36 protein-coding genes (1 of these 36 only partly in view) are annotated in these 57,393 nt (G+C 46.7%); 30 read left to right on the top strand and 6 right to left on the bottom strand.

Annotated elements, in window-relative coordinates:
* Nucleotides 1-155 precede the first annotated feature (155 nt).
* A complete protein-coding gene (locus ACQQ6X_RS13200) occupies nucleotides 156-353 on the top strand; it encodes a cold shock domain-containing protein (protein ID WP_013373372.1) in 198 nt (65 codons plus the stop codon).
* Nucleotides 354-509: 156 nt separating this feature from the next.
* On the opposite strand, the gene ACQQ6X_RS13195 is transcribed toward ACQQ6X_RS13200, so the two are convergent.
* Entirely contained in the window at nucleotides 510-11,585 is an 11,076-nt protein-coding gene (locus ACQQ6X_RS13195; protein WP_305165708.1) for an adhesin, read from the bottom strand.
* A gap of 439 nt (nucleotides 11,586-12,024) precedes the next feature.
* On the opposite strand from ACQQ6X_RS13195, the gene hpf reads away from it, so the two are divergent.
* The 4 genes from hpf (at nucleotide 12,025) to ACQQ6X_RS13175 (ending at nucleotide 18,026) form a co-directional block, all read left to right on the top strand.
* Entirely contained in the window at nucleotides 12,025-12,585 is a 561-nt protein-coding gene (gene hpf, locus ACQQ6X_RS13190; protein WP_064797843.1) for a ribosome hibernation-promoting factor, HPF/YfiA family, read from the top strand.
* A gap of 421 nt (nucleotides 12,586-13,006) precedes the next feature.
* The gene (secA, locus tag ACQQ6X_RS13185; RefSeq protein ID WP_305165707.1) at nucleotides 13,007-15,457 is read left to right on the top strand and encodes a preprotein translocase subunit SecA; all 2,451 of its coding nucleotides are present in this window, start codon (nucleotides 13,007-13,009) and stop codon (nucleotides 15,455-15,457) included.
* A gap of 458 nt (nucleotides 15,458-15,915) precedes the next feature.
* Nucleotides 15,916-17,029, top strand: a protein-coding gene (prfB, locus tag ACQQ6X_RS13180) for a peptide chain release factor 2 (RefSeq protein ID WP_149034496.1) whose coding sequence is annotated in 2 segments (ribosomal slippage) — nucleotides 15,916-15,987 and nucleotides 15,989-17,029 — 1,113 coding nt in all. Because the reading frame shifts where the segments join, the coding sequence is not laid out codon by codon here.
* Between the two features lie 97 nt (nucleotides 17,030-17,126).
* Nucleotides 17,127-18,026, top strand: a complete 900-nt coding sequence (locus ACQQ6X_RS13175) for a YitT family protein (protein WP_063212297.1) — start codon at nucleotides 17,127-17,129, stop codon at nucleotides 18,024-18,026.
* 94 nt (nucleotides 18,027-18,120) lie between these two features.
* Here ACQQ6X_RS13175 and ACQQ6X_RS13170 read toward each other — a convergent pair whose 3' ends face one another.
* Nucleotides 18,121-19,008 carry an SMP-30/gluconolactonase/LRE family protein gene (locus ACQQ6X_RS13170; RefSeq protein ID WP_305165706.1) on the bottom strand — a complete coding sequence of 296 codons (888 nt, stop codon included), beginning with the start codon at nucleotides 19,006-19,008 and terminating at the stop codon, nucleotides 18,121-18,123.
* A gap of 322 nt (nucleotides 19,009-19,330) precedes the next feature.
* On the opposite strand from ACQQ6X_RS13170, the gene argC reads away from it, so the two are divergent.
* The 13 genes from argC (at nucleotide 19,331) to ACQQ6X_RS13105 (ending at nucleotide 35,775) form a co-directional block, all read left to right on the top strand.
* The gene (argC, locus tag ACQQ6X_RS13165) at nucleotides 19,331-20,380 is read left to right on the top strand and encodes an N-acetyl-gamma-glutamyl-phosphate reductase (protein ID WP_305165705.1); all 1,050 of its coding nucleotides are present in this window, start codon (nucleotides 19,331-19,333) and stop codon (nucleotides 20,378-20,380) included.
* Nucleotides 20,381-20,485: 105 nt separating this feature from the next.
* Nucleotides 20,486-21,712, top strand: coding sequence for a bifunctional glutamate N-acetyltransferase/amino-acid acetyltransferase ArgJ (argJ, locus tag ACQQ6X_RS13160; protein WP_305165704.1), 1,227 nt, complete (start codon nucleotides 20,486-20,488; stop codon nucleotides 21,710-21,712).
* A gap of 116 nt (nucleotides 21,713-21,828) precedes the next feature.
* The gene (gene argB / locus ACQQ6X_RS13155) at nucleotides 21,829-22,668 is read left to right on the top strand and encodes an acetylglutamate kinase (RefSeq protein ID WP_305165703.1); all 840 of its coding nucleotides are present in this window, start codon (nucleotides 21,829-21,831) and stop codon (nucleotides 22,666-22,668) included.
* A gap of 65 nt (nucleotides 22,669-22,733) precedes the next feature.
* Entirely contained in the window at nucleotides 22,734-23,996 is a 1,263-nt protein-coding gene (locus tag ACQQ6X_RS13150; protein ID WP_305165702.1) for an acetylornithine transaminase, read from the top strand.
* Between the two features lie 48 nt (nucleotides 23,997-24,044).
* Entirely contained in the window at nucleotides 24,045-25,001 is a 957-nt protein-coding gene (gene argF, locus ACQQ6X_RS13145) for an ornithine carbamoyltransferase (RefSeq protein ID WP_305165701.1), read from the top strand.
* 50 nt (nucleotides 25,002-25,051) lie between these two features.
* Entirely contained in the window at nucleotides 25,052-26,287 is a 1,236-nt protein-coding gene (locus ACQQ6X_RS13140; RefSeq protein WP_305165700.1) for an argininosuccinate synthase, read from the top strand.
* 87 nt (nucleotides 26,288-26,374) lie between these two features.
* Nucleotides 26,375-27,787 carry an argininosuccinate lyase gene (argH, locus tag ACQQ6X_RS13135; protein ID WP_305165699.1) on the top strand — a complete coding sequence of 471 codons (1,413 nt, stop codon included), beginning with the start codon at nucleotides 26,375-26,377 and terminating at the stop codon, nucleotides 27,785-27,787.
* Nucleotides 27,788-28,316: 529 nt separating this feature from the next.
* Nucleotides 28,317-28,568: a hypothetical protein gene (locus ACQQ6X_RS13130; RefSeq protein ID WP_149034488.1), complete on the top strand. Its 252-nt coding sequence runs from the start codon at nucleotides 28,317-28,319 to the stop codon at nucleotides 28,566-28,568.
* A complete protein-coding gene (locus ACQQ6X_RS13125; protein ID WP_305165698.1) occupies nucleotides 28,561-31,020 on the top strand; it encodes a glycosyltransferase family 2 protein in 2,460 nt (819 codons plus the stop codon). The genes ACQQ6X_RS13130 and ACQQ6X_RS13125 overlap by 8 nt, the downstream gene beginning before the upstream one ends.
* 23 nt (nucleotides 31,021-31,043) lie before the next feature.
* Entirely contained in the window at nucleotides 31,044-32,051 is a 1,008-nt protein-coding gene (locus tag ACQQ6X_RS13120; protein WP_305165697.1) for a glycosyltransferase family 2 protein, read from the top strand.
* Nucleotides 32,014-32,430 (top strand): GtrA family protein, encoded by a 417-nt coding sequence (locus ACQQ6X_RS13115; RefSeq protein WP_063212308.1) that lies wholly within the window; start codon nucleotides 32,014-32,016, stop codon nucleotides 32,428-32,430. The genes ACQQ6X_RS13120 and ACQQ6X_RS13115 overlap by 38 nt, the downstream gene beginning before the upstream one ends.
* Complete coding sequence (locus ACQQ6X_RS13110) at nucleotides 32,430-34,031, top strand: ArnT family glycosyltransferase (RefSeq protein WP_305165696.1); 1,602 nt, start codon at nucleotides 32,430-32,432, stop codon at nucleotides 34,029-34,031. The genes ACQQ6X_RS13115 and ACQQ6X_RS13110 overlap by 1 nt, the downstream gene beginning before the upstream one ends.
* A gap of 103 nt (nucleotides 34,032-34,134) precedes the next feature.
* On the top strand, nucleotides 34,135-35,775 hold the full coding sequence (locus ACQQ6X_RS13105) for a glycosyltransferase family 39 protein (RefSeq protein WP_305165695.1): 1,641 nt from the start codon (nucleotides 34,135-34,137) through the stop codon (nucleotides 35,773-35,775).
* Nucleotides 35,776-35,853: 78 nt separating this feature from the next.
* On the opposite strand, the gene ACQQ6X_RS13100 is transcribed toward ACQQ6X_RS13105, so the two are convergent.
* Entirely contained in the window at nucleotides 35,854-36,642 is a 789-nt protein-coding gene (locus ACQQ6X_RS13100) for an alpha/beta hydrolase (protein ID WP_305165694.1), read from the bottom strand.
* Nucleotides 36,643-36,910: 268 nt separating this feature from the next.
* On the opposite strand from ACQQ6X_RS13100, the gene ACQQ6X_RS13095 reads away from it, so the two are divergent.
* The gene (locus tag ACQQ6X_RS13095; RefSeq protein ID WP_305165693.1) at nucleotides 36,911-38,083 is read left to right on the top strand and encodes an S-layer homology domain-containing protein; all 1,173 of its coding nucleotides are present in this window, start codon (nucleotides 36,911-36,913) and stop codon (nucleotides 38,081-38,083) included.
* 71 nt (nucleotides 38,084-38,154) lie between these two features.
* On the opposite strand, the gene ACQQ6X_RS13090 is transcribed toward ACQQ6X_RS13095, so the two are convergent.
* Nucleotides 38,155-39,573, bottom strand: a complete 1,419-nt coding sequence (locus ACQQ6X_RS13090; RefSeq protein ID WP_305165692.1) for a VanW family protein — start codon at nucleotides 39,571-39,573, stop codon at nucleotides 38,155-38,157.
* Between the two features lie 224 nt (nucleotides 39,574-39,797).
* On the opposite strand from ACQQ6X_RS13090, the gene ftsE reads away from it, so the two are divergent.
* From ftsE to ACQQ6X_RS13045, 9 genes are all read left to right on the top strand, one after another.
* A complete protein-coding gene (gene ftsE / locus ACQQ6X_RS13085; RefSeq protein WP_305165691.1) occupies nucleotides 39,798-40,484 on the top strand; it encodes a cell division ATP-binding protein FtsE in 687 nt (228 codons plus the stop codon).
* A complete protein-coding gene (gene ftsX / locus ACQQ6X_RS13080) occupies nucleotides 40,474-41,391 on the top strand; it encodes a permease-like cell division protein FtsX (RefSeq protein WP_305165690.1) in 918 nt (305 codons plus the stop codon). Before ftsE ends, ftsX begins: the two co-directional genes overlap by 11 nt.
* Nucleotides 41,392-41,475: 84 nt before the next feature.
* Entirely contained in the window at nucleotides 41,476-42,759 is a 1,284-nt protein-coding gene (locus ACQQ6X_RS13075) for a murein hydrolase activator EnvC family protein (protein ID WP_305165689.1), read from the top strand.
* Between the two features lie 204 nt (nucleotides 42,760-42,963).
* Nucleotides 42,964-44,430, top strand: a complete 1,467-nt coding sequence (locus ACQQ6X_RS13070; protein WP_305165688.1) for a S41 family peptidase — start codon at nucleotides 42,964-42,966, stop codon at nucleotides 44,428-44,430.
* Between the two features lie 165 nt (nucleotides 44,431-44,595).
* Nucleotides 44,596-45,912, top strand: a complete 1,317-nt coding sequence (locus ACQQ6X_RS13065; RefSeq protein WP_305165687.1) for a PDZ domain-containing protein — start codon at nucleotides 44,596-44,598, stop codon at nucleotides 45,910-45,912.
* A gap of 178 nt (nucleotides 45,913-46,090) precedes the next feature.
* Nucleotides 46,091-46,648: a class I SAM-dependent methyltransferase gene (locus ACQQ6X_RS13060; protein ID WP_063212319.1), complete on the top strand. Its 558-nt coding sequence runs from the start codon at nucleotides 46,091-46,093 to the stop codon at nucleotides 46,646-46,648.
* Nucleotides 46,649-46,921: 273 nt separating this feature from the next.
* A complete protein-coding gene (locus ACQQ6X_RS13055) occupies nucleotides 46,922-47,305 on the top strand; it encodes a hypothetical protein (RefSeq protein ID WP_305165686.1) in 384 nt (127 codons plus the stop codon).
* Nucleotides 47,306-47,733: 428 nt separating this feature from the next.
* Entirely contained in the window at nucleotides 47,734-51,798 is a 4,065-nt protein-coding gene (locus ACQQ6X_RS13050; protein WP_305165685.1) for a glycosyl hydrolase, read from the top strand.
* Nucleotides 51,799-52,075: 277 nt separating this feature from the next.
* The gene (locus tag ACQQ6X_RS13045) at nucleotides 52,076-52,438 is read left to right on the top strand and encodes a hypothetical protein (protein WP_063212323.1); all 363 of its coding nucleotides are present in this window, start codon (nucleotides 52,076-52,078) and stop codon (nucleotides 52,436-52,438) included.
* 56 nt (nucleotides 52,439-52,494) lie between these two features.
* On the opposite strand, the gene ACQQ6X_RS13040 is transcribed toward ACQQ6X_RS13045, so the two are convergent.
* Nucleotides 52,495-53,637: a DUF4179 domain-containing protein gene (locus ACQQ6X_RS13040; protein WP_305165684.1), complete on the bottom strand. Its 1,143-nt coding sequence runs from the start codon at nucleotides 53,635-53,637 to the stop codon at nucleotides 52,495-52,497.
* A complete protein-coding gene (locus tag ACQQ6X_RS13035) occupies nucleotides 53,609-54,184 on the bottom strand; it encodes an RNA polymerase sigma factor (protein ID WP_149034471.1) in 576 nt (191 codons plus the stop codon). Before ACQQ6X_RS13035 ends, ACQQ6X_RS13040 begins: the two co-directional genes overlap by 29 nt.
* A 295-nt stretch (nucleotides 54,185-54,479) precedes the next feature.
* Between ACQQ6X_RS13035 and ACQQ6X_RS13030 the strand changes: the two genes are divergently transcribed.
* Both ACQQ6X_RS13030 and ACQQ6X_RS13025 read left to right on the top strand, forming a co-directional pair.
* Entirely contained in the window at nucleotides 54,480-55,877 is a 1,398-nt protein-coding gene (locus tag ACQQ6X_RS13030; protein WP_305165683.1) for a helix-turn-helix domain-containing protein, read from the top strand.
* Nucleotides 55,878-56,119: 242 nt separating this feature from the next.
* Nucleotides 56,120-57,393, top strand: the 5' portion of a protein-coding gene (locus tag ACQQ6X_RS13025; RefSeq protein ID WP_430493449.1) for a DNA-binding protein. 118 nt of this gene lie beyond the right edge of the window; 1,274 of the gene's 1,392 nt are visible here — the first part of the coding sequence; it begins with the start codon at nucleotides 56,120-56,122; its stop codon lies off the right edge, out of view.

Genomic DNA, 57,393 nt, shown 5'->3' with positions numbered 1-57,393 from the left:
ATCTATAGGAATAGAATGCTTTGTCAATATAAAATTGGAATAACTATGTATGAAAACATTATCAATTCCAATTGACAATGGATAACTTTGGGTGGTATAGTCAAAAATGTGGGCGAGAGCTTCACTTCATTTGATGACGAAGGGAATGTTAGTGCATGCAAGGTAAAGTAAAATGGTTTAACGCAGAAAAAGGTTATGGTTTCATCGAAACAGCTGACGGCGGCGACGTATTTGTACATTTTTCCGCAATTCAAACAGAAGGCTTCAAAACACTTGAAGAAGGACAAGACGTGGAGTTCGACATCGTCGAAGGCGCACGTGGACCACAAGCCGCTAACGTAACCAAATTATAATCATCCCCGGCATAGCCGACCTACATAATTGGTAAGATGGTTAGCAATGGATAACGCGCTAGCACTGCCCTGGAATATATTCCAGGGCTTTTTTATATTTACTAGATACATAAAAAAGCCCCTTACCTAATGGTAAGGAGCTCAGTAACAGAGCATTTACTCTAGAGAACCATCAAAGTCAGCCATCTCCACAAAAATGGTATTGGAGGAGGCGGATTGTTTCTCTACGCGTCCATCTGGATAACGGAATTGATAGCGCAGGATGGCCTGGGCGATCAGATACGCGCGCAGTGCAGATTCGATATCGAAGGAGAAGACGATGACGGCTTTGTGGTCTGGATCAAGCTGCCCTAGTGGGATACCTTGGAGCAAATTAGGATGCGGAAGCGGCACTGAGTTCACGGTGACGGTTCTCAGTACAAGGAAATCTTCGGCTGAGAATGGTGCTGTGAGCAATAGTTCCTCCATTGGGGTATTGCCGATGTTTTCCACCTGAAGGGTAAAGGACAAGGTATCTTCTTGTGCGACACGTAAAGCGCTAGAACTAAGTGTAAGTTTAGGAATAGCTGCGATGACAGTCAACTCTACGGTGTTGGTTTGAATGGTTTCCTTCAAGGTCTCTCCATCAGTACGACGTGAGGTATATTCGATGGTGGCCTGGTTGCTGAATATTCCATCTGCAGGTGCTTCACGAATTTGGGCCTGGAGCGTAAGTGTAAGCGTCTCCCCTGGTGCAATATCCGGGAGTGTGATACCAGTGCCAGGATTAGCGCCTGGCTGTGCTTCATCTTGGATCGTCAGGCTGTTGGGCACATAAACAAGTCCATGCGGCAACGGGTCGGTGAACAACGGATACTGCGCCGAGATTCCTCCTTTATTTGTAATCTGTATGGTGAAGGTAAGTGTGTCTCCTATAGAAGCATCATGGGTGTTCACCTGTTTCACTAATTCGAGCAGTGGGAATACCACTGGGATCGTGACGGTATTGGTAGTTAATGTGCCTGGTACGATTCTTCCTCCAGGTAATGTAAATGAGTAGGTAAAGGCAGCTTGATTCACGATGTAGCCAGTAGAAGGTGCCTCGGATACTGTTACTTGGTAAGTCAGGGTCAATGACTGATCGGGTTCCACAGACCCAAGACTAACTCCGGCGGCAGGATCGGCCCCTGTCAATGATTGACCGTTCAATTGGATACTGCCAGGAATGTATAGGGTTCCGGCAGGAATGAAATTTTGCAGAATAACTTCTGAAGCAATGTTGCCAAAGTTATTAAGTAGTACCGTGTAGGTCAGGTTTTCTCCTGCTTGGGCCTCCTTGTTGTCTATGGAGATGTTTGTGGCAAGCTGCGGATCGAAAACAGCTACAGTCACGGTATTGCTGGTGATCTCGCTCGCACCGTCGCTATCGGCATATTGAAGGCGCACGTGATTATTTAGACGTCCTCCGACCGGCAGAGATTGAACATTTACGGTGTAGGTCACGTCAATGTTCTGTCCTGCCTGTAAGCTGCCGATAAAGAGGGGTTCGCCCGACTTGCTAGAAACAGGTGGAATACCATTAATTTTCAAGCTATCCGGGCTTATGATGGTGCCACTTGGTACGTAATCGGCTAATACTATATCGGTAACGACAGAACCTCCATCATTAACAATAGTCAACTGGTAAGGCACCGCATCGCCCAGTGCGACAGTAGATATCGTTGTGCGCAGCACCGCTGACAGGCCTTCTGGATCGGTAGTGGCTACTTTAATCGAGACAGAAGGCGAAGTGCTCTCCTGATCTAGGCTCCGTCCATCTGGCAACTGGTAGGAGTAAGTCAGCGAAGCTTGATTCTCCAGTAAGCCCGACTCAGGGATACGAACGACAAGTGCGGAGAAGACGGTAATCGTTCTTTCTCCAGGTGCAATGACGCCTAGAACAATACCCTGTTCTGGACTGACACCATATTGAGCCACTCCATTAACTGAAACAGAGCCGGGAACAAAGGAAAGATCAGGTGGCAAGAAGTCTGTCAACAAGCCAAAGGCGCCCGTATTTCCGATGTTCTCTGCGATGATGGAATAGGTGACGCTTTGACCTGGCTGTGCGCTCTCTGTATTGGTTGATTTTTCAAGGCTCACTACAGGCTGGAGTATAGCAACCGTTACAGGATTGGACAAAATAGCACTTGCTTCTTCACCATTCGTAAGTAACAAGCGGGCCTGGTTGGTACGCGGTCCCGGCTGTTCTGTGGCAGCGATACGGACTTCAAAGGATATAAAGGTCTTGGTATTCGCTTCTAATGGAGGCAACGGTATGCCGTCACCAGGATTGATTCCGGCCATTGTAGACCCGTTAATCTGAACTGTATCTGTAATAAACTCGATATCCTCTGGTAACGTATCCACTAAACGGGCATTTTGCACGGTGCCTGCGTCCTCGTTAAGAATCACGAGTTCATACGTCAGGATATCGTCAGTCGTGGCAAAAGGCGAGCTTACGCTTTTACTTAAGGTGATGTCTAGCGGTGACACGGCAACTTCAACGATGTTGGATAAATGGAACCCGCCAGCCTCCCGGCCATCTGGAGCATTAAAGCGATAGCCTACCTCAGCCTGATCAACCAGCAGTATAGCTGTAGGGATGGAGGATACCAGCACTTGGAAAGTGACGGTTGCCGATTGCCCTGGTGCTATGGCTGGAGTCGGAATGCCGGAAACCGGGCTTGCACCAGGAGCAGTGATGCCGTTAATCGATACTGTATTTGGAAGGAATACAGAGCCGTCTGGAATATTGTCACTTACCGTAGTCGAGGCAGCAATGTTTCCGGTGTTGGAGACGACAACTGTGTAGGTGATGATGTCACCTATGGTGGCATTATTGGTATTGCTTGTTTTGACAGCTGTCAGGATTGGCTGGAAGACTGGAATAGTTACCACATTAGAGGATGAGCTGCCAGTAAATGCCCCGCTGGTAAAGCTAACTGATGCCTGATTGGTTAATTGTGCAGGTGTGGGCAGGAAATTGACTCGAACCTGGAATGTAACGGTAGTAACGGCTCCGGGAGCGAGCGTACCGATGGCAATGCCAAATCCCGGATTTCCATCGGGGAAGGAGTTCCCGTTTATAGTAACACTGCCGTTCACAAAGGAGCTTCCTGCTGCAATGATATCTGAAACCACTATATTATCGGCGGTACTGATTCCATTATTGGAGACGGCCAGGGTATAGGTGATGATATCACCAACAATGGCGTCTGTAGCTGCTGTTCCTTTAACAATGCTCACATCTGGTGACGACACAGAGATACTGAGTCTGTTGGATACAGCTGATCCTGATACGGTTCTGCCATCCGGCGGCTGGAAGGTGAATGAGCCTGATGCTTGATCGACCAGCACCTGTGGATTTGGCAGGGCATTGATAACGGTTTGGAAGGTGACGGATACCGTTCCGCCTGGCAGTACGGATCCAACCGGAACGCCAGTTTCGATAGATACACCAGGTTGCGGACTGCCAGCGATGCTGACACTGTTGGCAAGAAATACTGATCCGGCGGGAATATTATCACTGATCGTAAGAGCAGCTGCAATATTGCCATTATTCACAGCTGTAATCGTATAGGTTAGTGTATCGCCAACGGAGGCATTAAGAGTGCTGGATGCTTTAGTAAGTGTAATTAACGGCTGGAATACGGGGACGATGAGTGGGTCGGAAAAGGCAGTACCGGCGAATGCTCCGCTGGTAAATGTAACGGATGCAATATCCGTGAGCAGTGGTGGCTGCGGCAAGCTTTGGACAGACGTTTGGAAACTCACGATAAATGTATTTCCAGCTGCGACGTTTCCAATGGCAATTCCAGCAATTGGCGAGGCGTTAGGGAAAGGTACACCATCGATAAGGACACTACCCGGAACGAAGGAAGTACCTGCTGGGATTGTATCGGTTACAACGGTATCTGAGACGGAATCTACACCGCTATTCGTGATGCTCAGTGTATATCTGATCGTATCTCCGACTACAGCGGCTGCCAGACTGGATGTTTTAGTTACCTGGATATTAGGTGCAGACACAGCAACATTAACTGCATTGGATGTGACAGAACCGCTCAACACTCTACCATCCGGTGGGGAGTACGTAAAGTTCACTTGTCCTTGGTCGGTCAATATAGGCGGAGTTGGCAGAGATGAGACGATGGTTTGGAAGCTTACTGTGATACTGCCTGAAGGAGCCAGTGATCCGAGTGTTATGCCTGTAACTGGCGAAGCTCCCGGCACAAGGATGCCGTTAACGACTACGCTGTTAGGCAATAGTTCAGAACTTGCAGGAATGTTATCCGAGAGAACTGGTAAAACGGCGATATTTCCAGTATTGGTTAGCGTCAAGGTGTAGACCAATGTCGATCCGATCTGTGTATTCATGGTATTAGCGGTTTTAGTCAGGCCGATGATCGGCTGATAAATAGGCAAGGTGACCGGATCGGATTGCGAAGATGAGGTCAACGCGCCTGAAGTAAAGCTGACGGTCGCCTGATTGGTTATTTGCGGCGGCTGAGGCAGGCTGACGACGGAGAATTGGAATGTAACGGTTGCCGATCCACCTACTGCAATGGTGCCTACAGGGATACCTGAGCTTGGCGATGCAGTAGGTACAGATGTGCCGTTCACGGTCACACTGCCAGGAACAAAGCTGGTGCCGGGCGGTAGCGGATCAGATACGACGGCGTTGACGACGGGGCTGATCCCGTTATTCGTAGCAATCACGGTATAAGTAATAGTGTCTCCGACTACGGCATCGGTAGCTGAGGCTGTTTTGGTCACGTCCACGTCCGGCGAAGAGACGGAGACGGTCACGGCCGGGGATACTGCACTTCCGGTCAGGACACGGCCATCTGGTGGCTGATAGCTGTAAGCAGCGGTCGCCTGATTGATCAGCGTACCCGATGCGGGCAGCGAAATAATCACTGCCTGGAAGGTGAGCGAAACGGTCGTAGCAGCTCCTACAATACCTAAGGGAATCCCAACGGTTGGATCTGAACCAGGTGCAGCGGTACCGTTGATCACTACGCTATTAGGGATAAAGGCAGCCCCGGCTGGAATCGGATCGGTAAGGACGGTATCCGCGCCAATATTCCCGGAATTTGTGACAGAAATGGTGTAGGTTACAGTATCTCCAACCGTAGCTCTTCCCGTTCCTGCGCTTTTTGCTACAGTGATGATCGGTTGATACACAGGGATGGTAACGGGGGTGGATACAGAAAATCCATTAAATGCACCTGAGGTAAAGCTGACGGTCGCCTCATTGGTAATGGACGCTGGTGACGGTAGTGATTGTACATTAAGTAAAAAGCGAATGGTGGCTCCGCCGCCGGCTCCAAGCGTCCCGACAGGAATACCGGTTTGCGGGTTGGCTGTAACAGCAGGAGTGCCGTTGATGGTAACGCTGCCCGGTACAAAGGCGGTCCCGAAAGGTATGGTATCTGTGACAATTACGCTAGTCACCGGATCGAGTCCGTTATTGAACGCAGTTATGACATACGGAACAGAATCCCCCACAACAGCGACATTCACATCAGCAGCCTTCGTTACTGTAACATTCGGTGATGAGATCGGAATGGATACGGGCAAGGCGGCACCACTGCCGGTCAACGTTCGTCCATCCGGCAGTTGGAACGTGTAGTTCACATTGGCTTGATTGGTTAATATGGAGCCAGGTGGTACCGATATAACCACGGCGCTAAATGAGACGGTTACCGTTGCACCTGGGGCGACCGAGCCGATATTAATGCCTATAATCGGGTTCGCTCCAGGAATGGGCGCACCGTTGACCAACACGCTGTTTTGATTCAGGCTCAGCGAACTGGATAACAGATCAAGTACGACTGTTTGTGCAGGTGCATTGCCTGTATTCGTGATCGTGATGACAAAACCAAGTGTATTCCCTACGGTTGCACGATCTGCGCTCAGAGTATTGGTCACATTTAAAATGGGCTGAAATACAGGCAGTCTGACTTGATTCGAGACGGATTGACCTGCGAAAGCCCCGGAATTAAAGGAGACCGTTGCCTGATCCGTGGATAAACCTGATACTGGTAAGGATGTTACTGTGGCCTGGAAGGTGACCGTTGCCGAGCTGGCAGCGGGGACAGTGCCTACAGACACGCCTGTGGCGATATTGGCTCCTGGTATAGTGACACCATTGACTTGTACAGAGTTAGGTACAAAAGTAGTGCCGTCAGCAATCGGATCGATAAAGACCGTTCGTGTTACAGGTTCAATGCCTCCGTTTGCTGCGGTAATGGTGTACGTAATGGTATCTCCAAAGGCTACAGAAGTCTGATTGACTGTTTTGGTCACCGTGACATCTGGATTGGATACGGGAATAAACACCGGATTGGATTGGACGCTTCCGTTTAATGTTCGGCCGTCAGGCGGCTGGAAAGTGAATGTGGTCGAGCCCTGATTTAACAGACCTAAGCCCGTAGGGACAGCATTAATCACCACTTGAAAGGTTAGAGCGACCGAGGCCCCTGCAGCAATGTTTCCGACAGCGACACCTGTTTGGGGATTAGCTCCAGCAACAGGCAAACCATTTACAGTGACACTGTTGGGTATAAAGGAGGAACCTGATGGAATGGCATCGGTAAAGGTAGCTGTTGCTGCTAAATTACCTGTATTTTGGGCGGTCAGAGTATAGACTACGGTATCGCCTACGGTTGCTTGACTCGTGTTAGCAGTCTTAACGAGATTGAGAATAGGTTGGTAAACAGGGACGACCACGGTGTTGGAGAGCGATACGAAATTCAGTGTGCCGCTGGTAAAGGAAACCGTTGCCTGGTCGCTCAGTTGCGGTGGAGTAGGCAGGCTGTTAACAGACACGGAAAAGGTGACAGTTGCTGAAGCCCCAGCAGCGATCGAACCGATAGGAATCCCTGTCAAAGGGCTGGCTGAAGGCAGCGTTGTTCCATTTACGGTAACGGAGCCCGGAACAAAAGAGGAGCCTGTCGGAATAGTATCAGTCACACGAACAGCAGTTACAATTTCGATGCCACTATTGGTAGCTGTAATGGTATAGGTTATCGTGTCACCGGGGACAGCATCAGTTGCCGAGGCGCTTTTACTGACCTGCACATTGGGCGAAGAGACAGGAACTGTGACAATATTGGATGAAACATTGCCGTTAACAATCCGGCCATCCGGCGGTTGAAAGGAAAAGCTGATATTCGCCTGGTCGGTGAGTTGGGGAGGTATAGGCACGGAAGTAATCACCACCTGAAAAGTTGTTTGAGTCGTAGCTCCGGGTGCAATGGAGCCAATAGACAGGCCTGTTGCGGGACTGGCGCCCGGAGCAGGAGTACCGTTGACGACCACGCTGTTCGGCACCAGCGCCGAGCCTGCGGGGATATTGTCTGTCAATGTGGCAGTAGCAGCTATATTGCCGTTGTTGGCTACGGCCACGGAATATGTTACGACATCACCAACCGTTGCCCGTATGGGGGCAGCAGTTTTACTTACAGTTAGCACTGGGCTATTGACGGCCACCGTCACCGGATTAGAAACTGAGACACCTGAAAAGGCGCCGCTGGTATAGCTGACACGTGCTTGATTGTTGAGCTGCGGTGGACTCGGCAATGGAGAAGATACCGTGACCCTGAACGTGATCGTAGCCCCTCCTCCTGGGGGAATATTTCCAACCGTGATGCCTAATGCCGGATCACCGCTGGCCACTGCGATGCCATTCAGTGTTACGCTGCCCGCAGTGAATTGGGAGCCGGCTGGGATCGGATCGGAAACGACTACGTTGTTCACTGCCTGAATGCCTTTGTTGAGTACAGTCAGTGTGTATAGTACCGAGTCGCCTGGAATGGCGGTGGTTCGGTCTGTAGTCTTTGAAATAGACACATTTGGCGCTGACACAGGAATAGATAAAGCGTTAGACGATGTGCTTCCTGTTCGTACCCGCCCATCAGGCAAGGTAAAGGAAATAGCAGCAGTAGCCTGGTCTGTCAGCACAGATGGTGTGGGAAGAGAAGCCACTACAGTTTGGAAAGTTAATGTGATCGGACTCTGCGGTGACACAGTTCCGATGAAAATACCTGCTGCCGGACTGGCCCCAGGCTGACTAACACCATTGATGATCACACTGTTCTCTATAAATGTAGATCCAGTAGGGATGGCATCGGTCAGTGTTACAGAAGCATTATAGTTGCCGCTGTTGGTGACCAATAAGGTGTATAAAATCGTATCGCCGACTGTAGCCGCTGTTGTATTTGCAGATTTGGCGATGCTGATGCGCGGTTGATAAACGGGCACAGCCACGGTATTCGTCTGGGATGTCCCTGTAAAATTACCGCTGGTGAAACTGACACTGGCTGTGTTTTGCAGCGGCTGTACAGATGGGACGGCATTGACTTGCACAGCATAGGACACTAGAACAGATGCGCCTGCACCAATGCTGCCGACTGGAATGCCGCTTCTTGGATCCGCTGTGCTCACAGGTGAGCCGCCAACGATTACGCTGCCAGGTACAAATGAGACGCTGCCGGGAAGCGGATCGGTAATGACGGTGTTGGTGATCGGATCAATCCCGTTGTTGACTGTGTTCACGCTGTAGGTCAGTGTTTCACCTACACTAACGGATGTAAATCCCGCAGATTTAGTTACCGCTACGCTAGGTAGAGAAATAGATACAGTAACAATATTAGACAGGAACGAGCCGGAGAGAATCCTCCCGTCTTGCAACTGATACGTATATTGAAGTAGTCCCTGATCGTTTAATCCGCCTCCAGGTGGTAGCGAGTCTACGGTGGTGCGAAATGAAACGGTAATTTGTGCTCCAGGATTTACAGTGCCTACTGTAATACCGGTATTGGGATTGGCACTCGGAACTGAAGATCCGCCGACAATGACGCTGCCTGGAATAAAGGTGGAGCCTGCGGGTACGGTTTCCGTCAAGGTCGTGTTCAACACGGCTGTACCGGTATTGGCGATGAGAAATGAATAAGTAATCGTTCCACCGACGCTGGCACGGTTGGAGCTTGCGCTTTTGGTAACTGTTGGTGCTGCAATCACGACAGGTATGGTTACGAGATTGGACAAAGATGATCCGGTAAAGGCACCGGAGGTAAAGCTGACGGTTGCGCGATTGTTGATTTGCGCTGGGGAAGGCAATGAATTAACGGCTGCTCGAAATACAACCGTTACCGAAGCGCCTGGAGCCAAAGTGCCAATGGGAATCCCGTTGACAGGCGTAACTGTCGTAGCTGGTGTTCCGTTTACGGTGACACTGCTGGGTACAAAGGCAACTCCGCCTGACAGCGGATCAGTGACCACTACATTAGTCACATTTTCAATTCCATTATTGGTAGCTGTTATCGTAAACTGAATGGTTTCTCCAACAGCGACAGCCGCCAGAGAAGAGGCCTTGGTCACTGTCACATTTGGCGAGGATACAGGGATGGTGAGCGTGTTGGACGTCCCGTTTCCGTTCAATACACGTCCGTCAGGCGGTGTAAAGGTATATGTGTAAGTCGCCTGATCGGTTAAATTACTAGAGGCGGGAACGGTATTAACGAGGGTCTGGAAGGTTACTGGTATAGTAGCCCCCGAATTAATCGTGCCTACCGAAAAGCCAGTAGCGGGATTGGCAGTAGGTACGGAAGAACCGCCAATAGTCACACTGCCTGGAACAAAGGATGAGCCCGCTGGGATGCTCTCAGTAAAGTTGAGATTGGCAGCGATGCTGCCTGTGTTTGATATCTGGAACGTGTACGTAATGGTGTCCCCAACGGTAGCAGCGGTTGTATTGGCACTTTTGACCATCCTAATGATGGGCTGATAGATCGGCGTACTTGCAGTGTTGGACGGAACATTACCAGAAATGACAGGACCGCCTGGAACGGTCTGAAAAGAAAAGGATGCCGATGCCTGATTGCCTAGTTGCGCATTGGCTGGCAAGGAAGTGACCGTTGCCCGAAAGGAAATGGTTACCGTGCTTGAAGGAGCTACACTGCCCACTGTAATGCCTGTCGCAGGATTGGCTGTAGGCTGGGCTGTGCCCGCGACAATAACACTGCCGGGGACAAAGGTAGCCCCTGCAGGTATGGTGTCCGTAAGCACGGTGTCAGAGGCGCTAACGAGCCCTGTATTTGAAATACTAACTGTGTAAGTCACTGTATCGCCAATAACCAACCCTGTAGAGCTGGCCGTTTTAGTCAGGGTCACCAGCGGAGCATTGATATCAATTTGAATGGCGTTGGCATTAACGATATAAATATCGCCATTTGTGGTTAGTTGAAGGACACCACTGGTTTGGCTGTTTAGCAGTGTAGAAGAGATATCGACGTTGGTAATGTCCCAACCTTGCCGTCCCCCCGTGACCTGCGTCCCAGGTGTCCCATTCACGGCATTCGTGGTACCGAAGGTTCCCGTCGTGACCAATGTACCGTCATCCCCGTTAATTTGAGACGCAAAAAAGTTAGTCGAGAAATTGTTGGGCCCAGACAGCGCAGTCAAATTGGACGTGGTAGGTCCAAACAACGCACGATCCCCGGTGATATCCACGTCACCCTCTTGGGCGCTAATTAACGCTCTGCCGCGCAAAGTCCCCTGTACAGGTGTGGCAAACCCGCTTACTACCACGTTGACTGAGCCAGTAGCGCTGCTGACCCCTTCACCACCTACACGCAACGATAGATTACGGAAGGGGAGAGACGGGTTATTGTACACCACTGCCAGCGTCCATCCAGCGTGGTTGGTATTGGTAGAATCGGGAACCGTGATGGTGCCCGTCACATTCCCAACTGTGTACGCCCCTGCGCCGCCTTGAATGACCAGATTCGTTACATTTGCGGTTCTTACATAGGTACTGAGACTGGTAATGTTGACTGATGTTGCAGATTCAGGGCTAACTGTAGTAGATAAAGCAGGCGTCTGAAATGTGATCGGGTTGCTGGCGCTGGACAGTACATTGGTACTGCCATTGGCATAGCTTCCTCCCCAAATAAGCTCAGCATATAGCACTGTACTGCCTGCAGGGAGCACAAGAAATGCCGTCGATGAATTACTGGCAAAGGAAGAAGTCGTGCCGAATGGATACGTGCCAAAGCGAGAGGCTGTATTAGTTGTGATGAAAGCTCCTATGCTGGTCACTGTACCTGGCACCCCCGCCGAAGCAGAACGTGCCAGCCCGAGTGTATTTCCTATAAAGGTAATAGCCCCGGTCTGGTTCGTTGCATAACGCTGAATAAAAGCCATGGATTAACTTCCTACTTTCCATCTCTCCCCAATTAGCTGTCTTAGGATTCTTGCAGGGGAAGAGCCAGCTGGGCTGGGTGTAATGATCCTTTCGTATAAATTGCCTGCATGATAGTCAGGTCTTGCTTTTAGCATAGGTTCTATACCGGATTCAGTCTGATAAATGACCCCCTCCCCAGTCGATGAAATACATAGCATGAACTCGAAATAGTGGGTTTGTCACGGCAGCCAGCGGAGTATCGTTTTTTAAGTATTTCTTCATTATTCACATGTGTATGCGAGCTAAATTTAAACATGACCTTTTTCAGAGGAGGGGCGTTATGGGGAGGTTTTTGTCAAACTATGATGAAATTTGTAAAAAAACTTCGAAATGCTGATCTCCTTTTTTACTTGGCGTTAACATATGTGTTATACTGAAGGGGCAAAGGAGGCGTGCCTTATGAACTTAACAGTACGAGGTCAACAGATCGAGGTTACCGACGCTTTGAAGGACTACGTTGATAAGAAATTCAGCAGACTTGAAAAGTATTTCGATGCACCCCCGACTTCTGATGGAAGTGTAACGTTAAGCACAACCAGAGATTTGCACACTGTAGAAGTAACCATTCCTTTGCCGGGGCTTGTACTCCGCGCCGAAGACGAAAGCGATGACATGTATGCGTCCATTGATGCCGTGGTAGACAAGCTAGAACGGCAAATTCGCAAGCACAAAACCAAGCTAAATCGAAAATTCCGGCAGGAAGGCAGTTTGAAAACCCTTTTTGTGGAAGATCCGGCTGGTGGGGTAGCTGTTGCTGAAGATGAGGATGCAGAATTGGATGAGCTGGAAGTCGTCCGCACCAAGCGTTTCTTATTGAAACCTATGGATGTGGAAGAAGCTATTCTGCAAATGAACATGATTGGACATAATTTCTTCGTATTTGCTAACATTGATAACGAAGAAGTTAACGTAGTTTACAAACGCAATGATGGGAAATACGGTCTGATTGAACGAGAATAGTCTGTACAGCAGGAACTTATTACATTTAAAATGAATAGAACGTTTGATTGAAGCATGCTTCATGGATATCAGGAAAATGATAATAACACGAGCCTTATCCTTGCGAACCTGGCGGGATAGGGCTCTTTTATGTGTTTTTTGTAAATGTAAATGAAAATGGAAATGGAAATTTCAAGTTGATTAAGTGTAACCAATTGTGTATTTCGTGCGTCAATTGTTTTGGTATCTTTAACCGAATGCAAATCTAGAGGCTGCTTGTGTTGCGGCATGTCCTACAAACTGTTACAATTTATGCAAAGAACATCGCACGATGGGCTGGTACAGCCGGGCCTGTCAAACATATCGGGAATCAATTTCATCATGGACCCTTTCTTATTGTGAAATTGATTCTATTAATTGTTTTGCGCGAAAGGGGTAAACCATGCTAGGAATTGTCAAGAAAATTTTTGGTGATACAAATGAACGTGATGTCAAACGTTTGATGAAGACGGTTGAACTGATCAATAAAATAGAGCCTGATTTTGAAAAGCTCTCGGATGAGGAGCTAAAAGCAAAGACGGCGGAGTTTAGAGAGCGGATTGAACAAGGGGCTACGGCTGAAGAAATTCTGCCAGAAGCATTTGCAACGGTTCGTGAAGCGTCCAAGCGAGTGCTGGGCAAACGCCATTATGATGTACAGATGCTCGGCGGTATTGCGTTGCACGAAGGAAAAATCGCCGAAATGAAAACCGGTGAAGGTAAAACGCTGGTAGGAACACTGCCGGTTTATTTGAACGCTCTGTTGGGCAAAGGTGTACACGTGGTTACAGTCAATGACTACTTGGCACAACGTGACAGCGGAGAAATGGGACAGATTTATAATTTCCTGGGGATGACCGTAGGGCTGAACTTAGCGAATATGGATCATGCTGCCAAACAGGAAGCTTATGCTTGTGATATTACGTATGGTACAAACAATGAATTCGGGTTCGATTATCTGCGCGATAATATGGTGCTTTACAAAGAACAAATGGTACAGCGTCCGTTGTACTTCTGTATCATTGATGAAGTGGATTCCATCCTCGTCGATGAAGCTCGTACACCATTGATCATTTCAGGACAAGCTCAGAAATCGACGGAGTTGTATTTCGCGGCTGATCGTTTTGTAAAGAGCCTGAATGTTGATGAAGATTACACGCTGGATATTAAGGTGAAGTCAGTTGCTTTGACCGAGAACGGCGTATCCAAGGCTGAGAATTTCTTTGGCCTCGAAAACCTGTACGATCAGGAAAGTGTTACAATCAATCACCACATCGTACAAGCCTTGAAGGCGAACGCTATTATGCGTTTGGATGTCGACTATGTCGTGGCTGACGGTGAAGTCCTGATTGTCGATGAGTTCACAGGTCGTCTGATGGCTGGACGTCGTTACAGTGATGGTTTGCACCAAGCTATTGAAGCGAAGGAAAACATCATTGTTCAAAACGAAAGCATGACACTGGCGACGATCACCTTCCAAAACTACTTCCGTATGTACCGCAAATTGGCGGGGATGACGGGTACAGCAAAAACTGAAGAAGAAGAATTCAAAAAAATCTATGGCCTGGAAGTGCTCCAAATTCCGACGAATAAGCCTAACCAGCGTGTAGATATGCCTGATGTGGTATACAAGAGCGTGAAGGGTAAATTCCATGCTGTGGTAGACGAAATTCTGGAACGCAACAAAAAGAACCAGCCGATATTGGTAGGTACGGTTTCTATTGAAAATTCGGAGCTTCTTTCTGAAATGCTGAAACGTAAAGGCGTTCGCCATAAAGTACTTAACGCCAAGTATCATGCCGAAGAAGCTGAGATTATTTCACGTGCAGGGGAAGCTGGCGCGGTTACCATCGCTACCAACATGGCTGGACGTGGTACTGACATCGTACTGGGCGAAGGTGTTGCAGAACTCGGTGGTTTGCACATCATCGGTACAGAACGTCACGAATCCCGTCGTATTGATAATCAGCTTCGCGGACGTGCAGGACGTCAGGGTGATCCGGGCTCCACGCAGTTTTACTTATCGTTGGGCGATGAGTTAATGAAGCGTTTTGGTGCAGACAACGTACTGAATATGATGGAGCGCTTGGGCTTCGAGGAAGACCAACCTATCGAGAGCCGTATGATTACACGTGCTATCGAATCGGCTCAAAAACGTGTTGAAGGGAATAACTTTGATCAGCGTAAAGTCGTTCTGCAATATGATGACGTGATGAACCAGCAGCGTGCTATTATTTACAAGCAACGCCGTGAAGTGCTGGAATCAGAGAACATCAAGGAAATTGTGTTCGATATGATCAAGCCTGTCATTGAGCGTGTGGTGGAAGCTCACTGTGGTGATGATATCCCTGAAAACTGGGAGCTGGACGAAGTAGCAGAGTATATGAACAACAATCTGCTTGAGGAAAATGCACTTTCACGCGACGATCTGTGGGGTAAGGAAAAAGAAGAGATGATCGATATGATCTTCGAGAAAGTTACCGATAGATACCACAGCCGTGAAGAGATGATCGGCGAAGAAATGGTACGTGAGTTCGAGAAAGTTATCGTACTGCGTGCAGTTGATAGCAAATGGATGGATCACATCGATGCTATGGATCAATTACGTCAAGGTATTCACCTGCGTGCTTATGGTGGTACTGATCCACTGCGTGAATACCAATTTGAAGGCTTCGAAATGTTCCATGCTATGATCGCCACCATCCAAGAGGAAGTTGCGACATACATCATGAAAGCACAAATCGAATCCAACCAAGAGCGTCAGGCTGTTGTTGATGAAGATAAAATCTCAACGAGTGGCGAACCTGCGGCCCCTAAAAAGAAATCCGCTCCTTCGCGTCCGCGCAGAAAATAACGGATTGAAATTAAGGGATAGATATTGATATACACGATTCCTTGCGATGCATATAATGGCAGGCGGCAGTTCAACCACTGACCGTCGGCCATTTTGTGCCATACAGGGGTGAGACTGATGGTTTTAATAAAGTTCTTCTGTTAGATGATCAGGTTATGGTCAGATTGAATATGGCGATGACTGTGTTCTTCTAGTTCTTTTAAAACAATTATGACAAGCAAGCAGGGACCTGCTTGCTTGTCAGTGAATTCAGCAATTGATCGGGCTCACATAACCAGAGCCAGTTATGTAAAAGTCGTTTGACTTTACGGCGGTCGTCGGTAGCGAAGCGGAGGATTTGAATCTGGAGAAGCGCCAGCGATCGTAAGATCAAATCATTCGCGCAGCGCCTACCCACCAGCCGTAACTCACAACGCTTTTACTCCCCCCTAACCCTATATTAAAAGGAGAATGACATCATGATTGATCCAAGTGTAAAACATGATTTACGAGAAATAGGCAAGAAACTAACAAACCTTAGGGGGTCTCTTTGACTTAGATCTCAAACAGGAAATGATCGCGAACTTTGAAGAAAAGATGGCAGCGCCTGATTTTTGGGATGATAACGAAAAAGCCCAAGGCGTAATTGCGGAAATGAATGCTGTGAAGTCTTCTGTGGACAGCTATGAGCAGCTGCGTCAGGAATATGAAGACGCAAGTATGATGGTAGAGCTGGCTGAAGAGGAAGGCGATGAAGCATTGGTTGGTGAAGTTGAAAACAGTATCAGATCCCTGCTGAGCAAGCTGGAGGAATTTGAGCTGCAACTGCTTTTAAATCAGCCTTATGACAAGCTTAATGCTATTCTTGAGCTACACCCGGGAGCGGGCGGTACTGAGTCCCAGGACTGGGGGCAAATGCTGCTGCGTATGTATACACGTTGGGGAGAAAAACGAGGCTTCAAGGTAGAGACCCTGGATTACCTGGCAGGTGATGAAGCGGGGATTAAGAGTGTAACCCTGTTGATCAAAGGCTACAATGCCTATGGTTATCTCAAGGCGGAGAAAGGCGTGCATCGGCTTGTTCGCATCTCACCATTTGATTCCTCCGGTCGTCGGCATACATCGTTCGTATCTTGTGATGTAGTACCGGAAATTGCGGATGATGTGGATATTGAGATTCGCACGGAAGATCTTAAAATTGATACGTACCGGGCCAGCGGCGCAGGGGGTCAGCATATTAATACGACTGACTCAGCTGTTCGGATTACGCATTTACCTACTGGTATTGTTGTGACTTGCCAAAATGAACGTTCCCAGATCAAAAACCGTGAACGTGCGATGACAATGCTCCGTTCCAAGCTCTACGAGCGCAAGATCGAAGAACAACAGCAGCAATTGGACGAAATTCGTGGTGAACAGTCCGATATTGCATGGGGCAGCCAAATTCGTTCCTACGTGTTCCATCCATACAGTATGGTTAAGGATCACCGTACCAATGTGGAAACTGGCAATGTAGGGGCTGTTATGGATGGCGATCTCGATCCGTTTATCGATGGTTACCTGCGCAGCCAAATTAAGCTGGACGCAGAATAATTGCCTGTACGTTTTCCTACAGAACCGCAGTCTATGTGTCTGCGGTCTGTAGGAATTTTTGCGTAACGGTATTTTTTATTAAAGGAGAACCTGAATGATGTCTCAATTGAACCCTCCCGCTGCCCGCCGAAGAAGGCGTAAGCCTCTGATTGCCGCCAGTGGGCCAGCGCGTAACGTGACCGATGTTTTGCTCATTATACTCGGCTCCTTCATTACAGCGTTGACCTTTAACATGTTCTTGCTGCCTAACCGGATTGCATCCGGAGGTGTATCTGGCTTGTCTATCTTGGGTGAGGAGCTGCTTGGTCTGGAACCAGCCTATACGCAGTGGGGCATGAATATTCCGTTATTTATAGCAGGGGTACTGCTGTTAGGAAAAAAGTATGGTTTACGTTCCCTGCTGGGAAGCATTATGCTGCCGCTATTCGTGTATGTAACCAAGGATTGGGCAATTCCCACCACCAATCCATTGCTGGCTTCGCTGTATGGCGGAATCGGAGTAGGATTGGGATTGGGGACTGTATTTCGGGGCAGAGGCTCAACCGGTGGACTGGCCATTTTAGCGCAAATTATTCATAAATATACAGGCTTTAGCCTTTCTCTCTGTGTCATGCTGATGGACGGAACGGTTATTACACTAGCGGGGTTCACCCTATCGCCAGAGCGGGCCCTGTATGCATTAATTGGTCTGTTTGTAACTGGCAAGGTCATTGATGCTGTAGAAATGGGATTAGGCTACTCGAAAGTGGCTTACATCATATCCAATCAAAAGGAGAAAATCACGCAAACTATTTTGCAGGATTTGGATCGTGGATTGACAGAGCTTGCAGGACGTGGGGGTTACACGAACGAAGAACGGCCTGTGCTTATGGTTGTCGTCGGGCAAAACGAGGTAACCCGCCTCAAAACGCTTGTCCGCTTGGTAGACCCGGAGGCTTTTGTGATTATTAGTAATACACGTGAAGTATTGGGGGAAGGGTTCAAAAGGGAAGGCTAACGTAATATGGCCTGCTGGACGCTTACTCTTAAATGAATTAATGCAGGAGAGCCCACTGATGTAGTGGGCTTTTCTCTTTTTCAGAACAGTTTTATCAAGTTCTTTTTAATAAAAGATCAAGCCAATCTGCCGGTTGTCCTTGATTAAAATAGGAGGTCGGTACTCCTTTTGCCCCGGTTTTGACCATAAATAAACCGCCTGCTAATGGTTGATCGCTATTATCGTTATCTTGAGCAGTTGTGATATATAACTCATCCAGATGCTCACCGCCAAAAGCGCACGAAGTCACACAATTGACTGGGATTGACACCTCGGCAATCACTTCTCCATGAGCGGGATGGATACGAGAGACACGCTTACCACCCCACCGTGCGATCCACAGCATGCCCTCTGCATCAATCGTCATACCATCTGGATACCCTTCACTTTCATCCAATCTAGCTACTACTTGCTTATTCATAAGGTTACCTTGTGTCACATCGTAATCGAAGGAGACTACTTCCAAGGTCGGAGTATCAATAAAATACAGGGTACGATGATCTGGACTCCAGGCTAAGCCATTAGATATGGAGGCTTTATCAATCAGTAAGGAGACGCTGCCTGTGGTGCTTAGACTATATAATGCTCCCTGCGCGCGTTCGCCATTTAAACTCATTGTTCCTGCCAAAAAACGTCCTGCAGGATCGCATTTACCATCATTAAATCGATTGCCTGTTCTACCTTCCTCAGGATTGTGGATCAATACTTTGGTCCCTGTCTCTATATCCAAACAGTATAGACCGCTGATCATGGCTACGATTACTTTATTTTTAAGATAAGGTACAACTGCACTAATATGTTCACCCACGTCTATTGTACGGTCTGTGCCTGTAGATGGATCGTAGATGTGCAATTGAAAGCCTTCAATATCGACCCACAATAAACGTTGCGACTGGTGGTCCCAACTAGGACCCTCGCCTAACTTTGCTTTAGCATCTATCACCAAATTCGCTGTATATGTTTCGATGTGTAACCCCCCTAACTATAGGTTAATTGTCGTAGCACGGTACCTGCTGTGCCCACTGACTATTTATACCCTATTCCATATTCTACGAATACATTAGTGCAGCAAGTAGATAATCCAGATGATTACCAGTATACAAGATAGTATAAAAGAAACGTTTTCTCTCTTTATGCAAAACGTCCAAATGGGCGAGAACGCACATTTTTAATTTTGAGGCATAACATAACATGAGGTGTTGTATTTATATGAATAGAGTCGTATAATAATACATAATTCATAGGGACGGGATGGAGGAAGGTCTGTGAGCAGCAAGCTAAAAGTAGCAATTGTCGGTTCCACTGGATATGGCGGAGTGGAGCTGATTCGATTTTTGGTTCATCATCCTCAGGTGGAGATTGTATCTGTTATTTCTTCGTCCAGCGCGGGTGTACCGATTAGTGACGGGTTTCCACATTTGACGGACATTGTGGTACAGGATTTGGACGGTGTCGATGTCCATGAAATTGCTGCCAAGGCTGATTTGGTTTTCACAGCTACGCCCTCGGGCGTTAGTACCCATTTAGTGCCACAGCTTCTGGATGCCGGATTGAAGGTAATTGACCTTTCCGGCGACTTTAGGCTCCGAAGCGGGGAAGCGTATGAAGCATGGTATAAAAAGCCTGCGGCTTCACCTGAATATCTCAAGCAAGCGGTATACGGACTCAGCGAGGTGTATGCAGAAAAGCTTGCTGGAGTTTCTTTCGTTTCGAATCCAGGCTGCTATCCAACGGCAACACTATTGGGTATTATTCCTGCCTTGAAGGCAGGGTGGATCGACCATCGGTCACTGATTGTGGATGCCAAATCGGGGGTATCCGGCTCCGGTCGGGGAACAAGTCTTGTTTCACATTATGCCGAAATGAACGAAAACTTTAAGGCTTATAAGGTGAATAAGCACCAACATATCCCTGAGATCGAACAGGTATTGGGTGATGTTGCGGATGAGGACGTTACAATTACGTTTACGACACAGCTTGTGCCTATGACGCGGGGAATTATGAGTACTATTTACGTCACGCTAAAAGGTGATCACACGGATCAGGATCTGATCGGGTTATACCGGGATTATTATAAAGGCCGTCCTTTTGTCCGTGTACGTGGCGAAGGTATATGGCCAGCAACAAAGGAAGTATTTGGTTCAAACTACTGTGATATCGGTTTTGCAGCAGATGCCCGTACCGGACGGCTTACGATTATTTCTGTCATTGATAATGTTGTGAAGGGTGCCGCTGGGCAGGCGATTCAGAATTTAAATTTGATGATGGGATGGGAGGAGAACCTCGGGCTGGGCTTCATACCGGTATATCCGTAAGTAGCGCGTAAACGCAACAGTACGGGGAACGATAGCGGGCAGGTTTGAGAATATAAGCGTCTAGCTATTACGCCTCCCATATGTTGCGAACGAGGGCACATGATTATGGGCAAAGTAGGGTTTACAGTAGTACATGAGGGCAACATTGTAACTCCGCGTGGCTTTACAGCCGGGGGCTTGCACTGTGGGTTAAAAAATACAGATCGCAACGATATCGGCGCGATTCGCTGTGAGGTAGAGGCGACAGCAGCTGCGGTGTATACCACTAATGTGTTTCAGGCTGCACCGCTGAAGGTGACCCGCGAGAGCCTGACAAACGGCCGATTGCAGGCTGTAGTAGTGAACAGCGGGAACGCCAATGCCTGTACGGGACAGCAAGGGGAGCAGGACGCTTATGCTATGCGTTCGGCTGCTGCTCGTGAACTGGGTGTGGCAGAGAGCGATGTAGCCGTTGCCTCGACTGGTGTAATTGGCGAGCATCTGAAAATGGACCGTGTGCTTGGCGGGATATCATCACTACCTGAGCGGATGAGCGAGGCAGACGATGGGGCGGAGCAATTTAGCCAAGCCATTCTGACAACGGATTTGGTTAAAAAGGAAGCGTGTGTGTCAGTTGAAGTGGATGGTGTGACTGTGCACATCGCCGGGGCAGCGAAAGGATCGGGTATGATTCACCCGAATATGGCGACCATGCTCGCTTTTATAACTTGTGATGCAGTCATCGGACAGACGGCTCTTCATCAACTATTAAAGCAGGCCACGGACACCAGCTTTAATATGATCACGGTCGATGGGGATACCAGCACGAACGATATGCTGATCGCTATGGCGAGCGGGCTGGCGGGCAATAGCGAGTTGCAAGCAGACCATCCTGATTGGGAAGCTTTTGCCGAGGCGTTCACCTATATTTGCCGGGAACTGGCCAAGGCGATTGCTCGTGATGGAGAAGGTGCTACGAAGCTGGTAGAAGTGTCTGTGAGCGGAGCGGTGAGCGATGCATCAGCCCAGGCGATAGCCAAGACTGTAATCGGGTCCAGCCTGGTGAAGTCGGCCGTTTTTGGCGCAGACGCCAACTGGGGACGGATTATTGCAGCTGTCGGACGTGCCGGAGAACCGGTCAATCCAGATACGGTAGACATCTACTTGGGTGATATTAGGGTGCTGAGTCAATCCAGTCCGGTCGCTTTTGATGAAGCCGAGGCGCTCTCCTATTTACGTGGTGATACGGTGCGAATTATCGTTGATTTGCATCACGGGAGCGGAACGGCTACCGCATGGGGCTGTGACCTAACCTATGATTATGTGCGGATTAACGCGGCATACCGGACATAGATAGCAGATTAAACACGGATGGACTAATTCATAGTTAATAGAAGAAGCTAGCGGATATAGTTTTGCATCATTTTGAAAATCGCACAGATTGTACAGAGGAGAAAAGGAGAGATGATATGCAATCGGCAGTGGGACATGCGGATCAAGTGAAACATGCGGGAGTGGCACGTCGTAATTTTGTGATGAAATGCGGAGGAAGTACACTGGCTGCGTTGCCTGATTCCTTTTTTGACGACTTGGCCCGTCTGCAGTCGGAAGGTCTTCACCCGGTCATTGTACATGGCGGCGGGCCTGCAATCTCTGACAATTTGGCAAAGCTGGGAATCGAAACAGAGTTCATTCATGGATTGCGTAAAACGACTGAACCCGTGCTGGATGTCGTGGAAATGGTGTTGGCAGGCAGCATTAACAAGCAGATTGTACGCAGAATAGGGATGCACGAAGGGCGGGCGCTGGGCTTGTCGGGCAGTGATGGCTATTTAATCGAGGCAAAGCCTGTGCCGAATGCCGCAGAGGTCGGCTGGGTTGGAGAGGTAACATCTGTTCAAGCTTCGATTATTACGGGTGTGCTGGATATGGGCTATATGCCAGTTATTGCGCCTATCGGCATTGATCGATCCGGTCAGCGTTACAACATTAATGCCGATACAGCCGCGGGAGCGGTGGCTTCTCATCTCGGGGTCAGTCGGATGATTGTTGTGACGGATGTACCTGGCATATTAAAAAAGAATGGTGTAGAAAAGAAAGTACTGGAATCGATCACCATACAGGAAATTGAAGATATGATCAGCACGGGTGAAATTTACGGCGGTATGATCCCGAAAGTGAGAGCGGCTATTGCTTGCATTCACGGAAAAGTGAAGGAAGTCGTTATTGTGGATGGGAGCGAACCGCAAGTACTCAGCCGTGTGCTGAGCGGAGAATCGATTGGAACACGCATCGTGCGTATGCAGTAACTGCAATCAATATATTGCTCGATTATATAATCAAAATAACCAAACGATAAAGGGGCGTGAACAACATGAGTAAGGAACCGAATACGCTGGTGAGTGAGGAAATGCCGAGTACGAATGGAAGCAGTGCACAAGCGGAAAAGGAGCCGGCAAAAGCACAGACAAATAGCTCTCTTTTTCCAAACTACGCAAGATATCCGCTTACACTGGTGAAAGGACAAGGAAGCTGGCTGTGGGATGATCAGGGCAAACGTTATCTGGATTTCATGTCAGGTATTGCCGTTACCAATCTCGGCCATGCGCCTCAAGCTGTAGCTGAGCGATTGAAACAACAGATTGATGAACTGTGGCATGTATCCAATCTGTTTCATATTCCTGGACAGGAACGGGCTGCGGCGTTACTGACAGCAAATAGCAGCGCAGATGCCGTGTTCTTCTGCAACAGCGGAGCTGAAGCGAACGAAGCTGCAATTAAGCTGGCGCGTCGTTACCACCAGAAGGTGAAGCAGACCGGTCGCTATGAAATCATTACGTTCACGCAATCCTTCCACGGACGGACGCTGGCAACCTTGACTGCTACGGGTCAGGACAAAGTGAAGGAAGGCTTTCTACCACTTCCTGCCGGGTTCAAAAGCGTTCCACTTCATGATCAGGCTGCGCTCGAAGCAGCGATCAATGAGAATACAGCAGCAATTATGCTGGAAATGGTGCAGGCTGAAGGTGGCATGTATCCGGTAGACCCTGCTTTTGTAGACGTGATTACCAAGCTGTGCCACGAGCATGGCTTGCTGCTGATCATTGACGAGGTGCAAACAGGTATGGGACGGACAGGAAAGCTGTTTGCCTTTGAACATTATGGAATAGAACCAGATATTTTTACATTGGCGAAAGGATTGGGCAGTGGCTTTTCGGTCGGTGCAATGCTCGGCAAAGCATATTTGCGTGAAGCGTTCACGGCGGGCAGTCATGGTTCTACCTTTGGGGGTACGCCGCTTGCTATGGCAGCGGTTCAAGCAACTATTGAAACGATTATTGATGACAAGCTGCCAGAACGCGCTGCCGAAATGGGAGATTATCTCTTCCATAGTTTGCAAAAGCAGCTTGGAGATCTTCCTTTTGTGAAGGATATCCGCGGAAAAGGTTTGATGGTCGGGATTGAGTGTGCAGAGCCAGTAGCAGAGCTTGTTCTAGCAGGACAGAAGAAGGGCATTCTGTTCATTACAGCAGGACCGAACGTGATTCGCCTGTTGCCTAACCTGTATGTAACGAAAGACGAAATAGATCAGGCTGTAACATGGATTGCTGAATTGATTCGAGAGCATGTAGCTTAGTGTAAAGGCAGAAGCATTCGAGACAAGAGGGTATAAGGAGAGGATCGTATGAGCCAGGGCGGCGCACTGCAACAAGTGAACTTGAAAGGGCGGGACTTTCTTGAACTGGACGACTATTCGCCAGAGGAAATCCAGTATTTAATTGAGCTCGCCATTGAAATTAAGCGTAAGCACAAAAACGGAGAAGTTTATCAGCCGCTGAAGGGGAAAACGCTTGGACTGATTTTCGAAAAATCCTCTACACGTACACGGGTATCCTTTGAAGTCGGTATGTATCAGTTGGGCGGGCATGCCCTTTTCCTCAGCAAGAATGACATTCAACTCGGCCGCGGTGAACCTATTAGCGACATGGCCCAGGTCATGTCACGTTATCTGGACGGCATTATGATTCGTACCTTTGGACACGATAATGTTGTAGAGTTGGCACGTTATGCATCCGTCCCCGTAATCAATGGCTTGAGCGATTTGGCGCATCCGTGTCAGGTGCTGGCTGATTATCAAACCTTGTATGAGCAAAAGGGCAAGCTAAAAGGGCTCAAACTGGCTTATATCGGAGACGGCAACAATATGGCACATTCCCTCTTGATTGGTGGAGCCAAGCTTGGAGTCCATGTCTCCATTGCAAGTCCAGCTGGATACGAGCCTGACCCGAGCGTGGTTGCGGCATCCCGTGAGATTGCCAAACAGACAGGTAGTGAAATTGTGATCACTCAAAGTCCGCAGGAAGCAGTAAAAGATGCCGATGCGATCTACACGGACGTGTGGGCAAGCATGGGCTTTGAGGAAGAGCAGAAGGAACGTGAGCTTGCTTTTGCTAATTTTCAGGTAAATGAGGAGCTGGTTAAGCTCGCGAAGCCGGATTATTTATTCCTGCACTGTCTACCTGCGCATCGTGGGGAAGAAGTGAGTGCAGGCGTAATTGATAGTCCCAATTCGGTCATTTTTGATGAGGCGGAGAATCGTCTGCATGCGCAAAAAGCGTTGCTAGTTGCTTTAATGGGATAAGGCTGATCGTTAAGAAGATAGAGGTATAAGCATCGGGGAGGACTTTAATAATGGCAAAAGAAAAAATCGTACTCGCATATTCCGGCGGTCTGGATACGTCGGTCATTCTGAAATGGCTTAAGGAAACTTATGATGCTGAAATCATCGCATTCACCGCAGATATCGGTCAAAAGGAAGAATTGGACGGCCTGGAGGAAAAAGCACTCGCTACGGGGGCTTCCAAAGTGTACATCGATGACCTGCGTGATGAGTTCGCTAAGGATTTTATCTACCCGATGTTTCAAGCGGGTGCTTTATATGAAGGGCAATACTTGCTCGGAACGAGTATTGCACGTCCATTGATTGCTAAGCGGATGGTCGATATTGCGATTGCCGAGGGAGCAACAGCCATTGCTCACGGCGCAACAGGCAAAGGTAACGATCAGGTGCGCTTCGAGCTGAATGCGGCGGCGCTAACGCCAGATATCCAAGTCATTGCACCTTGGCGGCTGGAAGAGTTCCGCAATCAGTTCCCGGGCCGGGCAGAAATGATTGCTTATGCGGAAAAACACGGTATTCCGGTAACCGCTTCTGCAGCCAAGCCGTACTCCATGGACCGCAATCTACTGCATATCAGCTATGAAAGCGGCATGTTGGAGGACCCTTGGTTTGATCCGAGCGCTCCTGAAAATAAAGAAATGTTCTTGCTCAGCAATGCGCCGGAGGACGCGCCTGATGAAGCAGAATATTTGGAGCTGGAATTTGAAGCAGGCAACTGCGTCGCTTTAAATGGTGAACAGCTAACTCCGCTGCAAGTGATGGAAAAACTGAATGAACTGGGCGGCAAGCACGGTATCGGACGTGTAGATATGGTGGAGAACCGTTTTGTGGGTATGAAGAGTCGCGGAGTCTATGAGACGCCAGGCGGTACAATCTTGTTCACAGCCCACCGCAAAATGGAATCGATCACGATGGATCGCGAGGTTATGAATCTGCGAGATAGCCTGATTACCCGTTATGCTACCTTGGTATACAATGGATTCTGGTTCGCACCAGAACGTGTCGCTTTACAGGCTCTGGTTCATGAGAGCCAGAAAAATGTCACGGGTACCGTGCGCGTGAAGCTGTACAAAGGCAATATTATCGGTGCAGGCGTTAAAAGTCCGGTTAGCTTGTACAATCCAGACATTGCAACCATGGAAGCTGATCCGACACAAGCCTACGATCAAGGCGATGCGACAGGCTTTATCCGCTTGAATGCTTTGCGTTTGAAGGTTAATGCCGGCGTAACACAAAATCATAAATAAAGAAGTAATCTAAAAAATGTACGGAATGCGGGCCGTTCTTGTCCAAACGACGAGGGCGGCTTGTTATTGCAGAGAGGGGATCATGCAATGAGTAAGCTATGGGGCGGACGGTTTACAAAGCAAACAAACAAGCTGGTAGAGGAATATACGGCTTCTATTGGGTTTGATCAGGCGTTGGCGGAAGAAGATATTCAAGGCAGTTTGGCCCATGTGGCCATGCTGGGCAAATGCGGTATTATTCCGCAGGAGGATGCGGACACGATCAAGGGAGGACTGCACACCGTTCTGGAGCGTATCCGCCGTGGGGAAATTGAATTTTCCGTTTCGGATGAGGATATTCACATGAATATCGAAAAAAATCTGATCGAAGCCATTGGTCCTGTCGGCGGTAAGCTGCACACTGGACGCAGTCGTAACGATCAGGTAGCAACGGATATGCACTTGTATTTGCGCGCACGTGTGGTATCGCTGGTAGGTATGCTGCATGATGTACAAGTTGCTTTAATTGGGCAGGCTAAAGACAATCTGGATACGATTGTACCTGGGTACACACACTTGCAGCGTGCTCAGCCTATTTTGTTCGCACATCATTTGCTGGCGTACGTGTCCATGCTGGAGCGTGACATTGACCGTCTTAAAGACAGCTACAAGCGCATCAATGTGTTGCCGCTAGGGGCTGGCGCTTTGGCAGGAACCACTTTCCCGATCGACCGTCATTTTGTAGCAGAGCAATTGGGTTTTGACGGAGTCTATGAAAATAGTCTGGACGCTGTCAGTGACCGGGACTTCATCGTAGAGTTTCTGGCCGGGGCCTCGCTAATTATGACGCATTTGTCCCGTCTGAGCGAAGAACTGGTGCTATGGAGCAGCACAGAGTTTGGTTTTGTCGAACTGGATGATGCTTTCTGCACAGGCAGCAGTATTATGCCACAGAAGAAAAACCCGGATGTACCGGAGCTTGTACGTGGCAAAACCGGGCGTGTCTATGGAAATCTCGTCGGTCTGCTGACTGTACTGAAGTCCTTGCCACTGGCATACAACAAGGATATGCAGGAGGATAAGGAAGGGATGTTCGATACGGTGGCTACGCTGGAGGGAGCCTTGCAATTGTTCGCTCCGATGATCGCCACGATGAAGGTGAACAAGGATCGCATGCGTCAAGCGGTCAACCAGGATTTTTCCAACGCAACGGATATTGCGGACTTCCTAGTCGGCAAGGGACTTCCGTTCCGTCAGGCCCATGAGGTCATTGGCAAAACGGTGTTGTACTGCATCCAGCAGGACAAATATCTGCTTGATCTAAAACTGGATGAATTCCAGCAGTTTTCGGATCTGTTTGACGAGCGCATTTACGAGGTGCTTCAACCAGAAGCGGTAGTCAATGCTCGGAATGTATATGGCGGAACCGCCACAGACCAGGTGAAGGCAGCCATTGGGCGTAGTGAACAGCTTCTGGCAAACACATCAATATGGTTCGAAGGTCATAAGCCAAATAAATAATCCGAAAAAAAGAATTATTCTCTTGCACAGCAATGGGATGCTGTGTAAAATCAGATTTTAAGAATATTTGCCAGCTATGTTTCTAAAGGCACCGTTCGCGGTGTCTTTTGTGTTTTCTGAGGTATTTGAATGCTTTATGATCCGAATAAACATGAACTACATAGATTATTGGAAGTCTATTGGGAGCGAAAGTTGATATACATAGTTCTATATACCTATTCATACATTAGTGTGAAAGTTTCTAGAATTTACATTTTTGTATACTACGTCTACCATGATTATGGTAGAATAGCACTAAGTTTTTCATTGAATTACCAATTTAGTAGAACAAGAAGCATATGCGATCAATCATTATCAAGTTTTTATTGGTTTTTTTGACTAGGGAAATTGCATAAATGTGTAAATGAAGGGTTTCAATGAGAAAGCAGGTGTGTCCTGGTTTCGAAAAAATGCTGTAAAAAAATGCTGGTAAAAATATTGAAGTAGCGACAGGGCAAAAGGTAGAGTCGGGACGATCCAGGGAGGTATTATGAGAACTAAACGAACGACGCGCCAGCTTAAGAGTGCTTGGATCGGTTATCGTGCTACTGACGCGGATCAACTCGTATCCTCATTGCATGAGGAGCGAATCCAAGCGGAGAAGCTGTTGCGTGAGGAGCGTGAGCTTTTCCACGCAGCGCTTGAACGGAAAAAGCAGCGGGATGCTGAGTTAAAGCAGCAGCTTGCAGACGCGCTTGCGGAAGAGCGGCGCTGGATTGAAAGGGCGGGAATTCATGGGTGACAAGCTTAGGTGGCAGGTTGGAGGAGTTTCAATTCGCCAAACCAAGAGAAGAATAAAAGAAGAGCGTCAGCGAATCGAACAACTGCAACAACAGCTAGAGGCACAGCGTGCTGAGCAGGCCCCGATACTGTACAAGCTTGATTTTCACATCGAAGAGCTGGAACGGCGACTTCGGGATACAGAACTGCGTATTCAGGCTATTCAGAATGCCAATGATACGGCAGCAGCTGTGGAACAATTGCTGGATGAAGGGATACAGGATGGACAGGAGCAAGAGGCGCAAGTCCAGTATGCATCTGGGCAGGAACAGGTAGCAGCAGGGGCTGCTATGGGTGTAGCCTCCAGTATCACAGGTACAGAAGGCGGAGAGTCTACAGCAGAAACGTCAACCGGACGAAACGGCAAGGCCCGCCTGGGAGATCAATTAGTGGAGAGCGGGTTGATCACCCGCGATCAGTTGACAGACGCTATTCGCAATCAGAAGCGTTACGGTGGCAGACTGGGCGATATTCTTGTAGAGATGGGCTTCATTACAACAGAGCAGCTACAGGAGCAGATTGATGGCGATGAGTCCAAGGAAAGATTAGGCGACATGCTGGTTCGTTCCGGCTATATCTCACCAGAGCAGCTAGAGCGCGCGCTTGAGTTCCAGGCGAAGAGCGGCGGACTGCTCGGCGACATCTTGCTGTCACTGCAAATGCTGGAGCCTGCGGATTTGTACCGCGCGATTGCTACCCAGAACCGAATCGGGCGTATTGGTGAGGAGCTTGCGCTAGATGCGGCGTACAAACTACCCGAGCAAGTGGCCATGGCTTATGGCGTGGTCGTTATCCATCAATATATGAACCGTTATATTGTAGCGGTCAGTGATCCGTTGCCAGAAGAGCGCCGCTTGAAGCTGGAAGAAATTCTGGGTATGCCAGTAGAGCAAGTGCTTGCTACAAAGGAAGAGATGGAGCAGCTCTGGGGGAAAATCTACGGTGAAGAAATGATGCAGGAGAGCACGACCGGGCTGTTGGAAAAAGAACCGCACAATTCGGCGCGGACCACCTTTACCAAGGGGCAGCTCTGGGTGTTTGCAGCTATGGGAATGATCACATTGCTCGGCCTCTTCTGGAACAGCTGGAAGACAGTGCTGATCATTAATATGATGATCCAGCTTTTTTATTTTGCGATGACGCTTTTCAAATTTGGAATTATCTATCTCGGTTCCCGACGTGGGGCGCAGCTTCGTTTCACGAAGGAAGAGGTAGACGCCATGGATGAAAAGAGACTGCCGATCTATACGGTTCTTGTCCCGATGTATAGGGAAGCGGGCGTGCTTCCGATGTTATTGCGGAATTTGGAACAGTTGGATTATCCAAAGTCCAAGCTGGATGTACGGCTGTTGATTGAAGAGGACGACATTGAGACGATTGAGCTGCTGCGGGAAATGAAGCTGCCAGCCTATTACACCACATTGGTCGTGCCCGATGGCTTGCCGAAAACCAAACCAAAGGCATGTAATTATGGACTTATTCGCGCTCGCGGCGAATTTGTCGTCATTTACGATGCGGAGGATCGTCCAGATGCCGACCAACTTAAAAAGGTTATTGCCGCGTTTGATTCACTCCCTGAAAATTACGCATGTATTCAAGCAAAGCTCAATTATTTTAACAGTACCCAAAATTTGCTGACCCGCTGGTTCACACAAGAATACAGCATGTGGTTTGAATTGCTGCTGCCGGGAATTATGCAGTTAGATACCCCGATTCCGCTAGGCGGTACGTCCAATCATTTTCGGGTATCTGTATTGAAAGATATTAATGCGTGGGACCCCTATAATGTAACCGAGGATGCGGATCTAGGCATTCGTCTGTATAAAGGGGGTTACAAAACGGCCATTGTCGATTCCCGCACATGGGAGGAAGCGAACAGCCGCGTGGGCAACTGGATTCGTCAGCGTTCACGCTGGATCAAGGGATATATGCAGACATGGTTGGTCCATATGCGCAATCCGGTTAAGCTGGTGCGCGAAGTGGGCTGGAAAGGCTTTTTCGGTTTTCAGGTGATGATTCTGGCGACTCCGATGTTGCCGTTATTGAACCCTATTTTTTGGGGCTTGCTTATTTTGTGGTTTGGCTGGGAGTTGTCCTTTATTCCCAAACTGTTCCCGGGCTATGTGTACTACTTGGCCAGCGCGGAATTTTATATCGGTAACTTTCTGTTCGTATTCAGTAATGTGGCCGGCATGTATTGGGTCATCGGGGAACTGGAAGAGCGCGGTGAACGAACATTTTCATACGCGATGGTCAAATATGGGCTACTCTCGCCGTTATATTGGGTACTTATGAGTATAGCTGCGATAAAAGCAGCATGGCAGCTTATAACCAAGCCGTTTTATTGGGAGAAGACGACACATGGTCTAACCGATATGCACGATTTGGATGATGCCCCGGCACAGTCCTCCTGAATATGAAGAAAGAAGGAGCAAGAATGGAGACAAAAAATCCTTTTTTATCCGTCGTCATTCCCATGTACAATGAAGGCTCGCATCTCGAACGTTCGCTTAAGGTGATTGATGGGGTGCTGTCTGTTGTCACCTCACGCTATGAGCTTATTATTGTAGATGATGGTTCCAAAGACGATACATGGCTCAAACTGTCCGAATTGTCCCGTCGTATGCCCTCTCTACTCGCGCTCCGGCTGAGTCGGAATTTTGGTAAGGAGCTGGCGTTGTGCGCAGGTTTGGAAAATGCATCTGGCGATGCGATCATTGTCATGGACGGTGATTTGCAGCATCCTCCTGAGATGATCGGGGAAATGGTACGGTTATGGCAAAATGAAGGTTATGATTTAGTTGAATGTGTGAAAGAATTTCGGGGAGAAGAGTCTGTAGGCAAAAAGCTCGGAGCTTCTTTGTTCTATGCGACTTTGAATCGTTTGACAGGCTTTAATCTCAAGGATGCCTCCGATTATAAGCTGCTGGATCGAAGAGTGGTGGATGCCTGGATGGCGATGCCAGAGCGTATGCCGTTCTTTCGCGGGATGACCGCCTGGCTCGGTTTTCGTAAAACTCAGATTACGTTCCGGGTGGCTCCACGAGAAGAGGGTCCAAGCCGCTGGAGTCCGTTAGGGCTGTTTCGATTGGCCGCGGAAGCGATCGTTTCGTTTTCGACAGTACCTTTGCGGGTAGTGAGTTTAATGGGTCTCATTTTCATGCTGATTTCGGTCGTGTTGGGGATTCAAACCTTGATGCACAAAATAACGGGTGACGCTGTGACCGGGTTTACCACTGTCATTTTACTGCTTTTGATTATCGGCAGTGTACTCATGCTGTCGATTGGAGTGGTAGGAGAATATATTGCCGCCATATATCACGAAGTCAAAGCCAGACCCCGTTATCTAATTGCAGACAAACGGGCGAATGCTGAGCGATTGTGGGTGGATAGGGAGTTTAATCAACATGATCAGACGTTCGTATCTAAAGTATCCAATCATTAAATACGGTATTGTCGGACTGCTGGGCACAGGCATTCACGTCGGTGTGCTTGTGCTGCTGGTGGAGCTGTTTGCGATACCTGCGGTAACGGCTACTACAATAGGCTTTATAGTTACGTTGCTCGTCTCGTACGTGCTGAATCGAAACTGGACGTTCGAGCCTACCGGCGAGGGAAGTCGGACTCAGTTTCTTAAATATGTATTGGTCTGTACCTGCGGCTTGCTTTTGAATGCTGGTCTCATGTACGTAACCATTCACTGGATCGGTTGGTCGTATCTAATCGGTGAAGTCCTAACTACCATCATCGTGCCCATTCATAATTATATCTGGAACCGCTATTGGATCTTCTCCGTTCCGCAACAGCGTCAGAAAGAGGTTTAATGATCGTAAAGAAACATGGAAAGTTGCTGTCGTTGTTTGCTTGTATTACTGCTTTAGAACTCGCAGTAGGTATTTATTTTGCATGGCATCTGGGCTATATGCATACCGATGCGCTCAGTCGAGTGGCTAATGCATTTTATGTGCTGTATAGCCGTGACCCACATTTGGGTGCTATCGGTTTTGTATGGAATCCGCTACCGAGTTTGATGGAACTTATTGTGCTGTTGTTCTATCCTTTGTTTCCCGCACTCGCTTCCCACGGGCTGGCAGCAGTGATTGTGAGCAGCCTGTTTGCTGGGGCGAGCGCAGCATTATTGTACGGGACGGGAAAAGAACTAGGGCTTCGCGGTGCAACCAGTTTGCTGATTGCGCTGTTATTTTCACTGAATCCGTTTATGTTTTTATTTGGGTTCAACGGCTTGAGTGACTCGCCCTATATCTTTTTTATCCTGCTGACAGTGAGTCGATTCTGTATGTGGCTTAAGGATCGCAAGGCGGCGAATCTGATCGTATCCGGTTTTGCGCTTGCCTTGGCCTTTTGGGTTCGCTACGAAGCGGTCCCGCTAGGTGTTGCAATGGCTGTAGGCGTATTGCTGACAATTCTTTCACTGCATCGGTGGCGTACAAACAGAGAGAAGGGTAGAACGCAATTGTCTTTAAAAGAGCGCCTGTATAAAGTTGAAGCGACATGGCTTCTATTATTGCTGCCGCTAGTCTTTTCCGGGTTACTATGGCTCTTTTTTAACTGGATTATCATGGGCGACCCGCTTTATTTTTTACGCTCGCAATATTCCAATTCCACACAATCAGCGGCTTTGCTGGAGGATCAACGCTTTGTGAAAATGTTTGCGCACCCTGTGCTGATGCTAAAGTTTGTCGGGCAGCGAACTTTATGGTATGCTGCTCCGTTGATTGCTATTTTGCTTATACGTCTATTGGACAAACGTCTGTGGAATTGGAGTACGTTAACGTTGCTGGCTATTTTTTTGTCGGTACCTGGACTGCAACTCTTGTTAATGTTTAAGCATTCTTCGTTTGGCTGGTTCCGATATTTTATGTATGTATTCCCGATTACAGTTGCTTGGCTGCCATATGAACTCAGTTTATTGAAGGGAAAAATGCGTGGGATCGGAATCTCACTGGTAACGGTAGGAATGTTGGTAACAGCAGGCTTGTTATCCTACGCACTGACGAATCCCGCGATTGCAGCTGATGAACATAGCTATCTGACGCATAGCGGCAATGAGAGCTATGATCGGCAAGTGATTGAACGGAAAATAGGGCCATGGCTGGATGAACATTATGGTTCATCGCTCATTTTGACAGATTCTTATACAGCCTATCCGATCATTTTGAGCAGTAAAATTCCGAAGAAGTTTATGATCACGAGTGATTATGATTTTGGGAAAGCTTTAATAAATCTACCTGCTTCCAAGGTGGACTATGTTTTGGTCACACGCTTGGTGGAAGGGGTACCGCTGGATCAGGTGAACCGGAACTATCCTGATCTGTTTGAAAAGGGGGCGCCATGGGCCTCGTTGGTGCATGACTTTGACGGGGAGTGGCGATTGTACAAAATAGAGCATGCAGAAACGCAATAATTTATTGCGTTTTACTGCGTCGTAGCGGAGAAAGGAGGTAGCTGTGGGGCGTGAGTTCCTTGCAGCTGCACCACCGCAACAAGTTTGAGGGGGAACGAGAGGAATGTCCTTTCGCAAATGGTCTGCAAGCAGATGGATGGGTATCGGTCTGTTTGTGTTTATACTTGCATTGGAGCTGTCTGCAGGCATTTATTTCAGCTATGTTCTAGGATATATGCACACAGACGCGCTCAGTCGGGTAGCTAACGCATTTTATGTGCTGTATAGCCGCGATCCACATCTGGGTGCCATCGGATTTATCTGGAATCCACTACCCAGTCTGCTGGAAATGGTGATTCTATTGCTGTATCCAATTTTTCCGGCATTAGCCTCCTATGGATTGGCTGCTGTTATTCTGAGTGCTACCTTTGCTGCTTTGACCGCAATGCTGCTATATCGGGCGGGTGTCCGAACAGGGCTTAGCTCCAGGATGAGCTTGCTGTTGGCATTGCTGTATGCACTGAATCCGTTTGTTTTACTGTTTGGTGCCAACGGTCTGAGCGATTCGTTATACATATATTTTATTATGATGACGGTCATTGAATTTGCGCTATGGCTCAAGGATCGTATGACGGCAAGTCTGATTGTTTCTGGATTAGCGCTTGCCATGGCGTTCTGGACTCGCTATGAAGCGGTACCTCTAGGCGTGGCTATGGCTGTTGGCGTGGTCTTGGCGATCTTATTTCTTCATCGCAACTTGGGTAGACGCGAACTGGTCTGGCGGGAAAGGCTGCATAAAGTCGAGGCAACCTGGTTACTGCTTCTGCTCCCTGTGGTCTTTTCCGGGCTATTGTGGATTTTCTTTAACTATCTCATCATGGGAAATGCTCTTTATTTCTTGAATTCAGAGTATTCGAACACAGCCCAATCGGCAGAATTGCTCAATGATGATAAATTTGTAGAGATTTTTTCCAGTCCGTTGGTAGCCCTGAAGTTTATTGCTTCCAAAACTATCTGGTATTCTGTGCCGTTGTTTGCTATTCTGTTCATTCGTCTGTTGAGTGGACGTTTATTCCGGTGGGGTACCTTGATTATTTTATTATTGTTCCTGTCTGTACCGGGCTTGCAATTTTTACTTATGATGAAGCAATCCTCATATGGTTGGTTTCGTTATTTTATGTATGTATTTCCAATTACCGTAGCCTGGTTGCCTTATGAGTTGAGCCAGCTTCAGGGACGATGGCGGAGGGCAGCCTTTGGTCTAGTGTCTGTCAGTCTGCTACTTACTGCTGGATTACTGTCCTATGCGTTGACTCGCCCGGATATTGCACCGGATGAGAACAGCTTTCTCACACGTACGGGGAATGTGAACTATGTGAGACAGGAATCAGATCGTAAGATAGCCGTCTGGCTGGACCAGCATCTGCCGAAGTCGACCATTATGACTGATTCGGCTTCAGCCTATACGATGATCGTCTACAGCCAATATCCCAAACGCTTTCTGATCACCAGTGATTATTCGTTCAATAAGGCATTAAGTTATCCGCAGGACAATCATGTAGACTATATCCTTGTACCTAAGATTATGTCAGGCATGCCACTGAGTAAGATCAATATGGTATATCCGAATTTATATGAACATGGGGCCCCATGGGTTCAGCTTGAACGTGAGTTTAATGGCGAGTGGCGCCTGTATAAAGTGCTGCCTAAATCATTAACTACAACTAAAGGATCTCCATCGACGGAGACGACGACAAATCCCTGATGTGCATAACAACAATCCCCGAAGCCCATTCCCTTCGCTTGATGCGGTGAGAAAGGCTGCGGGGATTTTTTTGCCTGATTAGTGCCCTTCAAGCGGTAGCCACGCCAGTACATCCTGAATTTTCGCGTCCCAGTATCCCCATTCATGAGCTCCAGGACCTTCTTCGTAGGTCAGCGGAACTCCAAGAGAGTTGCATGTTTCACGAAAAGTTTGATTTCCTTTATATAAAAAGTCCTCTGTACCGCAGCATTGGTAGAGTTGGGGGAGTGAGGTCTCCGCGGTGGCATGACGTTGTAGCAGCTCCAGCAAGTCGTGATCCGTTCCACGTATTTCATCTGGCCCAAAAATGTTAAGCCATTCCGCTGGACTCATAGCATTTTGCATAGGATCGGTGCGGGATGCGTGTAAATCCATGACCCCCGACAGACTGGCAGCGGCTGCAAAGCGTTCAGGATGCTGAAGTGCCAGTTTGAAGGCCCCATACCCACCCATAGAAAGCCCAGCTACGAAATTGTCTTCACGCTTGTCGGACAGAGGAAAGAATGAACGTGCCAAAGCTGGTAATTCTTCACTGATAAAGGTCCAATAAGCCGCCCCTTGCTCCATATTCGTATAGAAACTCCGATGCACCTGAGGCATGACGACGGCAAGGCCCATAGAGGCAACGTAGCGTTCAATGGAGGTTCGACGCAGCCAGGTTGAATCATCGTCCGACAGACCGTGCAGTAAATACAGGGTCGGGTGTGGCCCTGCTCCCTGCTTGCCCTCCATCCCAATCTGTGAGCGAGTTGCCTGCGGAAGAATAACATGCATAGATGTGCTAAGACCAAGAACTTCCGAATAAAACTGACATTGAATAAGAGCCATAAGAAAACCTCTTTTCCTAGGGTTATGTGATCTCATTGACCTGTTTCTGCTTACAACTGATTACTCACTCAGTATACTGTGACCTGTCCAAATATACATATCCAAGTGAATAGCTAGGTATTAAGTCCCGTTTCTTATTTATCCTACATTAGGAGGGGGTATGGTTAAATGGGACGATTTTTTTAATTTAGGGGCTATTTGGGTTTGATTTCTGGTAAAGTGTTTAAAAAAAGATTGATGAATCCAATCTGAGGGAGGAATTTATAGCATGGGGAAAAAGTTAAGAACCACAATTACAGGTGTACTGAGTACAGGTCTTATTCTTAGCGCATTCAGCGCAGCGGCAGCTGCTCCTCAAACTACAAGCGGCCATTGGGCAGGAGATCAGGTGCAACGCTGGTCAGCTACGGGGCAATTGAGCGGAGCGGTAAAACCGGATGCAGCGATCACACGCGCAGAATTTATCGTGCTTTTGAACCGCAGCTTGGGAACGTTCACGCAGGAGACTCCAGTGGTGACAGACGCAACGTATGGAGGCAGTGTGAAAGTAAACGGTAATGGAAGCAGAACGTTCACAGATGTTCCGGCATCCCACTGGGCATACAACGAACTGACAAATGCCGTGAATGCAGGTTACATAAGCGGCTATGCAGGTAACAAGCTCAAACCAAATGGTAAGGTAACACGTCAGGAAGCAGCTGCGATTATTGGCAAAGCTATTGGGCTGACTGCGGGTAATGCAGCAGATGTTACTAAATTCATTGACTCCGACAAAATCGGATCCTGGGCGAAGAAAAGTGTAGCGGCAGCTGTGGAGCAAAAAATCATCAACGGTTATCCGGATGGTAAATTCCAGCCACTGAAGCCACTGACTCGTGCAGAGGCGGTTGCTATTCTGGATGCTGCATCCGGTTACAACCTGAGCCCTGTTGATAATCTGACGACGACTCCTGGTGGAACGGTAACAGATTCCACATACAGTAACGTGACAGATTCCACTTATGGTAACACGTCCACAACTTCTGGAACTAAAACAGGAGATAGCAGCACAAGCACAAGTACCAGCACAAGCACAGATAGCACGACTACGACTGCTACGGACAACGCTACAACAACAGAGACAAGCACCGACACAAACACAACTACGACTGCGGACAACACTACAGACACAACCGCGGGCGCTACTTCAAGTACACTGAAAGTCAACGATGTGTACGATGGTGAAAGTACGATTACAGGGATAGCAAAAGCTGGTTCCACAGTGACTGCCTATTCCAACGATCTGCCTATCGGCAGTGCAGTAGCCAAAGATGACGGCACATTTAGCATCAGTGTGCTTACTCAAAAAGCGACAGTTAGACTGGTGATCAAAGCTAAAGATACAGACGGCCATGAAAGTGAGCCTGTAGAAATCTCGGTTTTGAGTAAACGCAGCGAGTAATATAGAACGACAAATCCCCCTTCACTCTGTCTGGAACCAATCCAGTCAGTAGTCAAGGGGGATTTTTTCGTTTATTCGCTTATGCCGTCTTCCACGATAGGTTTCTCCGGTTCGTGTGTTTGTGGATCAGACGATGTGCTACCACCATAACTAGCTATAATGCGTTGCTGCGCTCGGTACGTATCGCGGCTGATACGGGTGCGCTCGATAGTTTTTCCATTTACCTTTTTTACTCGGAATGTTTCTACCACATATCCTTCTTTGCCCTGTCGAATGACCTGAAAGAAGCCAGGGGATAGTGAGTCATCACGTATTCTTTTTACTGGTATAGGGAGTACACGAACGGTGTGAGATTCAAGTTCATACGAAATATTCGATGGGAATGTACCAAAAATTTTAACAGTCAGCGTTCGATTTTGAACCGCAGCACGTAGGAGTAAATGTTTGCCAGTATTATTTCTAAAACGAAAATTAATAGACCCTGTAGCAAAAGTCGCATCCTGACCTTTGGGCAGGTAGCTGACTGGCAAGGAATGGTTGCGGCGCTCGACAATGTCCAGGCCGACTCGCAGCGCTGCATTATAGACTGTGCTGGACACTTGGCAAATTCCACCGCCAATGCCGGACTCCAACCGTCCGTTGACGATCACCGGAGCCTCACGAAAGCCATGAGTGCGCTCAGCCTTGGCAATCACTTGGCCGTAGTCGAATATGTCACCCGGTTTGAGAATTGTACCATCGACGGCGCTTGCCGCTGAATTTACGTTATACACACGCCCTTCCGAGCTGCTGCCGAGACTGGTGGAAAACTGGGTGATTTTTCGCTCAATGCCTTCACTGCGCAGACTGTCGACCGTAATTTTCGGCTCCAGCTGGTAGAACGGCAATTCCACTCGGATCGGATTCTCGGAAGCCGTAAAATCCCTGGGGAGTGCCTTGTTCATTGCAACGTTCAGTTTGGGCCAATCCAGACGACGGGCAGAGCGCCCCGGAATATACCGAATCTGATCGTTTGTATCGATCTGACGCACTGCATTGACAGGCATGCCGTATCGCTGCTCCTCCCAATCCGCTCCAAATTTTGATTGTAAAAATTTCTCTTGCCGGAAAGGTGTAATAGGCCATTCCTTTTCAAAGCTAAAACGTGTCTGCGCACGAGTCCATAGATGCCCCGCGCTAAGTGCCTTTACTGCGCTCCGGAAGGCATCCGCTTTATAGTCAATCCCTGCTTCCCCGAGTGTCAGCTTTATATCCTGTGCACTGCTGTCGCTGTCCGTGAGGAGCAGAGGACGCTGCTTCAATTCATCCAGTTTTTTCTCCACTAACTGGAGAGCCATTGTTTTATCCATGCCCCCTACGTTGACGCCGCCAACCTTCACTCCCTCTGGCAGGGTTTGTCTGTCGGCGTACAGATGAAGTCCTCCCCACAGTATTGCCAGCGCCAGAACCCCAGACCATAACCAGATGACAGATAAATGAATTTTTTTCATAATGCAGATGTCTCCTGTCTGATAAGCTTGATAGCGTATTCGTGTGCCACAATATTCATATATATGTGCCAAAAGCGGAAAACTTTCGGTACTATTTAGGTAACAAATTTGTTACAATGATAAACGGTATGATGAAATACAGAAGTTTTTAGAGGAAATGCATGGAATATGTCGAATGGATATTAGGTTATGCGTAATATGATTAAGCAGCGGGAAGTGATCGAGTGATTGAAATGCAGGATGTGTGGAAGACCTATACGAACGGGACCCACGCACTTCAAGGAGTATCGGTTAAAATTGACCGTAATGAATTCGTATACGTAGTCGGTCCGTCTGGAGCGGGGAAATCGACTTTTATGAAGCTTATTTATAGAGAAGAAGTACCGACCAAGGGGCAAATTTCGGTCAATGGTTTTAATATCGGAAAGCTCAAGCAGCGCAAAATCCCCTATGTTCGTCGCAACATCGGAGTCATTTTTCAGGATTTCCGACTTTTGCCGCGTTTGTCAGCCTATGAGAACGTGGCTTTTGCGATGGAAGTTATAGAGGCTCCCAAGAAGCTGATCCGCAAGCGGGTTCCGGAAGTGCTCGAATTGGTTGGCTTGAAAGAGAAAATGCATCGTGAGCCTGCCCAGCTATCCGGTGGGGAGCAACAGCGTGTAGCGATTGCACGGGCGATCGTGAATAATCCCTCGGTTATCATTGCCGATGAACCAACGGGTAATCTGGACCCCGAAACATCGTGGGAGATCATGCAGTTGCTCGATGAAATTAATTTTCGGGGCACGACCATTGTGATGGCGACACACAATAAGGACATCGTGAACTCCATGCGTAAACGCGTCATCGCTATCGAAAATGGCAACATCGTAAGAGACCAGGTAAGAGGGGAGTATGGATATGACTTTTAATACCTTCTTGCGTCATATGCGGGAAGGTTTCAAAAACATATTCCGCAATGGCTGGATGTCCGTAGCATCCATCACCTCAATTATTGTGTCACTGCTCATACTCGGCGTGTTTATCATGCTAGTGCTTAACGTCAACTCCTTGGCTGATCAAGCAGATAGCCAGGTGGAAGTGAACGTGTTCCTAGAACTCAATGTCGATCAAAGCATGCGTGAAACGCTGCAAAAGGAAATCGCGGCAATGCCGGAAATCAGTAAAACGACCTTTGTGACGAAAGCTCAAGGCTTGGAGGAGCTGCGCAAAGATTTGGGAGACAGCGGCAAGGATCTGCTGGAGGGTTTTGACAAGGACAGCAATCCACTACCGGACAAAATCGTGGTAGAAGTGATTGAACCAACGACAGTTCCATTTGTGGCTGAGAAGATTGAGAAGCTGAATACAGAGCATCCTGAGAAACCGATCTTAAAGGTTCGTTACGGAAAAGGCACTGTTGAGACGCTCTTTACCATTACCAAGCTGATTCGCAATGTTGGTTTTATATTCGTCGCCGGACTGGCGATCATGTCTATGTTCTTAATCTCGAATACGATTCGAGTCACGATATTGGCACGCCGCAGAGAAATCAGCATTATGAAGCTGGTCGGTGCGACCAACTTCTTTATACGATGGCCGTTTTTTATTGAAGGCGCGCTTATTGGTCTTATTGGTTCTCTTATTACTGTAGGAATTTTATTTACAGGTTATCAGCGTTTGCTGACAGCCGTTCAGGGAGATATCGCTCTCAATATGTTGAAGCTGATGCCGCTTGAAGGCATTTGGATTCAGCTGAGTGCATTGCTGATTATTTTGGGGATGCTGGTCGGCATTATTGGCAGTACCCTGTCCATGCGCAAGTTCTTGAAAGTCTAAGAAGCATTTGGTGGAACGTCGTGATCGATTCAATAGAATGGGGAAGCCCGGTGTTATTTTGCGATAAAGGATGGGGAGTGCAAGTTGAAAAAAATAGGATCTGTGTTGGCTGCCACGTTGGTGGCTGCATTGCTAATCCAGCCTTCTGACGGATATGCCAAAAGCATGAGTGAAATCAATTCGCAACTAAACCAATTAGAAAAGCAAGCCAAATCTGCGAAGCAACAACAGCAAAAGGCTGCTCAAGATAAACAGTATGCTCAGCATTATAAAAATAAAACCGTACAAAACCTGAAAACGGTACTCGCTCAAATTAACAGTGTCAGTGATCAGTTGACTCGTGTAGCGGTTCAGATCGATCAAACGGAAGATAATCTCCGTGCGACTAAAAAAGATTTAGCCGAAGCCATTGATCGCATCAATTCGCGGGAAAAAATGCTGGAAACTCGCGTACGTCTGATGTATACAGATGGAACTGTCTCTTATATGGACGTGCTTATGTCCTCGGCCAGCTTCAGTGATTTTCTCAGCCGGGTGGATTCTCTGAAAACGATCGTAGAGCAGGACCAAATTCTGTTGGACGAGCATAAAAAGGACAAGGCTCTGGTTGTAAGCAAAAAGAAACAACTTGATACGGAATATAAAAATGCCAAAAAGTTGTATGCGCTCAAGCAGGACGCCAAAGCTCAATTGAATGCAAAAGAAAAAGAGAAGCAAAGACTGATTGCCAACTACGATCATGATATTGCTGAATCGGATGAAATCAGTGAAGAACAAAACGATATGTTAGTAGCCCTCGCGAACAAACGTGTGGGACTGGTGCAGGAGAAGAACAAGCTTAGAGCAGAGCAAGCTGCCAAAGCAGCCCGCGCTAGAGCAGCTGCACGTGCTGCTGCAGCCAAGCGTTATGCATCTTCATCCTCAGGCGCCGCCTCGAATTCCAGCCATGCGGCTGCCAGCTCGTATACAGGCGGATCGGGGACATTGGCTACGCCTGTAGCCCATTACCGGCTCTCATCTACTTTTGGCATGCGGGTACATCCGATCACCGGCAAGCTTAAAGGCCACACAGGCATTGACCTGGCGGCTCCGCAGGGAACCGATATTCATGCAGCTGAAGACGGTGTAGTCATCGTTGCTGAATGGTGGAGCGGTTATGGGAATACCGTTGTCATTGACCACGGAGATGGACTATGGACCCTGTACGGACATATTCGCAATGGTGGTACAGTGGTTCATACGGGGCAAACCGTAAAACGCGGTCAAAAAATTGCAGAAGTGGGTTCGACGGGGAATTCTACAGGACCTCACTGTCATTTTGAAGTGCGCGAGAATAATAAACCTGTAAATCCAATGAACTATTTATAACAGATATGGTAAGCCCTATTTGTAGCCTATGCGGTTGCAGATAGGGTTTTGCTGTAATGGATCATATCCAATAAGGAACATGTGCATTGAGACACGGAGTAGGATACAATTAACATATTCCGTACAAGCTAGACGTATACTTCGTGAATGGATGCGTTGTGAGGAAATAGGATACAAGATAAAGAGAAGGCGGTGGACGATTAGATGTTGAAAAAAAGTACAGCGGTACTCTTGATGGTGATCGGGCTGCTTGGCGGCAGTCTGCTCACTTTTGCTTATACTGGAACGACTACAGTAGGGAATAGCGCTTTGGGCGAAGGACTGCTGGCGAGTGTGACAGGGAGTAGTTCCTCCTCCAGAAGTGATATCCGCAAAATTGAGACAGCGATGGACTTAATTCAGGGACAGTATTATCAGGATGTGGATCGCACCAAGCTGGTGGACGGCGCGATCAATGGTATGATGGAGTCGCTTGGCGATCCATATTCCTCTTATATGGGTAAAGAAACGGCACAGCAGTTCGAGCAATCCATAGAAGGCTCTTTTACTGGGATTGGGGCCGAAGTAGCGGCTGAGAACGGGAAAGTAGTCGTAGTCACACCAATCAAAGGCTCTCCGGCTGAGAAGGCGGGATTACGCGCTAAGGATATTATATTGTCTGTTAACGGTGAAACCCTGGACGGATTGGATCTGAATAAAGCTGTTTCCAAAATTCGTGGACCGAAGGGCAGTCAGGCCAAAGTTAAAATTCAGCGTAACGGTTCTCCTGATCCACTTGAATACACGATTACCCGTGACAACATTGATATGGAAACTGTAACGGCTCATATGGAAAAAGGTGGCGTAGGCGTTATTACGATCACCCAGTTCTCCTTAAATACGGCAGAACGTTTCAAGGAAGAGTTAGCGAAGCTGGAAAAACAAGGGCTTAAAGGACTCGTCATTGACGTGCGTAATAATCCGGGCGGGGTACTTTCTGTCGTTATTGATATTGCACAGCAATTTGTACCTTCCGGCAAAACGATTGTACAAGTAGAAGACAAAAATCAGAAGCGTGAAGAAGAGAAATCCAAAGGCTCAAGCAAAAATTATCCGGTGACTTTGCTCATGAATAAAGGTAGCGCAAGTGCGTCTGAAATTCTGGCAGGTGCTCTCCAGCAATCCGCTGGTGCAGTGTTGATCGGGGAAAACTCCTTTGGTAAAGGCACTGTACAAACCAGCTATGACAAGCAGATGGGTGATGGCAGCTTACTCAAAATCACGATTGCCAAATGGCTGACGCCAAATGGAACATGGATTCATAAAAAAGGGATTAAGCCGGATATCGCGGTGGAACAGCCTGAATACTTTACGGCCGCACCGCTGAACAAGGAAAAGTCCCTGAAATACAATATGAATAGCAGTGATGTCAAAAACGCACAAATCATTCTGCAAGGCTTGGGCTACAAGCCAGGTCGCGAGGATGGCTATTTTGACAAAGTGACTGAAAGCTCTGTTATGACTTTTCAAAAAGAGGCGAAGCTGACGGCTAACGGCATCATTGACGCGAAGACAGCAGCAGCGATGGAAGCCAAGCTGATTGAAAAAATTCGTGATCCGAAAAATGACAATCAGCTCAAGCAGGGGATTGAAGAGATTCGGAAGGAAATGAAGGCAAACGTAGCGAAATAATAGTGAGGCTAACAACAAGGGGGCTGGAAACAGTCCCCTTTTTTATTGGGATTTATTTGCAGTCTGTCGGTTTGTCTTCCCTACATTGGCAATTTCATATAGAATAAATGGATATGAAATGTACGTGCTCCGCTATACAGCGGACCAGGGGCATAAGGAGTGTGAATGGACTTGGAATGGGCATTACAATGGGGATGGAGCGTCTTGAATGCTTGCTTGTACCTGCTTTTGCAGCCGTTTTACTATATCTCGATACTCATTGTCGCGCTTGGATATCGTCGGCAAATGCTGCTGGAGCGCAAGCTATTTCATACTAGAATGCATAGCTGGGCTGCTGAGACCTGGCGTGTCGTATGGAGTGGCTTGCTTGCTGGGGTAGCAATATCCGTTCTGGGAATGTTCGTCAGCGTTCATCTGACCTCGACTTCCATCGTGTGCCTGTGGATAGCCACTTTATTGCTCATGTTGGTACGCGTCCGTTACCTATGTCTTGCTTATTCGGCAGGTCTGCTAGGTGTAGTTCAGTTTTTTCTAAACGTAGCCAGTGGCTGGCAGCCTGGGGGAGCGCTCGGGACAGCAGTAGCAGCCATCCGCGGATTGGATATTCCAGCACTCTTAGTGCTCGTTGCTGTGCTGCATGTGGCTGAAGCGCTGTTGGTTCGCTGGCAAGGAGGAAAGGCAGCCACTCCACTGTTTGTTGAAGGCAAACGGGGACGATTGGTTGGCGGCTATCGTATGGAAGACCTCTGGCCTATTCCGTTGCTGTTGCTTGTACCTGCCCAGGGAGGTTTCACGCTTCCCTGGACACCTTTGTTCGGTGGCGATGCCGGAACGGGGTATATGCTAGCAGCGCTGCCAGTCCTGATGGGCTTTAGCAGTGTGACGCTCGGTCAGCTGCCACGACAGAAGGCAGCACTTACTTCGAACCGTTTGCTCCTGTACAGTGTGGCTTTGCTTTTGCTAAGCCTGTTGGCAGCCTGGTGGAGTCCGCTGATCTTGCTGGCAGCGTTATTCTCCTTCCTGGCTCATGAGGCGCTGATCTGGTACGGCAATATAGAGGAAAGCCGTCTTAGCCCGATGTTTGTACATCCAGAGCAAGGGATGCGTGTGCTCGCTGTGCTGCCAGATAGTCCGGCGACAGCCATGGGCATACAGCCGGGAGAAGCCATTTACCGGGTGAATGGCATGGTGGTGAACAGCCGTGCCGAGCTGCACCAGGCGTTGCGGGTCAATTCTGCTTTTTGCAAGCTGGAGGTACGCAATCTGCAAGGTGAGAGCAAGTTTCTACAGCGAGGCATGTACGATGGTGACCACCACCAGCTGGGGGTTGTGCTTGCGCCGGATGAAGACGCAGGCTGGGCCGTGTCCATACAGCCGGCCTCTATCTACCGAATTGTGGCCATGCACATAGGGGCACGACGACGTAAGGCGGGACAGGCCTCCAAGGCAGAGGGTACGCATTTGGACACTATGGATTCATAGATATTACACCAAGAGGGTAGTCATTATTTGGTTAGAATCGAATAAGGCTACGCTCTTTTGTATATGGTAACAGTAGCCTGCTTGAAATCAATATTCTGATCGGTATACAATGAATATGTAATGGGAACCTTTGATGAACCGAGTGCCTATCAAGTGTATCAAGCAGGGAGAGGAAAAGATGAACGCGATTCACTTTATTCGAGAGTACATCAGGCACCCACGCAGCGTAGGCGCTGTTATACCCAGCTCAAGACAGCTGGCCAAGCAAATTGCCACACCGATTTACTTTGACAAAGCCTCGTGTATTATTGAATATGGAGCCGGGACGGGTGTGTTTACGCAAGAGCTGATTTTGAACAAGCGTCCAGAAACGCTACTGTTAGTGATAGAGGCTAACGAATCGTTTTACAAAACGTTACAAAGCAAATATGGACATCTGGAGAAGGTACACATTATTCATGGTTCAGCCGAGCATGTCGCACGGTATATGAAACAGTACCACGTCTCGAAAGTGGATTATATCGTATCGGGGCTACCTTTTACCAGCTTACCCGCTGCGTTATCCAGTCTCATTTTGGGACAAACGGCTGAGGTGTTAGGCCAGGAGGGCAAGTTTATTACGTTCCAGTACAGCAAGGTTAAGCACAATTTCTTCCGTACTTTTTTTGCAGATATCCAGATTAAAAAGGTAAACTATAATGTTCCGCCAGCCTATGTGTTCACCTGCAGCCTGTGAGCCTTCAGCTATGTAGGAGATTAGAATAGATACGAATATCCATATGCATATGATTATGAGAAGACTAGGTCAGCATCATTAAGATGTTGAAACGGTCTTTTTTGTTGTCTACTTTTATGGAAATATAAGAGAATGGATATGTTAAATAGCAAAATTGTTTTAAGGAATCATCTTTTAAAATGGGGCTTAACCTATATATTACATAAGTTGGAACCTGTTAGATTTTTGTAGGATTCATAATAAATCTGAACTTTTGTTAAAGGAGATTTATATATGGTAAAACCGCTGATGTTCATGCGCTGGTGTGAGTATTATGGGTTAAGCGACCGTGAGACAGATTTTGTATCTTTTTTTATGATGAATTTTTCGGCTGCACGATCAGGCAATCAACCAAAACTTAAAGAGCAATTTGTTGAGATTCAAAAACAAACCTTTCCAGAATACCCGTTTGATATTAGCCCGGAAGAACTGGATTATAGCAAATTCGAAGAACTGATGAAACGAGTGTTGCACATTCATTTTGACACGGCTGAACTGCTGTACTCCTTCTATCTCCAAAAGTTGTGCGCACCTTTGGCAGAATACATCTTATCCACTGGAGATGCTGAGTCTGCACGGATCTACTACGAGCTTATTCAAAAGGACAAAGTACGGTAGAGATTAAAAAGCCCCTTGCTAAGGGGCTTTTTTTAATACTCACGCTATAAAGTTATTTAATAAGTCAACTCTAGTCCATGTTCTGCTATATGGATATATAGAATATTTTATGGGTATGGACATTACGTCCCATAAATAGTTCGATATGATGATTTGGTCGGTAGAACCGTATAGCACAGCCGTATTACAACATTTGAAGATCCGAGCAATTCTGAATTTCGGACGGAAAGGAGCGTATAATCAATCGGATACTTGTTGCTTCGATGGGAGGAGTTTAAGCATGTATCTATAAAAAAACTAATCTATGGTTTAGAGTAAGGTGAACGCTGTAACGGAACGATAAACTTTTTTGGAATCGGGAGCCTAAAAGCCTGAGGAAGCGGCACTCGAATGGGCTGCTCTTTTCAAATGTAAAGGAGGAAAACGGCATGAAGGCGAAAAATAGCAGGAGTATTTTGTTCAAACGTCCCAAGTGGCTGCCTGTCGTCATGGCATGCACGATGATAGCAGGAGGTGCTTTACCGGCTCCAGCTGTAGTTCACGGTCAAACGGCAAAGACTATCACCATTAAAATAGATACATCCAAGGATCGTAAGCCAATTAGTCCTTATATATACGGTACGAATCAGGATTTGGCGGGCGATGAACATATGGCTGCCAGACGGCTTGGTGGCAATCGAATGACCGGATACAACTGGGAAAACAATATGTCCAATGCAGGAAGTGACTGGCAGCAATCCAGCGATAACTATTTATGCAGTAATGGTGGCCTGACACAAGCCGAATGCGAAAAGCCGGGAGCGGTGACGACTTCGTTTCATGATCAATCGCTGAAGCTTGGCGCTTATTCTTTAGTTACATTGCCAATGGCCGGTTATGTGGCTAAGGATGGAAACGGCAGTGTGCAGGAAAGCGAAAAAGCCCCGTCCGCTCGTTGGAATCAGGTCGTAAACGCTAAAAATGCACCGTTCCAGCTACAGCCTGATCTGAATGACAATCAGGTGTATGTAGATGAGTTCGTTAATTTTTTAGTGAAAAAGTACGGAGCTGCTTCAACCAAGACAGGTGTGAAAGGATATGCGCTCGACAATGAACCCGCTCTCTGGTCGCATACACATCCACGCATTCATGGTGAAAAGGTCGGGGCGAAAGAGCTGGTAGACCGGTCCGTAAGCTTATCCAAAGCTGTAAAAGCGGTTGATGCGGGTGCGGAAATTTTTGGGCCAGTTCTTTACGGTTTTGGCGCCTATAAAGATCTTCAAACTGCACCTGATTGGGACTCTGTAAAAGGCAACTATAGCTGGTTTGTGGACTATTACCTGGATCAAATGCGCCTCAGTTCGCAAGCCGAAGGCAAGAGATTGCTGGATGTCTTTGATGTACACTGGTATCCCGAGGCGATGGGCGGAGGCATACGAATTACGAATGAGGTAGGCAATGACGAAACGAAGCAAGCCAGAATGCAGGCTCCTCGTACTTTATGGGACCCGACCTATAAGGAAGATAGCTGGATCGCCCAGTGGAACAGCGAATTTTTGCCTATACTGCCTCGATTGAAACAGTCCGTGGATAAATATTATCCAGGAACCAAGCTGGCAATGACCGAGTATAGCTATGGCGGCGAAAATGATATTTCCGGCGGGATCGCGATGACTGATGTGCTGGGCATCTTCGGCAAAAACGATGTTTATATGGCAAACTACTGGAAGTTAAAAGATGGCGCCAACAACTACGTTAGTGCTGCTTACAGGCTTTATCGCAATTATGACGGAAAAAGCGCTACTTTTGGTGATACGAGTGTTAGTGCCCAAACGTCGGATATTGTTAACAGCTCCGTGCATGCTTCCATAACGAATGCATCCGACAAGGAACTGCACCTCGTGGTCATGAACAAAAGCATGGACAGCGCATTCGACGCCCAATTTGATCTTTCTGGTGAGACGACTTACGGCTCCGGTAAAGTATGGGGCTTCGATAAAAACAGCCCACAAATTAAAGAAGCAGCACCAATTACGCAAATTTCAGGCAACCGTTTTACTTATACCGTACCGCCTTTGACGGCTTATCATATCGTGCTAACTACCGGCAAAGATACGTCTGTGCCACCGGTGGAAAATCCTGATAGCTTTAAGCTGAAGGCAGAGGCTGGCGATGGGAAAGTCCATTTGTCCTGGGACGCTTCCAGCGAAGTTGTGGGCTACAGTGTACAGCGAGCAGCGGATGAAAAGGGCCCTTTTACTGCTATAGCATCCAATTTGAATGAAACGTCTTATACGGATACTAACCTAACGAACGGGACTCCATACTATTATAAAGTAACCGCCAAGACCAATAAGGGAACGAGCGAATCCCATGTTTTGAAAGCGGTTCCCAAGACGCCTGTAAACGGTCCAGCTCGCTATGAAGCCGAAGATGGCACACTGAAGGGAACCATTGTGGAATCCAGCGGAACCGGCTACTCCGGCACTGGTTATGTAACGAATTTCCACAATGCAGGGGATTCTCTGACGATGACGATTCAGGCTCCAACGGCGGGTTTGTATAATCTTACAATCGGCTATCGTTCTCCTCATGATGACAAACGTACGAATTTCTCTTTAAACGGCAAAGCATTTGGCGAGCTGGTGCTGGGGAAAACAGCAGATTTCAAAGAAACTTCCGGAGGCAAGGTTCTATTAAATGCAGGCGCGAATACGATCGGTTTTGAAACAGGCTGGGGCTGGTACGATATCGACTACGTCAGGCTGGAGCCTGCTGCTGATCGCCCACCCCATGCGGTAACCAAAACGCTCACTAATCCGAATGCGACCGTGGAAGCCAAAGCATTGATGAACTATCTGGTTGATCAATACGGGAAGAATATGCTCTCTGGACAAGAGGAAATGAACGAGATTGATTGGCTTCAAGCCAATGTAGGTAAAAAGCCGGCGATTGCAGCGCTTGACCTGATCGACTATTCGCCAAGCAGAGCGGAACACGGTCTTAGTTCCACTGAGGCGGAAAAGGCGATTGCATGGGATAAGCAAGGAGGCATCGTTACCTTTGCATGGCACTGGAACGCGCCGAAAGGCCTGATCGATACGCAGGGAAAAGAATGGTGGAGAGGCTTCTATGCCGATTCGACCACATTCGATGTAGAATATGCGATGAATCATCCGGAGTCCGAGGATTATAAATTACTTATTCGCGACATCGATGTGATTGCAGCGCAATTAAAGAAGCTCCAGGATGCGAAGGTTCCTGTCCTGTTTCGTCCTTTGCACGAAGCGGAAGGCAAATGGTTCTGGTGGGGCGCCAAAGGTCCTGAGCCTGTTAAAAAATTGTATATTTTGATGCATGATCGTTTGACGAATGTGCACAAATTGAACAATCTGATATGGGTATGGAATTCTGTTGCTCCGGATTGGTATCCGGGAGATGAGGTTGTGGATATTTTGAGTTTTGACTCTTATCCGCAGGCAGGGGATTACAGCCCGCAAATTGCAAAATACGAAGACCTTGTTGCACTGGGTAAGGACAAAAAGCTAGTCGCCATGAGCGAAAACGGACCGATTCCCGACCCTGATCTGATGAAGGCATATCAAGCCCATTGGAGCTGGTTCGCTACATGGTATGGGGATTTTCTGAGAGACGGCAAACAAAACAGTCTTGAGCATCTGAAAAAAGTGTATAATCATCCGAACGTCATTACGCTGGATGAGCTTCCAACGAACTTAAAAACGTATGGCATTACCGAGCAGCCGTCCGTACCAGGCAGCTTCACGCTAAACGCCGCGGGCGAAAAGGCAAAAGTATCGCTAAGCTGGACAGCATCTGCGAATGCGAAAAGCTATGAAGTGAAGCGTTCGACGGCTGAAAACGGCGCGTTCGCCACTGTGGCGAGCGATGTATACGGCAGCAGTTACACCGACACAGCCGTAACGGCGGACACGACGTACTACTACCAAGTCGTAGCGAAGAACGATGCAGGCCAGACGCTGTCTAATACCGCTAGCGCAGCGCCAAAAGCGGATACACAGCAGCCGACAACGGGATTGCTGCTCCAGTATCGCACAGCGGATACCAAGGTGAACGACAACCACCTGAATCCGCACTTCCAAATTGTAAACAAAGGCACAACCTCCGTACCGCTCAACGAGTTGAAAATTCGCTACTACTACACGATCGACGGTGACCGTGAGCAGACATTCAACTGCGACTATGCGATGATGGGCTGCTCGAAGTTGAATGGTAAGCTGGTTAGAATGGAGAAAGCTGCAACCGGTGCCGATTATTATTTGGAAGTCAGCTTCAACTCGGATGCAGGCGTGTTAGCTCCTGGAGGAAGCACGGGCGAAATTCAAACCCGTATTCATAAAACAGACTGGTCAAACTACAACGAAAGTGATGATTATTCGTATAAAGGTACGCAAACCTCATATGCCGATCATATGAAAGCTACCTTGTATCATAACGGTGTACTTGTTTGGGGAACCGAACCGACAGCTAATTAAATGATATAAATACAATCGCTGAAATGAGCAGGGGGATTTAGTATCCTACCTGCTCATTTTTTATCCGAAAAAACTTATATATGATTATTTTGTAAAAAATGAAATGATATGTTTATTTCTATTCTTTTTGTAACACATCAAGAATTAGAATGGAATTAATTAGAAGGAGGGAGATGAAAGAAATGATATAACTAATATTTTGGTGATGTCTACTGTCTACAATTGCTTGGAAGTCTAATGTTTAATCAGTAAAAATACTTAAAGAGGAGAATGACAAATGAAAAGAGCGATCTTAGCACTATCAATTTCCGCGTTAGCTTTATCTTTAGGGGGAGTAGCTTCGGCTTCACCAGTAAGTTCAACAATATCTGTTGGGGCTCCAGCAAAAGTAACCGTAACCTTTAGTCCTGCCAATGGAGAAAAGCCACCTATTACAAAGCAAGATACTCCCCCACTTAAATTAGGCATAGGTAGCACGTATAAAATGGATGGTTCTAACTGGATGATTTTGTATGGAAGTGATGTTGTCGAACTTCATGGAAATAAAGCTAAGATGATTGGCTATGGTTCAGCTCAGGTTGAAGCCTTTAAATCTAATGGAGACAAACTTGGAGTTTATACTTTTAAGGTTGAAAGATAGTATTTATATGCAGTGAAGGAGGTGAAGTACGCTTCACTTCCTTCACTTACTTATTTTTATGGATTAATTGGGTAAGTAATCTCCAGATCAGGGAAATACTCAATTTTCGGATTTCCATCTTTGTCTAGTTCAAATTTACTCTTATCATCCTTGTTAAAGATATTTTTGTAGACCTTTATAGTAATTGCTTTGGGGGGAGAGGTGAAAGGTTCAAAACGTGAATCATTTATCAGAACGTTTCCATCCGTAGCACTCCAACCGTTGTTGCTTATAAAATTTAGTTGCTTTCCTTTGTCATCGTAAATTTCATAACTCAAAAAAGGAAGTGACGAAGAAATTTTTAAATTGTCAGGTAGCTTTATGCGAGTTGTGATGCTGGTTGTAATCGGCGTGAGCTCAATCTTTTCCAGAGTATAGTCGATGTTTTGGTACTTTCGTTTAAGAGATGGCGTAAAAGTCAGGTTATTTTTTGTGTTTTTTTCCACTGGAATTTCTATTTTGAAGGGCTGCTTGATACCAGAGACAGGCATGGAAATTGTTAAATCAAACTTATCTGGGAAAGATTTACCGCCTTGGTTGCGTAAATCTGAAAACTGTATAATTGTTGAGTTTTTATTTTTTCCAGGTATCATATATGGGTCAATAGAGTTAGTAGTGTTTGCAGGCACATAAGAAGAGTTGATTTCTTTTCCATTAATAAAAAATATTAAGTCATCAAGTAATAAGGGTAATTCAGTGTTTAAAAATCTTTTGTCAGTGGTTTGTCGTTCTAAGGCAATGGATACACGTGTTCCATCAAACATGACCTCTGGTACGCTGAGAGTTAGTCCATCGTGAGTATCACTAAGATTTGGCTTTGATACTAGCCCTTTTTCGTCTGCTGTTTGTAAACCAAGATCACCAGCAAGCTGGAATATAGAATCTATACCTGGAATTTGTTTTAAGGAAGCAGCCATTGTTGGTGAAATAAATCCAGTACTAACGACAAGTGCAAACGCTACTACAAGTGCAGCGGAGGTCCCGAAAAAGGTATTGCGAACTCTTTTTGAACGAGAGCTAGATTGCTTATAGCGTCTTGTTTTCTTATTACTATAGCGTTCCATGGTTCTATCAATTAAATCCACTTGGAATGGGGTATTTCGAATAAGCTTTTGTAAGTGCTCAATTTCTTTATCTTCCGGGTTTAAATGAGTGCTCAATTTGTTTTCCTCCCTTTTCATTGTAGTTGATTAGCTTTTTACGGAGTCGCTCATATCTTTTTCGGATCGTGGACGATTTTAGCCCCATAATTGTAGCAATCTCTTCGTAGTTGTAATCCTCAAGCGAACGTAATAATAAAATCTGACGATCTTTTAATGTTAGCTGATCCAGTAACTCGTGGATTAAATTTGTATATTCGTATATTGGCTGTTGCTTTAGGTTCAGTTTGTACTGAATGAAGGATTTGAATGTTCTAGCGTTTCTTTTTAACAAGTCAGTACAGTGGTTTTGAGCGATTTTATAAAGCCAAGCTGAAAAAGAGACAGTAGGTACAAAATGATGTATATGTTCTAGCCCTCTAATGAATATTTCTTGAGCAGCATCTTCCGCTTCTTCCCGATTTTTAAGTAAATAGTAGCAGTATAAAAAGATCTGTTGTTGATAACGCCGTATGATATGTGTGTATGCTTGTTTGTCGCCTGCTTGGACCTGCTCTATGACAAGATTGATATCTGCGTTTTGAGTATCTGTATTTAGTTTTTCCATTAACGTCCCCCCCTTCTGCCTATATAACTGAAAAAGATATGCATTTGTGACATTCAAATAAAAAACTTGAAGTTTGCTTTTAATCGTTCTCCAGATGTACCTCATTCAGCTTTTCAATTATCACGGAATTCGTAAAAAAAAGGCTTCCTTCTAAGGCATCATAAAATAAAATGACTTTATAGACCATATATTTCACTATTTTAATTATTTTGTAATGAAATGAAGTTCTTACGACCGAAATCACATGTTAAGTATGACTTACGATATATCTGCAACTATATTGAGGGGGATTGAAATGGAACATGCACCTACGATCCGCTCGACGATAGAGACCGAACTAAAGCAAAGAGGATATACATTTAGCAGTTTTAGTAAAATATCCGGTATTAATCGTGGTACATTTAGCACCATGCTGAACAGTAACCCACCCAAGTCGATCTCCGTTCGGCAGATGGACTTGATTACTAAGGCCTTAGGATATCCAGAAGGCTGGTTGTATGAGCTGTACATAGATGAGTGCTTTCACGAGGGGAAAGGGCACTGGAAACGGATCAAACCTTTTTTATTGCGTTGTGTAGAGTTGGGGAGGAAGGAGTGTATTCAAAGGGTATTGTCGAGACTAACGGAGGATTTGTCCTATGTGTCGACGGTATTTGAGTTTGCAGAAGAACTGCATGAAGGTGGGAAGGAAAACGAAGCTGTCCCTTTTTATGAGTGTGTGATAGAAAACGAAAGATATTACCACGCCGAGCGGCTGGCTATTAGTCAATACAGATTGTTTTGTAACTCTCTGAATACTGACTTGGATAATAATCGTCAAGCAGCTATAAAGTTTGCTCCATATCGCAGAAACTTACCTGAAAATCATCAGCTGGATGCTTTATTAAAGCTGGCAAATGTGTATTTCCAAGTTCATGATTGTGAAACGGTGATACAGTATACGAAAGAACTTGGGGTACTAGCCACAAATATTTATCAGCAGCAGATTCAATCTAAATCGAAAAAACGTGAAGTTAAAACGTTAAATACAGAAAGACATCTAATCGTTTATTATGGTCAAGCTTATTTGATGCAGGGGTGTGCTTACGAAAAACAAGGGTTATATAAAAAAGCTCTGGAGTTCATTCCTTACTATGCAGATTTAACTGCTTTTGAAGGTTTGGATGAGATTGGTATGCTAGAAGCACAGAGGTTTGAAGTTTGGGCTAAAGCGAACCGCTTGAGTTTAGAAATTCTAATGGGGGATATGAGTAATTTACCTGCTTATGTGGAGCTTATTGGGGATGAACCTCCAGAGATACTACATGGGCTACTAACAATTGTGGAATCAGCCAATACTCACAAGTATTCAATAGATGATGTCCTGACCCAATTTGCTGAAAACATTAATGAATTCAGGGATTTACATATAAATATCTCTTATTATCAAACAAATTATAATCTAGTAACCTATTCCCGTTTTTTTCTTGAGCTTAGTCGCTATTATTTTAATAAGGGGAACTACTCTGAGGCGATCGATAACATGTTGAATAGTCTCAGAGCATCCTCACAGTTAAATGATAAGGCTTTTTATATCAAGTCTATCACGTTATTGTTTGAAAAATACAAAAACCATTCGACACACGAACAACGGGCAGAATATGAAAAAGTACTTAAAGCTGTTGAGAATAATATTAAGCAAATGACTTCCTGAAACTAAAAGGTTATGTACCTTCTACTATTAGTGGTAGAGGAACATAGCCTTTTTAATATTAAAGAGCAAGACTATATAGCCTGAATGTTTCCCTAAATGATTTGATTTTTAGCCACTCTATGAGAATTTTATACACGGATTGACCATCATCCAATATATTCATATAATTTCTAGTATATTGTAATTGATTGTCGAGGAGGGTGATTTTTTAAAATCATCTGAATACGCCGGGGGTGTTTTTATTGGAAAATACAACCACGATTCGTTCGGAAATTGAGAAAGAATTAAAACTTGGTGGCTATACTTTTAATAGTTTTGGACAAGCTACGGGACTTAACCGGGGCATTTTTAGTGCAATGCTTAATGGAAATCCGCCTAAGCCTATCTCCGTACGACAAATGGACTTGATTACTAAAGCGCTTAATTATCCAGAGGGCTGGCTATATGACCTATATGTTGATGAATGTTTTTATGATGGAAGACCGCATTGGAAAAGAGTTAAGCCATTCCTTATACGTTGTGTAGAAGTAGGAAACCTGAGGTGTGTGGAGAAAGTACTATCCCGATTAATGGAGGATCTTAATCATATTCCCACAATTTTTGCTTTGGCAGAGGAACTTTATGAAGAAGGAAAACTCAAAGAAGCTGTTCCTTTTTATGAATGTGTGATTGAAAATGAAAAGTATCAGCACTCTGAAAGATTGGCAATTAGTCATTACAGAATTTTTTCAATCTCTGTTAGTGAAAATGTGAAAATTGATGTAGAAGCTGCGCTAAGATTCGTACCCTTTAGAAATCGAGTACCTTTAGATTATCATTTAGATGGTCTACTTAAACTATCAAATCTTTATTACAACTTACATCAATGGAAAGAAGCAGAGCGTTATGCAGATGAATTAAGAGATCTTGCAACTATTGTTTGTAAAAGTAGAAAACCTAATAAAAAGAATTCCACGTTGAAAACTGAGAGACATTTAGTCGTATACTATGGTCAAGGATACTTGACGAAGGGAAATGCTCTGGAAAAACAAGGAAAGTACGAAGAGGCCATGAAATATATTTCTGGCTATGCCGATTTGAGTTGGTTTTCAGATTTGGGGGAAATTGGCCAGCAAGAAGTGCAAAGGTTTACTCTTTGGGCAAATGCTAATCAGCTTAACTTGAATATTCTTATGGGTGATACAAGTAGTTTGCCAACGTATATTCAATTTCTTAAAAATAACCCACCCGAAATATTATTGGGGTTATTAACAATAGTAGAGTCGGCTAACAAGCATGGTTTTATGATAGAACATATTTTACAGCAGTTTTCTAACGAACTAAATTCCTTTAATAATGAAATATCTGTTGGTATCAGTTATTATAAGCAGTCATTTAGTAACAATACTTACGCTGATTTATGTTACCAACTGGCCATATATATGTTTAATAACCAATTTCATGAGAAAGGTGTCTATTATATTTTAAAAAGCTTAAGAAAATATCTTGAAATCAATAACAAAGAAAAGTGCATGGT

The organism is Paenibacillus ottowii (assembly GCF_050516475.1).
Classification (GTDB): domain Bacteria; phylum Bacillota; class Bacilli; order Paenibacillales; family Paenibacillaceae; genus Paenibacillus; species Paenibacillus ottowii.
This window is presented reverse-complemented; position numbering and strand designations above follow the sequence as displayed.

What these genes read in the sequence shown, in the direction of transcription:
- ACQQ6X_RS13055 (WP_305165686.1), top strand. Translation starts at nt 46,922, where the DNA reads ATGGTAAAACCGCTGATGTTCATGCGCTGGTGTGAGTATTATGGGTTA.
- ACQQ6X_RS13095 (WP_305165693.1), top strand. Translation starts at nt 36,911, where the DNA reads ATGGGGAAAAAGTTAAGAACCACAATTACAGGTGTACTGAGTACAGGT.
- argB (WP_305165703.1), top strand. Translation starts at nt 21,829, where the DNA reads ATGCAATCGGCAGTGGGACATGCGGATCAAGTGAAACATGCGGGAGTG.
- ACQQ6X_RS13045 (WP_063212323.1), top strand. Translation starts at nt 52,076, where the DNA reads ATGAAAAGAGCGATCTTAGCACTATCAATTTCCGCGTTAGCTTTATCT.
- secA (WP_305165707.1), top strand. Translation starts at nt 13,007, where the DNA reads ATGCTAGGAATTGTCAAGAAAATTTTTGGTGATACAAATGAACGTGAT.
- ACQQ6X_RS13140 (WP_305165700.1), top strand. Translation starts at nt 25,052, where the DNA reads ATGGCAAAAGAAAAAATCGTACTCGCATATTCCGGCGGTCTGGATACG.
- ACQQ6X_RS13120 (WP_305165697.1), top strand. Translation starts at nt 31,044, where the DNA reads ATGGAGACAAAAAATCCTTTTTTATCCGTCGTCATTCCCATGTACAAT.
- hpf (WP_064797843.1), top strand. Translation starts at nt 12,025, where the DNA reads ATGAACTTAACAGTACGAGGTCAACAGATCGAGGTTACCGACGCTTTG.
- ACQQ6X_RS13125 (WP_305165698.1), top strand. Translation starts at nt 28,561, where the DNA reads ATGGGTGACAAGCTTAGGTGGCAGGTTGGAGGAGTTTCAATTCGCCAA.
- ACQQ6X_RS13090 (WP_305165692.1), bottom strand. Translation starts at nt 39,573, where the DNA reads ATGAAAAAAATTCATTTATCTGTCATCTGGTTATGGTCTGGGGTTCTG.
- ACQQ6X_RS13175 (WP_063212297.1), top strand. Translation starts at nt 17,127, where the DNA reads ATGTCTCAATTGAACCCTCCCGCTGCCCGCCGAAGAAGGCGTAAGCCT.
- ACQQ6X_RS13065 (WP_305165687.1), top strand. Translation starts at nt 44,596, where the DNA reads ATGGACTTGGAATGGGCATTACAATGGGGATGGAGCGTCTTGAATGCT.
- ACQQ6X_RS13115 (WP_063212308.1), top strand. Translation starts at nt 32,014, where the DNA reads ATGATCAGACGTTCGTATCTAAAGTATCCAATCATTAAATACGGTATT.
- ACQQ6X_RS13150 (WP_305165702.1), top strand. Translation starts at nt 22,734, where the DNA reads ATGAGTAAGGAACCGAATACGCTGGTGAGTGAGGAAATGCCGAGTACG.
- ACQQ6X_RS13105 (WP_305165695.1), top strand. Translation starts at nt 34,135, where the DNA reads ATGTCCTTTCGCAAATGGTCTGCAAGCAGATGGATGGGTATCGGTCTG.
- argH (WP_305165699.1), top strand. Translation starts at nt 26,375, where the DNA reads ATGAGTAAGCTATGGGGCGGACGGTTTACAAAGCAAACAAACAAGCTG.
- ACQQ6X_RS13100 (WP_305165694.1), bottom strand. Translation starts at nt 36,642, where the DNA reads ATGGCTCTTATTCAATGTCAGTTTTATTCGGAAGTTCTTGGTCTTAGC.
- ACQQ6X_RS13050 (WP_305165685.1), top strand. Translation starts at nt 47,734, where the DNA reads ATGAAGGCGAAAAATAGCAGGAGTATTTTGTTCAAACGTCCCAAGTGG.
- ftsX (WP_305165690.1), top strand. Translation starts at nt 40,474, where the DNA reads ATGACTTTTAATACCTTCTTGCGTCATATGCGGGAAGGTTTCAAAAAC.
- argF (WP_305165701.1), top strand. Translation starts at nt 24,045, where the DNA reads ATGAGCCAGGGCGGCGCACTGCAACAAGTGAACTTGAAAGGGCGGGAC.
- ACQQ6X_RS13200 (WP_013373372.1), top strand. Translation starts at nt 156, where the DNA reads ATGCAAGGTAAAGTAAAATGGTTTAACGCAGAAAAAGGTTATGGTTTC.
- ACQQ6X_RS13070 (WP_305165688.1), top strand. Translation starts at nt 42,964, where the DNA reads ATGTTGAAAAAAAGTACAGCGGTACTCTTGATGGTGATCGGGCTGCTT.
- argJ (WP_305165704.1), top strand. Translation starts at nt 20,486, where the DNA reads ATGGGCAAAGTAGGGTTTACAGTAGTACATGAGGGCAACATTGTAACT.
- ACQQ6X_RS13195 (WP_305165708.1), bottom strand. Translation starts at nt 11,585, where the DNA reads ATGGCTTTTATTCAGCGTTATGCAACGAACCAGACCGGGGCTATTACC.
- ACQQ6X_RS13060 (WP_063212319.1), top strand. Translation starts at nt 46,091, where the DNA reads ATGAACGCGATTCACTTTATTCGAGAGTACATCAGGCACCCACGCAGC.
- ACQQ6X_RS13110 (WP_305165696.1), top strand. Translation starts at nt 32,430, where the DNA reads ATGATCGTAAAGAAACATGGAAAGTTGCTGTCGTTGTTTGCTTGTATT.
- ACQQ6X_RS13035 (WP_149034471.1), bottom strand. Translation starts at nt 54,184, where the DNA reads ATGGAAAAACTAAATACAGATACTCAAAACGCAGATATCAATCTTGTC.
- ACQQ6X_RS13030 (WP_305165683.1), top strand. Translation starts at nt 54,480, where the DNA reads ATGGAACATGCACCTACGATCCGCTCGACGATAGAGACCGAACTAAAG.
- ACQQ6X_RS13130 (WP_149034488.1), top strand. Translation starts at nt 28,317, where the DNA reads ATGAGAACTAAACGAACGACGCGCCAGCTTAAGAGTGCTTGGATCGGT.